Here is a 57671-nt window from a genome sequence, read left to right on the forward strand (position 1 = left end):
CTTCAACGATCTTGTAAGTACCGGCAATAAAGTCACCAGCACTAAACGCAAACGTTGGGTTGGCTGCCTTGATCTTGTTGATTCCTGATTCATTCAGAGTCAGCGTGTAGTTTCCAACAGCCGTTGGTACATCCGTGCTGCTTGCAACCGTGTTATTCACTGTGAAATCATCCTGCGTTAAGACGGCATCCTTAACCTTGGCGCCATATGACGCGCTGAAATCAGGTGTTGCCTGGCCGTGAATAATCGCAGCATTGTTCGCGGTAATTTCCGTATCCTTATCACCTGGCGTGGTTACAATCGGGTTAATGGTAAAGAGCCCGGTCTTAAAGGCATCAGAGGTAAAGGTGTAGTTCGGGTTAGCATTTGCAATGGCGGTTTGAGCATCAGCAGTCAGACTAACGGTGTAGCTGCCGACATCCGTTGGAATGCTGGAGCTAGCCGTGCCGCCCTGCTTGGTGAATTCAAAATCAGCATTCGTCAAATCAACCGGATTAAGTTTCGAACCGAAGTTGGCAACAAAATCGGCTGGTGTCTGTCCATACGTAATGGTTTGATCATTTGGCTTAACCTGCATATCAACATCTGAGGCTGAAATGGTTGCTGGTGTAATGGTCAAAGTTGCATGACCAGTAGACACAACTTTATAATTACGGCTTGGTGTCGCAAGCACCGGTGTAATCGTATAGGTGCCAACGTCTTCACCTGGCTCACGGTTAACGGTAATATGCACCGAATTATGATCTTCATCATCAAGAACGAATCCAGCAACTGTAGGGTAGAAATTTGGATCCGGTTGACCATAAACCTTACTATGGTCATAGATGTTAAGATAAAGCTTTGCCTGCGCAACCGTTAAACTGCCATCCGTAAATGTTACTTTACTAAAGTCATAGTTCGGGTTAGCAGCGGCTAAAGCTGCCTTACCGGCATCATTCAGGGTAACTGTGTAGCTACCAGCGTCCAAATAATTTCCATTGTGATCAGTATCTGTTGCACCGATGGTGTAATCAGCTGGGGTCAAAGTCGATGAGTCCAGTGTATGGCCTTCAAGGGTAATGCCAAATGCGTTATCACCTTCAATGTTGCTATCTCGACCTTTGATAATATCACCATCTTTGGTGATACTGCCGTAAGTTACCGGTTGTGCGGTAACTGTGGCAGACCCAGTCAGTGCTAAAGCAGTAATCGTCAAAGCCCCATTGACATACTTAAAGTCGTAGTTGGCATTGTCGCCAACAGCCGGCGTAATCGCGTAAGTGCCAACGTTATCGCCAGCTTTGCGAGTTACCGTAACGGCACCAATATCATCGCCGTCAACAACACCCGCTGTTTTGTAGGTCAATTGTGGATCAGCCGTACCGTAAACCTTGCTCTGATTGTCTGCAGTAATCGTGGCCGTCTTTTTAGCAACCGTGAACTGGTTCAGGGTCAAGTTGCTGCCGTCAGCATTAATCACGTAATCTGGGTTGGCAGCTTTGATCTTAGCTAAACCAGCGGCCGTTAAACTAACTGCGTAAGAACCAGCGTTTAAGTGACCGCTGGCAGAAAGCTGTGCGTTAGCAATCGTAAAGTCACTGGCATCGAAGTCAGGAACAACCAAGTCGTTTCCACCCTGAACCGTTGCTGTAACTTTAAAGCCGTTAGTAGCAGCTGCAGCGCCATCCGTACCAATCACGTAGCCCGTGGTGTCGTCACCATAAGTGATGCCCGTTGGGGTCACGACGATTTTATCGGTAGTGGTCTTTGGGTTAATGGTTAAAATAGCATCGCCACCGGCCAATACATAGTTGCTGTCGTTGACCGTAGCTTGGCTGACATCAGCGGAAATCACGTATTTTCCTGGTGTCTCACTAGTGTTGCTGCGAGTAACCGTGTAACCAGTAACCGTTGGGGTATCGCCAGCCAAAGCACCGGATACGGTGGTCGTCCACGTTGGATCCGCTTGTCCGGCATCTTTACTTACCGATTGCGGCGTTACTGTTAAGGTTGCCGGTGTCACAACGATCGTGCCTGCAATAAAGTTGGCATCTTGCAGGTCAAAGTCCTTGTTAGCAGCTTTGACTTTTGCGATACCAGAATCGCTTAACCCAACCGTGTAGGTGCCTTGGTTAAGGTAACCGCTTGGGCTATAGGTAGCATTCTGAATGACATAATCGGCATTAGTCAGCCCATCAGGCAGAACTAATTTATCGGTGTTATGTGCCAAATAACTCTTGAAAGTGTAGCTATCTTTAGTAGCGTCTTGGTTTAAGTCGCCATAAGTGGTCGTGCCATCGGTCAAGTTAATTGAACCAGCGGTCAGTTTACCAGTGATGGTAAATGTTCCAGGCACAGTGTTAACTTTATAATTTGGATTAGTCCCCAGTTTAATGGTTTCCGTGTACGTCCCCATGGTCTCGCCCGATGCACGGGTTACAGTGTAGTTCAAGCTGTCGCCAGAAAGTAACTGCCCGTTATCCGTAGCCGTCAAAGCTGGATCTGTAGACCCCATTGCCTTTGAGAGATTGTCCGCGGTCAACGTAACTGCTTTTGGCAGAACGGTTAACTTACCTGACTTGATTGTTGGTAATTCATAATTAGAATCCTTGTTTGCATCGTCAATCAACTGCTGAGCAGCTGCATTTAATTCAACGTCATAAGTCCCCGCGTTCAAGCGCCCGTTAGTATATTGACCGTTAATAACCGTATAGTCGCTTTGCGGAATGTCGGGAATCGTTAATTGTCCGCCGACATGTTGAGTCGTAAATTGACTTAACGTATCACCGTACGTCATCTGGGCATTGCCAACGGTCAGCGTATCGGTTGAAGGTGCTTTGGTGATGGTTAGCGTACCGGTGTTGTAAACGAAGTTGTAATTGGGATTGTCAGTAGCTGAAGCAGTTAAATCATACGAGCCGACGTCATCGCCTGGCGCCCGAGTAACCGTCACTATTACGTTTTCTCCCTCAGGAATTGGTGCGCTAGTAGTGTAGTCAAACATGGCAGGATCGGGCTGTCCATACTCTTTAGTGACAGAATTTGGCGTAATTTGAATCGTCTTTTTCGTAACGGTTAAAAAGCCGGTTGAGAAAGTATCGTTCTTGAATGTGCCAGCTGGAAAGGCCGCTGTAATTTTGGCAATAGCTGTTGGGGTAAAGAACACCATATATGCCAGCTGAGAGCCGTCGTTGATTGCCAAATTACCAGTACTCGAAAGTTGACCGTTCATAATCTGAAAATCATCCGCAGTCAGCGTGGGCATTGTTCCGGTGGTTGGAAGCGTTCCGGTATAAGTAAAACCAAAGTTATGGTTAGTATTCATAGGACCGGCCGTTGTTCCAGGAACCTGTGGCGTTACCTTAATATCTCCATACCCAACTGAAGCAGAGTTTGGCGTAATGTAAATGTCTGTTGCATTGGCAATGATTGTCAGTTTGCCATTTAAAGTACTGATATCATAATTCTTATTAATCTCGGTATTAGGGTCGAAAGATGGGGTGATCGTATAGGTTCCAGCGGTATCACCTGGAGCACGGCTAACCGTGTAGGCAACCTTTTCATTGGACGCTTGACCCGATATGGCAATGTTCCAAGCCGGATCAGGTGCACCAACCACCTTACTAATATTTTGAGCAGAAATGAGCACTTTGGCCTTACCAATTGTCAGTTTTCCTGTCCCGTAAGCATCGCTAGATAAGCTAACACCGGGATTGGCAGCTGCAATCTTACTAATACCAGCAGCGTTCAATTTCACCGTGTATTCGCCCACATTCAAGTGTCCAGCTTGGGAATATGAACCATTCTCAACTGTGAAGTCGCTGCTCGATAGCGTTGGAATTTTCACATCCGGATCAGAAGCTTTTACGTAGATCCCATAATTATCGTCGTTCCCATACGAGGTACGAGTATCAAGTATATTGACAGTACTGTTAGTAGCTATTGGTGTAATCTTAAACGTGCCATCATTGACCTTCGCGGTGTAATTAGCCGTGTCTAAGTTCGTTGGCGTAACCGTTTCTTTGTAGTCACCAGCAGTTTCGCCGGCTTCACGAGTCACTGTAGCACCCAAGGTATCACCGTTTGCTGCACCAGTCACGGTGTAACCGAGAGTTGGGTCTTGTGCGCCAAATTCTTTTGTTGCTGACGTGGCAGTGAAAGTAGCCGTCGCTTTGTTAACTGTCAATGTACCGTTCTTAAAGTTAACTAATGGGTCAACTAGCATGTCTGGATTCGCTAAAGATACTTTCTTAAACCCATCATTACTCAATTTAATCGTGTAAGTCCCGGCAGCTAAGTGACCGCTGGCAGAGTACTTGGCACCCATGATCGTATAATCAGTAGCCGTCAAAGTCGGCATTGTCAGGTCGGTGTCACTATCACTAATGGTTAACCCAATATCAGAGCCCTTGCCGTTCACATCGGCGCCATAAGTGATGGTCTTGTTATCGACGGAAACAACGTCCTTAGTTGCCTTTTCAGCAACTTTAAGGGTGGCTTGCGCTTGGATAAATTCTAAGTTGGTCATGTTGAAATATTCAACGGTGAAGGTCTTATCACCCGTGGTTTGGGTACTTAAATTTGCGTAGTCAGGTGACGTTAAGGCCGCACTGATATCCTTGCCACTTGCGTCTTTTGCGGTGGTGACAAACGAACTCATTGCAGGTACTGGATCGCCAACATTAACGGTTTGCGTCTGCGTTTGAATCGTAGAATCAGACTTTTTGTAGACGTAATTGAAGTTCCCAGTTTGACTGGTTGCAGGACTCAGGATGTCTTGGAAAAGTGAGCCAACCACACCTGAAGCCTTCTGATCAACACCGTTCATGGCAGCGAAAACGTTCAGAAGGTCTTGGAATGAATTAAGCTGTACATTATCGATTAACCCGCCGGCAGCGGAAATAATCGTGTTCAAATTCTTCATGTAATCGGTAATTGAAGCAGTATCCGACATACCGGTTTTGTTAGCTTGCACAACGTGAAGCTGAGAAGCATCCATGTCCAGCTGGTAACCTGGCACATACGGTGGTTCAACGATTGCTTGGGCGGCGTTTGCCAAGGTGCTGGTTTTAGTTTCCGGCGCGGCCACGTCGTTCCCATCTTCATCCTTGAATGTATAGTTAGCCGTATAAGTTAAATCAGCCTTGGCGGTCATTTGGATAATGTCACCGCTGTTGCTGACCACGAAAATTGTCCCGCCGTTGGCTGCCTTGGCAGCATTGTTATGCGCGGAAACGTATGAAATCAGTTCTTCTTGCGTCATGCCAGCGGTGGCAGTCTTCATTTCCTGCAAACTGGCATACGTGTTGGCGGTAGCATCCGTCAGCGCACCAGTATCCAGCTTCTGGTTAACTGGTGTCACGCTGGTTGCAGTTGCTTTCGGACTTGCAGCATCTGTGGAAGCGGTCTTCGTGTCCTGTGTCGGATTGGTAATTTCATTTGTAGCATTATCGGCTTTTGTTGTTGCATCCGTCATATCAGATGCGGTGGTTTTGTCGCTACTAGAAATAACAGCACTAGATTGCTGTGCTGCAGCAGTGTTGCTTGTTGAATTAGTGGAAGCTTTATCGTTAGTTGTGTTAGCAGCTTCCTTGGTACTAGTGACCGCAGTCGTCTGGGTTGCTGTGTCTGGAGCCACAGCTGCAGCAGCCTTCGCAGCATCAGTTGCTGAAGACGTTACGGCAGCATTCTTCGAACTGGTTGCGGACGCGCTAGTATCACTTGTGGTTTCTGTATTGTTTGTTGTATTTACTGAATTAGCTGACGTGTCATCACTAGCAGCTGATTGATCATTGTTACTGGTCGCTTGTAAAGTGTACGATCCAGTATCAGCTGTTGGCTTAACCTCGTCCGTTGTACTGGTTGCGTTATCCTGGGTAGTTTCAGCATGGCCGACTGTCCCGCCAATGCCAAGCATTCCTGCTCCAAGTGACAACATAAAAATACCAGCGTAAAGCCAGTTCTTCCCAGCTTTGAACATTTTATAGTGAACTTTCTGTTCACTAAAGGCATCAAAACGCTTCTTACCAAGGTTTTGATCCGAATTGAAATGAATTCTCATTTAAAATTTCCCCCTCCAAATAATCATGACAACTATATAAACGAATCAGTGTGAATAGGTAATGCAACAGAAGTCAGAATTATTCTCGATACTTAAAAGTAAAATAGTTACCTTCAATAACCCAGCGCTAAATTTCCGAATTTAACGCTGAGCTCCAAACATATATCGATGAAGGTCCCCATAACACTTCCGACCACTAAAATGCCTACTTTTATATAACTAAGAGCATAATACAACCTTTTATAATCTAAGTCATCCTTAATGCGTTAGGTATTTCAAGCACATCCTGATAAATTTAATAAATTTATTTTATTATCTATTAATAAATGATTACTAATGCATTCTTGCTCTACTTCCTAAAAGTCAGTAATAACGGCATTTGAATTTGTCAAATGATTATTGAAGTTTGAAATACTCTTAATTACCTGAGTATGTGTTGAAAATTTTCAATTAGTTAACCTCATTAATAGTTTAAAAATATTATAAAAAGTTTTTCAAAATAAATATAAGCCATAATTGTTAAAATATATAACTAACTCATTTTTTAAGTTTCAAAGTCAAAAATAGACCTAGCCGTATAGCCCAATATAAAGCCATTTATATCCTATTCCGTTCAAATTGCTAATGGTTATAACACCTTCACATAATAGTCAAAATTAGCACTCATTCTTCGTCTTTGTATAAATGTAACAAATTAGGAATTTCGTAAATTACGTGATTGAACGTACGAACATTTTTAACGAGTGTTCATTTCCTAGTTGGCACCATTTTCGTGATACCATGAGCATGAATTCATAACTAAGAGGAGGGTTTTACTATGATGGATAGATTAGTCGGCAAAGTCGCCCTGGTAACCGGCGGGGCTGCGGGGATTGGGTTAGCAACCGTCAAACGTTTTCTAGCTGAAGGCGCCACCGTTGTATTTACTGATATCAACGATCAGGCCGGTAAAGAGCAGGAACAAAAAATGGGCACTGACAAAGCCGTTTTCATGAAGCAGGACGTCAGCAAAGAAGCGGACTGGATCAGAGTGATCGATGAAACCGTCAAACGTTTTGGAACTATCGACATTTTATTTAACAACGCAGGAATTTTTAAACTAATCAACCTACCCGCCATCACCGAAGAAGAGTGGGATCGAACCATGTCCATCAACGTGAAGGGCGCCTTCTTGGGCATGAAACACGTGATCCCGCTGATGGCGAAAAATGGCGGCGGTTCCGTGATTAACGCGTCTTCTGCCGCCGGTCTGGTTGGCTCCGCACAAACTGTGCTTTACGGTGCCAGCAAAGGTGCCGTTCGACTAATGACCAAACACGCCGCTATCGAATATGCACCCCAGCAAGTGCGGGTCAACTCCGTTCATCCAGGGCTGATTGCAACGGAAATGACCGACTACGCTGCCAATGCTTACCAGCAGTCCAAGGCTGACTTAGGTAAGATTCATCCGCTAGGTCGTTTAGGTAAACCAGAAGAAATCGCCGCAACCGTCGCCTTTTTGGCTTCAGATGATGCATCGTTTATCACCGGTGTAGAAATTCCGGTGGATGGTGGTTTGACGGCGGAATAAATTTGAGAAAAAGAAAGTCGCTGAATCTCAAGAGTGTATGTCTTGAGGTTCAGCGACCTTTTATTTTGGATATCCAGATAATTAAATCTCTGTGTTATCATCACGCAAATCAATATCAGCCTGCACACAAAAAGTACTGATCTGAAACACCAAGGAAGCGGCCAAGTTTTCTTGAAATGTCGTGTGTTATCTTCAGTTGATCGCTTAGGATAGCTTGAATTGTTGACTTAGGAACGTTAATGCCTTTCGCCAAAGTTTCTTCGGACAATTTGAATGGCACCATAAACTCTTCTCGTAAGATTTCACTGATTTTAGGTGTTGAAATGTCAGCCATCGTACGTCCCCTCCAATCATGAGAAGTTACGGCCTATGAAAATAACTTCCCATATTTACTGATTTTCAATAGTTATCAGCTCGGTGAGTATAATCCTTGCTTACTTTATGACCCTTAATAAAATCAAAACCATAACCACCCTGATATCCGCGAATAACTTTATAAGTATGATGGCCGATCTTACGTTTAGTTAATGACATACCCTCTTCTGGGAAAGCACTAGCAGCAACGTTTTTCAATTTAGCTTGCAGCATAAAATACTTGCGTCCTTGATACGTTGAACCATATTCATAAGCTAATCGATGTGATGAACTTTTACTGGTTGAGGTAATTTTAAACCCCTTGCCATAATTTCGACCACTGATGGTTGCTGTATGAGTGGTAATTTGCAGCTTATCCCATTGATGGCTACCAGCATACCGATAAAATGTCCCACGAATCGCTGTCGGAGTGATTCCAGAAGTCTTGGCTTCAGCACTATTTCCGTTGATTCCAAGTCCAATTAGTAAACCCGCAGATAATTCTAATACAACGACAGCGCTCTTCACCCTATTCATGTGAATACCTCCTCACTAAAAGCTTCCCAACTTTTTACAGGTTCATTCTATGTCATAATGGCTTCGACTACCAGTGTAATTATTAATACCACAATAAGAATAATTAGAGTAAAATAAACCCTGTCAGGGGGAAAATCACATGAAAAAATCAATCTTAGTTACACTAGCTTTCAGCGCCAGCCTACTGGGCGCTTTAAGCCTATCCGATACTACAGCTAACGCTGCTTCCTATCACAATGGTATTCCGCATGTTTTGAAGAATACAAAGTGGCATGGAAAAACAATAACTTTTGATGGTCATCACGCTCATTCAACGCTCAAGTTCAAATCCACGTCATTAGATTACTTCCCGGCTTTAGGACCAGGTGCTCAGGGAACGTTTAAGATTAAATATAAGTACACTGGACATGGAACCTACTACTTAACCGGACGCGTATATAACAACGCACCAAAAGGTGGCGTGGCATGGAAATACAAGGTGATCCGCTCCAGTTCACATAAGCTTTACTTGAAAGATTACACGAATGGTATCACCACAGGCCATTATTACCGATAAAACACAGGAGGGCTTCCAGATACAATAATCTGGGAGCCCTCTTTTATGCTGGTTTTTAATATAATTTCAGAAACTCATATACGCAACAATTTTACTTGTTGAGATTCAATGTGAAATCATAAGTATGATCAGAATTCTCATCATCGTCATTATCAGTTTCATAATCAGTATCAAACTTAAATCTAAGCGTCTTCAAGGAATTGATATTCGCTAATTGTTCTATTGGCAGCGTGACATCGCCTGCTTTAGTGGCTCCCCTGGCAATTTCACCATCCCAGTCTTCCATAGTATCACAATCATGCTGTTCACCATTGCTGTATACTACAGTACCTTGCGTTGCGTACGCATCAATATCTCGGGTAGGTGAAATGATAACATGCAAACGCACATAACCGGTAATATCAAATTTCCCGTCATCCGTTGAATTATATTTGTACGCTTTAGCCAATTTATAGACGGTTACTTTATCCACCTTGACCTTGGCAGCTGACCAACTGGAATCAGTATAATTTGCACGATAAGTCTTTTTTGCCAAAACGTCATAGTGGTTGTCATCCACCGTAATCGTTGAAGCAGCTGACTTTTTAGTCTTGGGCTTGGCAGCACTCCCCTTTTCATTCTTAGTCGTTGTGTGTGCTGTTGCACTAGCGGTGTCATCCAAGTTATCCTTTGAACTGCTCTTTCGACCGCCCAGTAAACCAATGATGACAATTATGGCGACAACAGCCATAACCCATACCCACCATTGTTTGTACCAAGGTGTTACCTCAACAAACTTTCGACCATCTTTATCTACAAATTGCTTTTTTGCCACGAAGACAACTCCTAAAGTTTCAGCTTTTTGTGTCAATCAGTATTTGGACAATGTGTGAAGATTACTAGCTTTTAGTTTTAATGGTCAATTTATTTTTAACATGTGCAAGCATTAACAATACCTGATTATTAAAGTAATTTCAACAACTATTTTCTATATGTCAATAAGGTTGTAATATTTGATTGCATCACAGCTGATTACGCAAAATAAGGCCACTCAGATTTTCTAACCTGAGTGGCCTTATTCATATTCCTATTAAGCTATTTCAGTAATTTAATCCCGCTTCCGCTTCTTCAGCCCCAGCGCACTCATCAATAAGCTCAATCCGAGTACACCAAGTCCAGCCGCGGCATTTTCATCCGTTTCGTTAGTCTGTGGCAATTGCCCTTGAGCAGCGTTTCCTTGCTGACTGTTAGCCTGAGCAGTTGTCACACCACTATTATTGTTCTGAACTGCAGAACCGTCACTGACCGACTGGCTGTTTCCAGTCGCTTGTCCTTCAGAAGCAGATCGACCAGTTTCAGTTGTTTGACTATCAGGACCCGTGGTGCTTGTGTCACCACCAGCATCCGTCGTCGTGCTATTGTCATCAGCTGGTGCCGGTTGACTGCCGTTGCCGCCATCTGGTACAACAACGGTTGGATTTCCACCACCATTTTCTACAACTGTTGGATCACCGGTTTCACCGCCGCCTGTTGTAGGCGGATTAGTCGGCGTCGTACTTGGAGCAGTGTCCGGAACCTCTTCTTTAGTTCCGACTGCAATGCCTGGTCCAACTTCTGCTTTTTCTTTGTAGTACGTAATGGTTCGAGTGTGCTTAGTGTTCTCGGACGCAAACTCACTTGCAGGATAGTCTGTCCCTGTCTTAGTTGCCAAAGCTACTCCAGCATAAGTCAAAATATCCGGTGCATAGTAACCGTCTGCAACTGGAATAACTGGTGCCTTTACCGGGTTTAGCAATGTCTTATTCGGCGTTGCGGTCCAATCACCAGTCACTAGATCATGATCAACTGTCCAAGTAACCGTCTGAACATCGTCGGCAGGTAGCTTAGAATCTACTACATCATCGGTACCTGGAACAAATTGAGTCGTTACCGTTTGAGTAACTTTAGAAGTGACATGCTGGTGAGTCAAGTGAATCGTCACCACCGCCACGGGTACTGCGTCCTTGAAATCACCAATCGTCAGAGTCCCTGAACCAGCCTGGTTTTTAGCCAACTGATAATTGTTTGGTACCTGGGCTGTCCAAGTAACCTGATCGCCATTGTAACCCGACAATGTTTGATTCCCGTAATTCACATTTGCACCACCCAAGTCATCATCCACATAATTGAGCTGAACTAAGATATTGGCTGGGCTTAGCGTAACCTGCTGCGGTGCAGTAATGTGATCCAGCACTGGAGTGATGTACGCGACTGAATCAGGTAGCGTAGTATCAAAATCACCCGGAATATGTGATAGTTTGGCCAAAACATCCTGGAAACTATTGGTAACTTCCGCGGACTGCTGAATCAAACTCGTTACGGCCGTTGATAGCGCCGTAGCAGCATTAAAGATAGCTTGGTGCTCTGTCACGAATTCTGGTGAATAAGTGGTGTTGGTGATTGTCTTACTGATATCGAGTGGATTTTGAATAGTTTCCGTCTTGGTACCAGGATCTGACTGTGCCTCTTTTGGCATCACGGTTTTCATCAACGGTGATAGTGACATGCCATAATTATCAACCGCGGAGTACAGTGTGTTCCATAAACTGTCGATAGTCTGTGTGAACCCATCCGCACCCTTCGTGTATGCAATCGATAGGAAATCATCCGAAGCTGGTAAGTTAGCCAGCGCTGTTGCCCCAGCGGTCACCTGTTGCTGAATGGTAGCTAAAGTATCACTCAACCGCTGACTTAAATCCTTCGTACTGTAATAAATATCCGCCGTGGGTGTCATCCAGATTGAATCCTGTTCAGCATTTTTAAAAGCTGCTAGCAAAGTCTGACCGGTACTTAGCAATTCATCCGTTTGCTGCTTATAAATCAAACCAGCTTGCTCTTTCAACGCTTTAGCAAAATCATTATCAAACTTTGTTTGAGGGAATTGAACTCCAGTGCCCGCGTAGATATCTTTAATATCACTCTCTAATTGTGCTTTAGTTCCTTCAATCGTGCTCAATAAATCAGCACCATAAGCTGAACTGATTTTCCCAGTACTCGTTGAATCACCATGATTGTTTAAGGATTGCGATGCTGTATCCGCCAGTCCTGATTCAGTTCGGCCTTCTGAACCATCAGCTGTTTGAGTAGGCAATGACGTATCACCGACTTGTTTCAGGTAGTTAAATAGTGCAATCACATCGGTATATGAACCTTCAAAATTGGTTTGATTATTCTGCACCTTCGTTAAATCGCTTTTTAGATGTTCAATAGCCACCGGTAATATATCGTCTTCAAACGTAATCTTACCGTCTGTATTTTTATCTTTATATTCCGTACTCTCACCAAACGGAGTTGCCGAATTTGCTAGGACTTTAACGGGTGAATTATCTTTTAAATTCTCTACATCGTTTATCATTGTAGTTAATCCACTAGGATCACTCGTCAAAGCTTGACCGTATGCTTGTTTGATTGCATTAGCAACCATTATCGCAGCATTGGCCTTTGCGTTATTGTTATGTTGATTAACTTTTTCTTCAGCAGAAAGAACGCCAGCTGGCAAGGCATCATGCAGCTTGGCTAATTGGTTCTCCGCATTTTTGACATCTGTATTGGCATCATCAACTTGATTGTTAATTGAATTTTGTTGGTTTTCTAAATCATTATATTTGTCATAAACTGAACCATACGCGTCATTAAGTTGACTCTCTGCTTCTGGATTGCTTGTCTGATAACCAGACGCTTGTTCATTAACCTGATTATTATAATTGCTTAACTGATTTTCATAGTCTTCTTTCTGACTATTATAATTTTCCTTTTGTGAATCCAGCGTCGTCTTTTGCGACTCAAACTGATTTACTGCTTGAGTGTAACCATTATTTTTATAATTGTTGTAATTATTAAGTGCCTCTTGAGCCTTTGCCGCTTCCTCTGGAGTAACAGTCGTACTGGTGCTGCCTGTCCCGTCGTTTTGAACCTGAGCTGTTGGCTCTCCAGTCGCACCCCCATCAGTTGGCGTATCTGCCGGTACATCAGCAACCGCTGTTGTACTCGTCTCATCAGCATGTGCCACCACGCTGCCGCCCATCAATAAAGCACTGGATGTCAGAATAACGCCCATACCGGCAAAAAGCCAGTGTTTCTTAGCCTTATACATTTTGTAATGTAATCCCTGATTGTGTAACATTGTTAATCCCCCTCTGTAAATGCCATATTAACGGTCTTTAGAATCACTTTAATATTCACATTAATGCTTGAAAAAGTCAATTCAAAATTGGCATAATTTTTATAAATAAATATTGCCATATATTTACATAATTCCTCATCTAATGCACTTTTTAAAAGTAATTTTGTAATTTCTTTTGATCATGGCCGTTTGCAGTTATGAATTCAATTTAAAATTATTGTAATCTAATCATCATCATAATCGTGAAACAATTTTAAACTAAAAAATAGCTATGAATCCGTAGAACTGTTGTCTGTTGATTCATAGCTATTATTTTTAATATTTATAATTACATTTAATCAATTCTTGCCGTGTCTACGCTTCTTCCAAGTGAGACCAAGCAAAGCAAACAAGCCTGCTAAACCAACTAATGCGGCACTAGAAGACCGGGTTTCATTCTCATTAGTTTGAGGCAACTTTTCTGCCTCACCCTTTTTAGTACCTTGTACTGCTGGTACACCTTGCTTAGTAACGACTCGTGTATACGTTGTCACTTGCTTTGGTGTAACATCCGGCGTACTTGGCTGGGTCGGTGGTACTGGCCGGCTGGGCTCAGAAGTCTGTGTTGGCGTTGTTGGTTGCGTCGGTTGGCTTGGCTGACTCGGTTGCGTCGGCTGACTCGGTTGTCTTGGTGTCGTCGGCTGCGTTGGTTGTGTTGGCTGAGTCGGTTGCGTTGGCTGAGTCGGTTGCGTTGGCTGCGTCGGCTGAGTCGGCTGGGTTGGTTGTGTAGGCTGGGTCGGTTGCGTTGGCTGCGTCGGCTGGGTCGGTTGCGTTGGCTGCGTCGGCTGCGTTGGTTGCGTCGGCTGGGTCGGTTGCGTCGGCTGGGTCGGTTGCGTCGGCTGCGTTGGCTGAGTCGGTTGGGTCGGCTGCGTCGGCTGGGTCGGTTGCGTCGGCTGCGTTGGCTGAGTCGGTTGCGTTGGTTGCGTCGGCTGCGTCGGTTGTGTTGGCTGCGTCGGCTGCGTTGGCTGCGTTGGTTGCGTCGGCTGCGTTGGCTGAGTCGGCTGAGTCGGCTGGGTCGGTTGCGTTGGCTGAGTCGGCTGAGTCGGCTGGGTCGGTTGCGTTGGCTGCGTTGGCTCAGTTGGCGGGTTAGAAGGTTGCGTTGGCTGCGTTGGAATGTATACACGCAATGGCATCTCATGTAGCAACAACGGCGCGTCAATTTCACTATTTTCTGGTAGTACAGACGCGTGATCCGGATTACCTGTAATTTGCCCAATTGTGGTGTCGCCGGGAAGAGACGCTAAAATGTCATTTAATATCATGTAAGAAGCGGGTGTTGAACTGATGAACCATGGACCCAGTGCTTGCATAACATTTGGATCTTGTCCTGGGGCGGCACCATTCATCCACTGCTCAGCAGTCCTGCCGGGGATAAAGTACGGTACCCAAACAATCCCCGTTTTTTCCTCTGTTATAGGTTGCAATTCCAGCTCATGTAACTTCTTCAAGGCATCCACGGCGATTACCGCGTGAGGATCACCATCAAACCTCGCAATGATCCAGTTGTAATAATCATCGGGAATATTAGCGTCCAAAGCTAAGCTCTTAATATAATCTGCTTCAGTCTGTCCAGGCTGCAGCTGACTATTATTAACGTAAGCATCCACTAATTGGCCGCCAGCTCCGCTCGTCAGATCATTAATTTGATGCATCTGATCTAAGTCGGACATTGAAATCGAACCTGCGGCGATTGGCATGTTGCCCCAAGCAGCCTCAGTTTGGGTGGCCTGTGTATGTTCACTATCATGGCCATCGACACCATTCCACGCATCACTGGTGGGCTTCGTACTGTCCACTAAAGCAGTCTTGCTCTCCACCGCCGTCCCCGTTGCCGGATCCGATGGTGTCGCCGGAGCAGTGGTCGGTTGATCCACTGCCCCGCTGGTTGCTGCTGGCTGCGTTGTCCCTGGATTACTGGAAGCATCCGGTGTATCTGCTGTCTGCGATGTGTCTGCTGTCGTTGGATCATCACCGCTGTCAGACGCTACTGATGCCTGCGTCTGCGGCGCCTCCTGTGATGCGTCCTTGATGGCTACGGTATTACCTTGTACCGTTATCTTCTGATTACTCGCTTGGCTGGTTGAGTCCGTGCTGTCCGTCGTATCTGCCGCCTTAGCAGACACGTTTCCAACCAGCATACCGGACAGGATCGTCGCGCTTATGAGCAACGACTTCCAAGCCTTTTGTTGATGTGTTGCCATAGTTAATCCCCCTTGTACGAAAATGCAAAATGACGCTCAAAATTAAATTGCGAACCTACTCCTAAGTTCATACGAAAGTATACTACATGCTTCGTGAATTTGCTAACAAAAAGTACGTAATTTAAACTGTTTTGTTGGTAAAGTATGTTAATCATGTAGTAGGCTAATTATGAGGGAAAATTAGTCATTAACTGGACTAACCGACACTTTACCAAACTTTGCGCCAGCTAACCATTTGGTTATAATGTAAATCAAATAGCACTACGGGACTTTGGGGGAATATTGATGAATTATTTTTTGACGTCATACTTTAACGAAACACCATCTGCGATTGAAATTGCCGAGATTCGCCGGCTGAGACTGTTTGATCAAATTGGCGAACCTTCCACGATCATCACGGAGTCGCCAGTCTGGGATTCGGGGTACACGCTGGATCAGCTGGGCATCCGCCAGCGCGTTATTAATATGTATAGCTACTATCAGCAGCTGGAGCGATTCGATGGTCCTGAAGCCACCAAGACAGCCATCCGCAGCACCCTGCCAGACCTGCCATTTGAGAAGAATGAGATTCTGGATGACGGTAAGCCGGTGGTCAAAATTCGTGAAGAACACGGCAGCCTCTCCTACGTGGACTACCTGGACGTCTTCGGCTTCACCAACCGCCGTGACTTTTACGAGCATGGCGTTCGCAGCTACTCGGAATTCTACGACGACCACGCTAAATTGCAAATTAAGCAGTACTACAATTATCAGGGCAAGTCGGTGATCACCTGCTACTACCACGGTGGTCCCAGCAACCAGGCGATCCTCACCATGATTCACCTGGAGACTGGCAATCAGACACTGCAGTTCCAGTCACTGGATGCCTTCCGAACCCATTTCTTAGACGACTTAACAAACAACGATGATACCTTGATCTGCGACCGCGAGGACTACTGGGGCATGGCCATGGGGCTGATGCACAAGGATCCCCGCAGAATGCTAGTGATCCACGCCGCCTTTACCACCAACGCTAAACGCGGCGGTGAAGTCTTCACCAGTATTAAGAACACCATCGAGCACGGCAAGCTGGACAGCATCATCACCTCCACGCAGGCTGAAGCTGATGACATGCACGCCCGCTTCCCCGACGTCCCTACTGAGGTGGTTCCAGTCAGTGCCGTGCCTGATAAACGGCTGGATACCTACTACCCCTTTGAAGCCCGGACACCGTTTCAAATTATCGCAGTCGCCCGTGTCACCGAAATCAAGCAGTTAAGCCACGCCATCAACGCCGTCATCAAACTGCACGGTCACTTCCCCGAAGTGGACTTCAAAATCTACGGCTACGAGGATCTGCTGAACGGTTACGCCGAGTCGAAGAACTTACGGAAAATCGTCCGCCAAAATAACGCCGGCGACTACGTCCACTTCATGGGCTACACCAAGGATCTCAGCAAGGTCTACCAAAAAGCTGACCTGCTGTTGCTAACCAGCCGCAGCGAAGGCTTCTCCATGGCCATCCTGGAGGCGCTGTCCTACGCCTGCCCAGTAGTGAGCTACGACGTCAACTATGGTCCAAATGAGCTGGTGAAACCCGGTAAGAACGGCCAGTTGGTACCAGCCAACGATGAATATACCCTGTTTAGAACTCTACTCGACATCTTTAACGATCGTCAGCAGCTGCAGGAGTATGGGCTGTTTGCGCAGAAGTCGGTTATGGCGTTTGAGGAGAGTGCGGTGGAAAAGCGATGGGTGAAGGTTTTGAAAAATGGATTGCAAATCTAATTAGATTATAAAAAGACGCCGTTTTTGGAAAAAGCAGCGTCTTTTATAAATCTCAAATTTAAGCAAATTATCGACTTCATTAGCTTCTTATGCATACACTTGATATGTCAGTTATTATTCGAACTACGAAAAAAGTAGGTAATAATTACTATTTTTAAAATTCTTATATCAAAAACTACCCTTCAATTGATAGAGTAGTCAAACTATTTGTTGTTTTTTTGAATATTTCTTTTCAATAGCTGTGCAATATTAACCGTTGGCAAAACTACAGCAGGAATTTCATTCGATAAAGCTGTTATTGTGGTAAGCGTCGAACGAAGATATGGAAACAAAATTGCAACTGCATTAGTTAACAATAAATTATCCTCGCCAATTTTTTGATCATCTTCATTGGGATTATAAGTAAATGAACCATCTATAACAATTTTGACATAAAACGGTGCTTTTTTTGAAATCTCCATTGAAAGAGTGACCGTCCATTGATTGAGTATTTCACCTTTTGCAATATGAGCCTGAAATTTTGGCTCTAATTTGATTCTAGAACCTGACTCACCTTTATGATTAGTATCAATACTATATTCAAATTTTCTCACACGGTAACCATTAAAATTCAGAACCGTCATCAGGCCACCAGCCCTTCATCAAAATCCAATGGGAATGAATGAACGGTTTCATTAAAAGCTTCGTTTGAAGAAATTGAGAACTGGGTTGAATTTGAAAACTCAACCTCAAAATTATCCGAAAAGTGAACAGTTTTAGACACATTTAATTGTTCAAACTTCGATTCTTTGACTCCTTCATCAAATTCATTCCGTAGAAGTTGAATTTCATCTTGAGACAATTCATGTTTTGGGTTCAAAATTTCATTTATATTAAATTGAAAACTCATAAGTCTGTGCCTCCTCTTGAGGATCGATGATTTTCCTATCATGTAGTAATTCATTTTCTCGAACAGCATAAATTATTTTCACCAATTCAGTGGCATGTGGGCTCTTTACTCTACGTGAATGGCTCATTTTACTCTCAATATATGCTACTAATCCATGAGAATGATTTCTGGGATATGAACCAAAAATTTTTACAACCGAAAAATTCTTACTAGCTTGCTGTAAAGCCAGCGTTTCATGAACAAAGTTTATAACTGCGCCAATTTTAGATAAGTCCAATCCAACATCATACTTCGCTGCCAATAATTGAGCAATAGAGTATAGTGCTTCAGAACTCTTAACGTTTGTTAGATCAAGTATATCTTCTTTATTACATCTAAGAGAAGCACTTGCCATTGAAAATTTAACTTCTGTGTTATCTGAACGACTAACCAACCATTTATTGGCATTCGAAAAAGTTTCCCAAAAATACATACCCTTTCCACACCATTCACCTTGTTCATTAGATGGGAAAAAACTACCTTTACAAAACTTTTCATTATGTTCAGATGTATCTATATGATAAAGTGGAACAACTAAATCTGTTAGTTGCACAAACGTTTCTCCTATATTTTAAATTTGTTGATAGCTATGAATTGTTTGCTCTCGGTAAGGCGAGCACAGGGGAATTACTTCCCTTCCGTTATAATTCTAACACGAAGCCTAGAAAGTAGTAACTGTTTTACATGATCTGTATTGACAACTTACTGAGTGGATCCGAAATACATGCCATTTTCGGAACATTACCCAGATTTGTCAGTCAGAAAATCCAACTGCATAATCCTTTAACTTCTTCTCCTGTACCCGCATCCCCTCAACAAACTCCGCCCAATCATCAACCCGTGGCACCGCGATTCCATATTCCACCAACACCGGTCGTTCAGTTTCATCCGCATACTCACCTTCAACTGGCAACTCAACAACATTTGCTTCATTGTTATCAGCCAGATGAATCAGCATACCTCGCTTACTTTGAAATCTTAGCATGTAAGCTAACATTTGCAGCCGGTCGTGGCTAGCAATATTAGCAGTGAATTTATATTTGGCATCTAATGGAATCTGCGGTTTCCCTCGTTTAAGATAATCCGGATAGATCAACCCTTTATCCTTCTCGTTACGAAATAGATACTGCTTATCCTCGCCAGCACGATTATGTGAGTGCACGTACCCTGGTTCCAGCAAACGACCAACATACTCCTCAAATAACCATGCAATATCGATCAACACACCGTTAAACTTGGCTCCCTTGGTCTGAGTTAAACTCTTTCCTTCTAAGAAAGCTCGACAAACTCGTAGTAGTGGTCGATATTCAGCGTAATAATTATTGCGAATCCGCATCACTTTATTCTGGCGCAAAAGCTCACTGCGTTCCTGTGTGCGATACCTCGGTGTGTTCTCAACCACCGTTCGTACATTTTGCCGAATCGACTTATCCACACTTAACAATCCGCGCAACTGCGAGTCAGCACGCATTGCTTCAATAGCATGGCGTACTAACTCCAGTACTTTAGTATCATAAGTAAATTCATGGCTTTGCGACGCAAACCGGCCTACAAATGGCACATCAGACTTCAACTGACGTTTGAAATCCAACTGACCATGGATCTGATAGTCATTAAACTTCTTATCCATATACGATTTATACAAACCAGCTCTCAACGCTCGATTGAGCAGTTCTGGAATAAACAGAGCCAGAACATTAACACCACTCACAGGACCAACATCGAAGTCTTTAGAACCAAGAAAGTTCACGTGTAGAACCCGATACAGCATATATTTCAAAAAATAATCATTCCCAGGTGTATCCGCCCGTGAACCAATCAAGATCTGATTAGTTTTCCGCTTACCACCAAGCGTTACTGTGCCCACTAAATTAGTGGTCCACAGCCGACCTTTGTAGTGGGTCAGCACATAACTATCCTGTTCACTCAAATCTGCGCTAACAGCTAAGCTCTGCGGAAAGGTTAGAATGCCCGCTTCAGATAGTTGTGTCAGATTTTGATCACAAATCTCTTTGATAAACTTCTTCTTTAGATATTCAGCAGGCAGTGGTTGGTTATCTTTAAGCTTAATTTTCATCGGCCATCAATATCCTTTATTTACCGTCAAACGCTTTTTTAAATCCATCAATTCGACTGGTCATATCATCCAAGCCCTGCAGATATTCTGCTAGCAAGGGTGCAATGTCTTGCTGCCAAATATCCTCCAGCTCCACATCATCATGAGTTAGACGCAACAAATAGCTGGGACCAATCTCATAATTACTGTTCAGGACGTCATCATGAGCAATCTTATCGTTCAGGCGTGTCAGACTGTCACTAGCATTCTTTCTAACCTTTTCATCTTTAATGGCATTCAGCATTTGCAAAGTATCTTTTGGTTCAATTTGAATAAAACGAAAACGTCGACGCATGGCAAAATCGATATTTTCAGCACTACGGTCAATATCATTCATCGTACCAATGATATAGACATTCTCTGGAATATAGAATTGCTGGTTCATACCGTTAGCTTCATGCAAATTAGCATACTGAGTCGTAACCGCACTAGCTTTACCACGATAGCCTGGATCAATGGCAAAAAAGAGTTCCCCAAAGATCTTATTAATATCGCCACGATTAATTTCATCAATGACAAATACATATGGATTATCTGGATCCGTTTTCGCATGGTTACAAAATGACATAAAAGTTCCCGGCTGCAGCTTAAATTGTAATTGTCCATTCTCAATTCCCGCTGGACGCAAGCCTTCCACAAAATCGGTGTAATCGTAGCTCGGGTGAAACTGCACAAAACCATACTGATGATTGTCCATTAATTCATCACGATTCGTTTTTAACAGATTCGCAGCGATTGACTGTGCCAAGTAGGTTTTACCAGTTCCTGGCGCACCATGAAAAATCACATTATGGTCTTGCAACAATTGCTCAGAATAGTTTTGTACCTGAGACAGCTGGTCAAACTTCTTCATGCGTTTGAGAATCTCAGCATAAGCACTCTCAGTAATTGAAATGTTATCATCATCGACACTTTGTACCTTGTACTTAATGTTATATACCGTAACTGGTTGACCAACTAACTCTGTATCTTCTGGTAACTGGAAATTCGTTGTTAATTTATCTCCAGTCAACTGCTGAAAATTCTTGATTTTAGGGCTCGCAATGAAAACTCTTGGAATTTCATCTTCAAATAGTGATGCACTCCAATCGTAATACAAGTTGACCCAGTTGATATTCAAATAAGGCATCTTAAACAGCTCATTCTTACCAAACGCAAAGTGCCGGTAGACCTTTGTACCATCACTTAGTAAAATTGGCTTAGTTGTACCGCCTCTAACATAGTTTTTGATTGAATCTTTAAATTCTTCTGGTGTATCTTCCTTCACTGCTCGTTGGCAGATTTTAAGGAAGTCATTCAAATACTTCTTAAATTTCGCTACATCGGCATCATTCATGGTTAGCCCTTATTTCTAATTGCATTCAATATAAGAATTTCACAATAAACTGATTTAAACATCTTAACAAAATAACAAGCTTTAAAAATTATTTATTGTAATTTCATACTGTCATCATAAGTCCTTGAAAAGAGGGTAACGCCATCCTCCGTATTTTTATTTTCTTCATGATAAACAGTAACTAGTAATAAAATAATTGCTTCTCTACATTTTTTTAGTAAATACAATCCCATTGAGCGAAAATCCGAAATCCTGATTTCATAAATAAAATCTGAACATTTAGTCTTCTGGGAGTCCTGCACAACCCTTAGATACCTATGCTCTATAAAATTTCGAACAGTATTTATTTCTTTCATCTTTGGATCTAAAAAGTCTTTATAATTTTCAGATTTAGTTTTTTTGTCATTTCTATAAAGATCTTTTTCAATCCAATTTAATCCCCTAAGAGCATAATTATCCTTGGATGCAGTAAGTAATTTTTGGCTTTCCCAGATGTGCTTAAAAGAAACGGATCGAAAATTTATTTTCAATTTGAAATAAGCATTGATAAAAAAACTAATTCTGTCAAATATTGAATATATTGCTTTAAAAGCATCTTTCAACTGTTCGACACTATACGCATAAATGGCACCATCCCAATTGTCCACTAAGTAAACATCAAGATCAGAAAATTCCACGCCATAATCGGTCAAGCCTCGATACAGTTGAAAACGGGCTGTAACATATTCTTGTTTAATTTCATTAATTAATCCAATTAACTGAAATCTGGTACTTTCTTCATAGTCTACCGGTGTCTGAAACTTACCAAAATGTATAGGATCATATGCTGCATTTATATCATGTACAACGTCATTTAAGGGGTTTAGTGCCAGTACATTTTCCCCGACCCATTTTCTATACTCCCTTTCTTCTGTGGACATTTTTCTTTGTGTTCCTTTTATCTTAGACCTAGAAACATGTATTTTGATCAAATTATCAAGGCTCTTAGAAAATGAAGCTTCTGCTTCGCTAGTCATAGTTAAATTCTCGTGTGATAGTACATCTTCAAATAGGTACTTAGCTTCACCTAACAAGAAACTTCTTTGATTTTGGTCAAAAATAAGCTTTGCATAGTTCATCAAAGACATTGCTAAATTTCCTTCAGCCATATCGAATCTTGCAACTGTTACAACTTTAAAATATTCTTCAATAGCTGAAATTATTCGACCTGAAGAATCTAGTAAATTAGCATAGTTTACTAGTAACTGAAAGTAATACCCTCTAAACCATTTATGTGCTTTTTCGTCTCCTTTGTATTCAGTACTTTCTTTATATTTGTCTGCTAACATCAGTGACTTTCTGCACAAGAATAGACTGCGTTCAAGATGTTTTTCATCTGTTTTTTTGCTGAATGCTCGATAACTATCATAGCAATTGAAGGCAAAATAATAATACTGAGCCCGACACATAATATGAGTTGCTTTAATTTCCCCCAATTTCTCACATTCAGTGGATAAGTACAACAAATATTTCAAATTTTTATCAAGAATAGCCTTATCACATTGCTTACCTTTCTCAGATACTGCCCTATCCTTATACCATTTCAATAATCTGCACCTCTACTTTTAATCATATTAATGTCTCTATAATACGCTATCTCTCGTTTAAGCAACCATATAGTTTCTTTTTACTTTGCTCCACGCCTATATCGTTTTGCACATATTTTCCGAAACCTTTTATTTCAAAAAGATCTTAGACATAATAAATAAACGAAGAAAATCAATCGTGATTTTCTTCGTTTATTTTACAGACTCATTGTCGACTTGCCCCACAACTTAATAAATTGTAGAGAATTTACGGATACGGATAATAAGTACTCCCAGACATCCGCCCACTATACTTATACCAAGTAGTTGTCTTGCTACCCTTGTTAGCTAAATCCAAGCCTCTAAACTTCCGCGCACTGATTTTCTTGATCTTCCACTTAAAGGGATAAACAGTGCCTCCGCCCATATCAACTTTCCCTTTCAGGTAATAGGTATGGTTACCAGCGTATCGATAACTCATATCTTTTGCACCATACCCACCAGATTGGATTCCGACATCTGAAAAACTGTTCTTCTTAATCGTTAGGTAAAAATATCCCCAGAAATACGTGTGATCAGCATTATGAACCTTACGCATCTTCGTCCGCCAATGTCCCCTCAAAGTGGTAGGCGTCCCTTTATGATACGAACTTGCACTCACACTTTGTGTACTAGCCACGCTAAACAGTCCAAATGTCATCAACACTAACAACAACGTTCTACAAATTTTCTTCAATTTGAATTCTCCTCACACACACCTATTCATCACTAACATTCACACGAATCCCCTGCAACGCCTGACGTCCGCCCTGCTGGTTAACATATTTAAGCACTTGACCATACGTAACATTTTTACGATTATGATCATTACCAATGATGAAAGTATAGTAGCCTGGTATCTTAGGATCTGACCGTGGCATCTGGTCATGAACTTTCAGCACCATTCCGCTCTGTTCCATCACATACGTATACATGGATGCTTGGGTATGCACATCGAATATGGCACCTTTTGAAATGTCACTTTGAAGGTTCAAATGATAATGGTTATTGGCGTAAAAGAGTAGCATCTTGCAAGTCGTCGCAAAATCAACATTCTTTTGCGTTAAGACGTTTGCCGTGCTGGCTTCACCGGCACTTCGCTTATCTTGAATCGTTAGCTGATTGGCCCGTGCCTTCACCTGATCAGCCGCATTTTGGTCATTAATATAAGCAACAACTTGACTCAGTGTCACACTAGCCTCAGGCGATACCTGCTTGCCATCTTCTTCAGAATCGATATCCTGATTGCCGTAAAAATGAACGGTGCCATCGGCATCCAACGTGTAAGAAGGATATTCAAAATCAGTATCCGCTGTGGTAGATGTATCGCGGTGACTTGAACCAATGGCATAACGGACATTTTGACCTTGCTTGCTTAAATTCTCGATGTCAATCGTCGTGATATAGACCGTGTTCTCATTTGAATTATCAAACGTCGAAGCCCATGATTTTTCATACTTCAGCTTGGAATCATGCTTCGCATAGTACATCAGCGCCGAAGCCGTTTGCTGCGGTGTCAGCTTGTTCTTATCCAGTTGATCAGCAGTACTCTGCTGACTCGATGTCTGCGAACTACTGGCTGCCTTTGAAGAACTCGTTTCTTTCACTGACGAATGAAGCTTGGTCGTTTTATTATCCGGCTGCCACCTTAACAATCCGACTTCATACGCTCCCCAACCAGTCGCTAGCACAACCACCAGGGTTATTAATATAATAATCATCCGTTTTTTCATAACTGCTACCCTTTCATCCGAATCAAGCTGCGGATAACGATTCAAACATTTCGCTATTTAAAATATACTGTCTTAGTGCTGGTAACTGGCTTGTACTGATCATGTGAGTAATAGCCCACGCTGACTTTGACACTCTTTGCCTTTGGCGCATAAATAGTTTTACTAAAGGTATGCTTACTGCTCAACTTAACATACCGATAACCTTTGTAAGTCTTGATGTTTGCGTAATTAGCAGATTTATACAGTTTAGCTATTCCAGTAACCTTAACGTACTTCTTTGATGCAGTCTTAGTCGCAGATAGCTTTGAAATGTGACTCTTATAGGAAGGTGCCTTAGGCTTCGAGGCTACACCATCATAGTTACCGCCATAATCAGACACAGCATCACGCAGCGTCAAAAGGTAGTCAGCTTCATGCGAGAAAATATCATAATAGTCCACATAGTCCAAGCCACCGCCATCATGAGCATCAATTTCATGTTGAATTTGATGCGCTGATGATTCTAGTTTACCTTGTACTGACTTGGGTAATCTATTCCTAAACACGTTATATGACGCAACCATACAATCATAATCGTCTTGAACACCAGCTTTTGTGAATGCGTGGTCAGTGCCAATATCAGCTGAAAGATAACCCAGATAATAATAAATGCCATAATACTCTGAAGTGTATGCGTTCTTATATTTATAACTATGCGTACTTGGTAGTAATGAAGTCACTTGTGAGCGAATCTCAGGACGTGCTTTCCCCAAAGCAGCCTTCAAACCATTAACATCACTTGCATATTGCGAATATGGAATATAAGCGGCAGCATGCGCGGTCGTGTTTGTAGAAGGATTTGGTATCGCAACAAATACCCCACCTAAAATACTTGCGCTTAACATTGCCGTAATGGCACCCTTTTTTAAATTATTTGACATCATTGTTCCCCCTGATTTCATAGATTTAATACAACAATTAATTATAGGCTTATAAATTAAAATAGGTAGGATGAATTTTCAATTTTTTAGATATCGACACGCTATTGTATACAAAAGCAGCCGAGAAAGATCGAACTGATCTTTCTCGGCTGCTTTAATTCAAAATATTATCTTTCTTTAAAACACTATTCATACCTTAATACTCCTTGGCAACAGTGCTATATGCTCTCCATACTGATTAACGTAGACTAATTCCATTACGACCTAGATCTAGATGAATATTAGCTTTGCAGTGCCTTTACGCCACTCTAACGTTTGCTTGATTGCCGATTTTTAAAAACCATCACTGATTGCACTCAATCCCGATACCTATCCACATACCACTGAATCGTCTCCTTCATGCCCTCAGAGAGCTCTTGCTGGCTCTGCCACCCCAGTTCCCGTTCAATCTTCGAACTATCCACCGCATACCGCCAATCATGTCCCAACCGGTCAGCAACATACTCTATTCGGTCTTCACTGATTCCCAGCTCCGAACAAATCAGCCGCACGATTTCATTATTCGACTGCTCGTTGTGACCACCGATATTATAGACTTCACCAGCACGCCCATGGCGCATCACTAAATCAATCGCCCGGCAATTATCCATGACGTACAGCTTTCTGTTTTGTCTTACAAATTAATAACACGTAAATTTTGTCATAAGCAAATAATTTCAAATACTGATAGCTTCAAGACATCATTTTTCGCTCCCAATAAATCTTAAGCGTCTTCTTAAATATGAAATTGAAAGATTACCAATTCTTTTTTTTAGCTGTCTTCTATTTTGATCTTTTCTCCATCTAATCAGTTCCCTTGAACTATCGAATAATTGTCCGCAATTATATATTACATTAGGCTTAATGAAAATTTGTTCATCTATGCTATTTAAGATATTCAGCAATGATCTTTTCTGAAAATGCACATATAGATATTGCTTTACACCAGAATCAGTATGTCCGTATATATTTCCATTATTATACTCAATGAAGTTAATATGAACACCATCCGTTGTCATGAAGTCAAATTCCGTTGGTTTTAAGTCAGCAATTAAATTTGGATTATCAAATTGTGACACTTTATTTTGTGTTTTCATTATTGCCCAAGAAAGGCCACGTCCTTTATTCTTCCCCCAACCCCACTCATCAAACGCATAAACCGTTTTATTAGTTGCAACTTCCTTAAAGGAAGGTACTGCATCTAGATTAAAATTTCTCCTCCAAAGTGAATTCATATAATTACAATTTCTAAACAACGTCAAATGTCCTAAATTAAAAATTCGATCATATTTACTTAAAATATCTTCAGTGATAAATTTTGAAATATTTCCAAAAATTATGTCACTATCAAAGTAGCCCCACCAAGACGATCCTGATAAATATGAAGCAAATAACTCTCCATAAGTTGGCTTAAAATCAACTAATTTGTACGGACTGATAATTTTTGCTGTGTAGCCTAACATTTTGTTAATTCTCTTCTTTAATTCCTCAAGACTACAATCTACAAAAAGTACATTAGAAGGTACTTTTAATGACCTAGTGTCTATATCTGTCGGTATGATAAAGTTGATATTTGAATTGTGCTTAAATGAATCCATCAGTATGGGAAAATTCGAAGGAAATGAGTTCCCAAAATAAGGAGAAATTAAGCTTATTTTTTCCATTTTTAATCTCCTCTGTCTTTATTTTCGGTTAACTATGTCTTTAGCACGCCTATCAAATACTCTAGAATATGCGGGAATGGATTTGGTAACCAAGGTTCCAGCCCCAATTACACTTCCTTGACCAATTTTTACGCCATCCAAAATAACGACATTTGTACCAATCCATACATTACTTTCGATGGTAATTCCTTGCTGTTCAACTCCTTGAGATTTAATAGTTGCCTTACTATCAGAAAATATATGATTTTCTGCAATCATAGTAACGTTCGGCCCAATCATGACATTTTCTCCAATAATAATTTTTCCTGCCGCTCCAATATAACCACCTGGTCCGATTGAACTATTATTACCAATCTGAAGTGTATCACCAATATGGCCGACTCCATAATAGCTACTTGGCCGAACCATGACATTTCTACCGATGGTTACATTATCTTTAAAAACTATCCCCCTCTCACTTAATCCTTGAATTTCAGAAAAGTCTTCAAATTTAACATTCCGTCCAGTGCTAATATATTGCGAGTTAATAATTTTTACTTTTTTCCCAATAAACAAAGGACCGGAATGTTTCTTAAGAAAGAGGCCTCTGACATAGCCACGTAAAAGCTTAATTAAAGTACTAAAATAAATTTGAAATTTTGTATACTTACTGACTCTTGAATTAATAGAAGTCATTATTTAATTCCCTCCGAAGTTAGTCTCTTTCAAAATTTTCTAAAGCTTGTTTCCAATTTGATATCTTAAATCCTGTTTTTTTGACACGACTTAAATTCATGACTGAATGCTTCGGTCGAACTGCTTTTTGAGGAAATTGAGCAGAAGCAACAGGCACCACCATAACATCCTGATTTTTCAAAATTTCCTTAGCAAACTCATACCAAGTACATGATCCATCGTTAGACAGCTGATAAGTTCCAAACTCTATTTGGTGCTCAACAGCATAGATCATAAACTCTGCCAACGTGTAGGTCCAAGTAGGCCGACCAACCTGATCATTGACCACAGTTAAAGTATCATGTGTCTTAGCGAGTCGTAGCATAGTGAAGACGAAGTTCTTGCCGTATTGACCAAATACCCATGAAGTCCGAATGATGTAGTACTTATCCATGATTTCTCGAATGGCTTCTTCACCAGCCAACTTAGCCCGACCATACTCAGTTTGCGGATTAGTCTGGTCATCTACTTGATATTCTGATTGTTTCTGACCATCAAATACATAATCGGTACTGATATAAACTAAAATTGCACCCGCATTCTTAGCAGCTTTAGCCACATTACGAGTCCCGTCAACATTAATTTTCCAGTTGGCTTCTTTACCTTCATCCTCAGCCAGATCAACCGCGGTGTATGCTGCACAGTGAAAAATCACATCTGGCTTAACCTCATTTACCTTATTAGTAACAGCATCATAATCCGTGATGTCCATTTTTCTCGAACCATAACCGACAAAGTCAGCACCTTTTCGCTCCAATATCTTCGATAACTCTGTCCCTAATTGCCCCTGGGCACCTGTTACTAAATATTTCATGATATTTTCTCCTCAAAATTATTCAAAAAGAGATTTGCCCCTCGACAAATCTCAATCATTATTATTTACATTCACAAGTTGAAACTATTGACCGTTCTTAGCGTATTTAGCTTCAACGGCTGCCTTTTCAGCTTTCCACCAATCTTCATGTTCACGATACCAATCAATGGTATGCTGCAGGCCAGATTCGAAGTCTGTAAATTCAGGCTTCCAACCTAACTCCTCACGCAACTTGGTAGAATCAATTGCATACCGTAAATCATGACCTGGACGATCCTTAACATGATCATAGGCATCACTAGGCTGTCCCATCATCTTAAGAATCAACTCAAGGACTTCCTTGTTATTCTTTTCGCCATCGGCACCAATTAAGTAGGTTTCACCAATTTTACCTTTGGTTAAAATATCCCAAACCGCCCGTGAATGATCATTGGTATGAATCCAATCCCGAACGTTCTTACCAGTCCCATAAAGTTTAGGACGAATACCACTAAGAATGTTTGTAATCTGCCGTGGAATAAACTTCTCAATGTGTTGGTAAGGACCATAGTTATTAGAACAGTTGGAAATCGTTGCTTTCAAACCAAACGAACGAACCCAAGCGCGTACTAATAAATCTGAGCTGGCTTTTGAAGAAGAGTATGGACTACTTGGACGATAAGGGGAATCAGGTGTAAACTTCTCCCCCTTACCTTCGCCGTGTCCGGGTAAATCTTCTCGTAATGGAAGATCACCATAAACTTCATCTGTAGAGATATGATGATAGCGTACACCGTACTTCACACAAGCCTGAATCAGGGTGTACGAGCCGACAATGTTGGTTTGAATAAACGGTGATGGATCAATCAATGAATTGTCGTTATGACTTTCAGCTGCATAATGCACCACTGCATCAGCTTTAGAGACCAACTTATCGACTAGTTTAGCATCACAAATATCGCCAACTACCAGTTCTACCTTATCCTTAGATAAACCAGCCAGGTTTTCACGATTACCAGCATAGGTCAACTTATCCAGAACTGTAATGTGTTTTACTTCTGGATGATGTTCAACCACATAGTGCACAAAGTTAGAGCCAATAAAACCTGCCGCCCCGGTTACAATTAAGTTATCCATGTTCAGTCTCCTTAAATCTCACCATAAACGAATGGGTTATCTTTTTCGAATTCACTGAAAGTTGGCTGATTAGCATCCTTCTCAGAAGTAATAGCAGTATCAAAATCAATTGGCCAAGTAATTCCTAATTCAGGTGACTTGAATGAAAAGCCACCATCCGCTTCTGCATCATAATAGTGATCGCACTTGTATAAGAAGTTAACATTATTGGTCAAAGTAACAAAACCATGTGCAAAACCACGAGGCACTAATAGTTGACGATGGTTACTCTCTGAAATAATGTAGCCTTCCCACTGTTTATATGTAGGTGAACCTTTACGAACATCCACAATCACATCAAGAACAGCACCTGTTACCACACGAATCAACTTAGTCTGTGCTGCTTCGCCACGCTGGAAATGCAACCCACGTAAAACACCGGCTTGGCTCGATAGTGACTGATTGTCCTGGATGAAGTCAAAGTTAATACCTGCCTCTTTAAAATCACGATCTGAGTATGTTTCTTCAAAGAAACCACGATGATCACCAAATACAGCTGGTTCGATAATTTTGACATCCTGTAGCTTGGTTGTTGTTACCTTTAATTTACCCAAAATTAGTCCTCCTCAATCATTCTTAACAAATATTGGCCATAATCATTCTTTTTTAGTGGCTGTGCTAATTTGTAAACTTGTTCTTTATCAATATAACCCATTCGATAAGCCACTTCTTCAAGACAAGCAATCTTTAAATTCTGACGCTTTTGAACTGTCTCAATAAAACCAGAAGCCTCATGTAAGGATTCATGTGTACCAGTATCTAACCAGGCATAACCACGTCCAAGTAATTCAACATCAAGTTGTCCACGCTTTAGATACTCCTTATTAACATCGGTGATTTCTAGTTCACCACGTGGCGAAGGTTTAAGATTCTTAGCAATATTTACAACCTGATTGTCATAAAAGTACATACCTGTCACAGCATAATTGCTAGCAGGATGTTCCGGCTTCTCCTCAATAGATTTAACATGGTGATTCTTATCAAATTCTACCACACCAAATCTTTCGGGATCATTAACTTGATAACCAAAAACAGTTGCACCTGATTCTTTTTGTGCACTTCGTTGTACCATTTTGGACAGGCCACTACCATAATAAATGTTATCCCCAAGTATTAAGCAAACCGAGTCATCACCGATAAAATCAGCACCTAAAATAAAAGCCTCAGCCAGACCATTTGGCTTTTTTTGAATCTTATAGTTAATGTTAATGCCTAATTGGGAGCCGTCCCCCAGGAGATCTTGAAAATTCGACAAATCCCGTGGTGTTGAAATTAATAAAAGATCTGTAATTCCAGCTAACAACATAGTTGAAAGTGGATAATAAATCATAGGTTTATCATAAATTGGAACAAGTTGTTTAGATATAGCCTCAGTTATCGGATATAATCTAGTCCCAGAACCTCCAGCAAGTAAAATTCCCTTCATTATTTACACCTCTTTTTGACTAAGTTGTGCTTCTTCATATTTTCCAAATTGTCCCCTTAAACCATCAAATATGCCCATTAAAACACTTTATGCATTCTCTTTTTTCTGATTTCCAAAAAGAACTTGAATTACTGCATTAATGAAAACTTTTAAACCTACTTAATTTTTGATGGTACTCGCTGCCTTAACACAAAAAAGCAATATTTCGGTAAATATTAAATATAATACAGTCTAAGGGCAGGCGTTAACAGTTACCGAAACCTTTTTGGTAGTTTCCATTAGTTTGGCGATTTAAAATTACACCCTCATTTATAAAATAACTTCAAAACCCATATTTCTTGATTTCCAACACCATTTATAACATACAAAATTAATAAAAAATTCTTCTTTAAACAAACTAATTTTAGTAAAGGCTGATACTGTTGTGATTGATTCCGAACTAACCATCTCTGGTACAGAAATAAAGCATGACCCTTACTATTCTTATTAATAATTGGACTCATCATAATCAATTTTGTATTACTATATTTCTCAGCGCAGAAATTCTCTGTAATTTTTTGTAAATTTGATTCACCGTAATTGCTGTCTTGATCAAAAAAACTGCTAGTTCACTATCACTTTTAAGAGTAGCCAAAAGAAATTTTATCGCAACATTTTGTACATACCAAATATCTTGACTACAATTTAATAAAGTAAGCTTAATCGAATAATTTGTAATAGTCATAATTTGATTTAATTTTTCGGATTATTATCATCAATTACTCCACTAGGAGAAGTATTGACTGTTTTACCTTTGATTTACCCAAAGTTAAACCTCCATAATCGTCAAATTATTAACAATCAGCGTATTGATGATTCCACGACTTTAAAGTCCGCTAACCATGCACTCCAATTAAGTCTAGTTTCAAATCTCTCACGTGCAGCTCTTGAATATTGAACAAGCCTATTCTCACTCATTAATTTAATGTATTCATCAGCAAAGTCAGCTGAAGTTGACCCTTCTGGTAGACAACTGCCTGTCTTTCCTTGAACAACGTATGATTTTACACCGCCTGTGTCATACGTTAAAGTGGGCAAAGCATAACAAGCTGCCTCACAAAATACAATACCTGCACATTCGGCTCTAGTTGGTAAAATAAATACGTCACATTTCTTATACAATGCTATTAGCTTTTTACTCTGTTGCTTATCAGTTTTACTAAGTCTACCCCAAAAGATTATATTCTCATTCTCTGAGAGACTCGCTGGCTTATCTACACCCACAATATTTAAACGATAAGTATTGCCATTGCTTCTCTCATTGAGTAAGTTAACGGTATCAATAGCAATATCGATACCTTTTCGTTTCCATTCGACCCCTACGAGTAAAAAATTAATTTCTTTCGCCTCTGGGTTGAAAAAATTATAATCAAATTTATCCTCAATATTCGCACCAAAAGGTATAACACTTATACGCTCTTCAGGAATATGATAATAATTAACTGCATCATTTTTAGCCCAGTCACTCGCTAGAATTATTTTATCAGACCGGCTTAAGGTTTCTTTTTCATTCATGTTTTTTCGCTTTACTTCAGTTTCTGACTTGTTGAAGAAATAATAATTGTTCATCGAATGATATGTTGCATCACTTAAATAAATAACTTTCCCTTCAGAAAAATCAATTAGATGTGCCCATTCACTCCCAACTGGTGCAAAAGTGATATCGCTTTGTGAAAGTCCAAATTTAGCAATTGTTTTTCGATTTAGTCGTTCTTCAATACCATAATATAACCCTTCTAGCTTCAATTTCTTCAAAAATTTTCTCAGGATTTTTCTAAAAAATGAAAATTTCATTTGTAGATCACGGAGATCATAAACAGTAGATAAAATTCTACTCATTGCAAAGATTGTACCACTCCAAGCATTTCTATCAGAAATGCCACTTACACTTAAATAATTTAGCTTCATCATCACATCCCCTTTAATTATAGTAACCTAATTGAATCTTTTTATAGAAAACCATCTATAAGCTTCTCTGCAAACAAGTCGGAATTCTTCCACTTTTTCAGTCCATAATATACAACCATAAATTATAATTCCTGTAATGGCTTCAATCAAGAAGGCAAAAAAGTTGCTAGGAAACGCTTGTACTTCCAGTGAGATTGCTATACCCATAATTATTGCAGCAATAAATGCCTTAGTAAGCAGAATATAAAACTGCTTAAATAATATAGTTTTTCTAGTAAACCAGATTTGCGTAACTGTCACACATAACTCTGAAAGCACGGAAGTCACCGCTGCACCAATCGCACCTAAGTATAATATCAATGGAACATTAATAAGGATGGTGACAATCGCACCACCGAAAATGGAAATTGTATAAAGCTTATTTTTATTAATTGCAACCAGATATTGAGCGCCTATTATTCCTGCGATAGCTATAGGCATTATTGCCAAAGATTCAATTCTTATAACATTAATAGTTGGATAAAACTTATTTCCCAAAAACCATGGAATAAATTTTGAAGAAACACTGATAAGCCCTGAAACCATGGGAAATGTAATGATTATTGCAAATGCTAACCCATCGTTTAACATCTTGTTTACTTTATCAGTTGCTCCCTTAACATAAGCATTTGCAACATGAGGCATCATAACTGTTGTGAACGCAGATACTACTGTCAGCAAAATACGTATAATTTTATCAGAATTATCAAAATATGCAGCTAATTCAACTGACCCTAATGTAGCAAGCATAATTTTATTTAAAATTGAGTAGATACTTATAGCAATCTGGGGAACAAATAATTCTAAAGTGTTTTTTAAATGATAAAAGGGATGAAGCTTAACATTTAAATGAAAAATAATTGTTTTTTTTAAATAAGGCCATAGTGATAGGTTCCCAAGAAGTGTAGTCCCAGAAATAATGAGTATATAATTAAAAATATCTTCTTTGGTTCGAACAAACGCAAATATCAAAATCACTGAAAAGAATTTCACTACAAAATTTCTTAAAACTGTTACTTTAAAATTCTCCAGTCCCATAAATAACCACGAAATATCAGCCGCACATGCCAGAATCAAAAATGATTGTGCTAAATAATACTTAATATATTCACCATCTATGATCAAAAAAACTGTAAATAGGAGTAAAGAAACAACAGTTGTAAATATAGAAAGAATCTCTATCTCCCAAAAATTTTTACTCAATTCAACCTTATCGTCGCGTTTATATGCGATTTGCCGTTGCCCATAGAAACCCAGCCCTAATGTAGCTAGAAGAGTAAAATACTGGGTTGTTGAATTTGTTAAGGTATTTATTCCCACTCCATGTGGACCTAATACTCTTGAAATATAAGGTGTCGTTAACAAAGGTACAATTAGCGCAAACACCTGATATGACATGTTGTAAAGGTAATTTTTTACTGTTTTCATCTAATCCCTTTCATGCCCGAATATGATAACTTTTCATTTGATAGACTTGCCAATTAACAGACTCACTTTAAAGGTGATAGCTTACTTAGGAGGAAAAAGAAAGAAAAAATAGCTCGTTGCTTATAATTTGATGTACTCAAAATGTTTTTAACGGTCATATTTTTTTTAAGATATTTGATTGATTTTTCTTTTTCAAGCTTATCTTTCTTATGCCTATAATGACTTATTGCTAAGTCCACTTTTGATTTTGAAATTTCTAAATTAATATTTTTTGATGAAATACGCTTGTCGTGCATACACAGATGAAGTATTTGAGTAAAGGGTAGAAAATCTTCTTCAAGACTATTACTCATTGATAATAATGCACTACTATTATGTTGCCAGTAGTAGTAGCTATTACTAGGAATAGTAACAATATTATTGTTACATTTTAGCAGATACTCTACAACAAATTTATGATCTTCAAATCGAACTAAATGCGGATCAAATGAGATACTGTTACTCTTGACGATTTGACTGCAAAATAACTTGTTCCACACTACACCTTCCATTCCAAACTTATTAAAAGTATTATCAACTGCTTCAGACACGTTAAATTTAGAATTTAATAATCGTGACTGGAAGAGTATTTTACCATTTTGATCAAAATACTTTAATCCGCATACTATCATATCAGCTTTATTTGAAAGTCCGGTTTCAACTAAGTTTTTTAGATGAATAGGCGATAAAGTATCATCAACGTCAACAAAAGTGAAATACCTGGTTTTTAGTCTTTGTAGTGCAAAATTTCTTGCCGAACTGACACCCTTATGCTCGCAATGAAAAACTTTAAATCGTTGATCATTTGATATTTCTTCCACAGCTTGCTCATATCCGGAATCAGTAGATCCATCATCAATTAAAAACACTTTAAAATGATTAAACTCCTGTTCCATAAGTGACTTGATTGCCCGATGAATATATTTCTGACTATTATAAAATGGAATGATAACTGTAACTATTGCATCCATATAATTCTCCTCAAATTCAACACCTAACCATCAAAACGATTTTTCCCAGTAATTCCATCTACATAAGCATGAATAGGATCAAGACTTAAGTGTTTAATACTCTGACAAACAGAAAATGGTATTAATTTGAGAATCAGCTTAAGAAGATCGCCTTTACTGCCCATTCTCGAATTAAATAAAACTAAATTTCTGCGCAAAAAATAAACTTGCATTCCGCTCGTTTTTCTAATTGCACTACCTTCCTCATGGAAGACTTGCAGCATTGGAAGAGAAAATATTTTGAATTTAGCTCGTTGAAACATTAAACACCATTCAGTTTCCTCAAAATTCAAAAAATAAAGTTCAGGTAGTTTTCCCACTTTGTTAATTGCTGACATTCTCACAATATAACATGCACCATCAACTGTTTGCACTTCTTGTGGTCTAAAGCCACGGACTAATATCTCATCTTCAAAATGAATTTTTCCAAAAGATATTCTTTTCCCGTATTTCTTTGTGCCTTTACTATTAGCTAAGGAAGGACTGGCAATTGCACATGATTTGTGAGAAATCATGAAATTATAGATTGGTTCTATTAAAGGACCGTTTAATTTGATATCAGGATTCATTATGAAAACATATTCTGCACCTAATTTTTTAGCTCTACTAATTCCTAGATTATTTCCACTGGCATACCCACCGTTCTTGGGAGAGAGAATTAAATCAAAATGTAATGCTCTTGCAATTGGTTGCATGAATTCAACAGAATCATCTGTCGATTTATTATCAATAATAATTATCCTGTCATTTTCATCAATTAAGCTTGCAAGTGATTTTGCAAGCTTAATTGTTTCCTTGGCGACGTTGTAATTCAACAGAAGGAATGCTATTCGCGTCATAACAAACTCCCCCCTCATCTAGGTTCAAATTTTTGTCTTTTCGACTTTTTGATTCGACTGAAATAACTGAAATAAAAAACAATATTGCTGCAAAGTAAAAGATTCTTTGAGAATTTAAAAGAGACAAAGAAATGCTAGTTAACCCAATGTAAACAATTGCAAGAAAGACACCGATTTTTTCTTTCGAAATTATAAGAGCTCTAACTGTTCCTCCGATAAAAGACACTAATATAAATAATGAACTCAATCCAAACTGAACGTAAAACCCAAAAACTCCTAAATCATCTAGGTAGTACTGGTATCCCAAGGTATTTAATATACCACCATGAAGTACCAAATCTTGAGATCCGTTTGGAAACCCGATACCAAAAAAAGATTTTGCTGGTATTTCATTATAATAAAATTTTAAAGCTTGTATACGAACAAAATAAGATATTGAACGCGTACCGTTTACAAACTGATCGATAATTGGATGAATAGCAAAAGCAGAAATAGTTAAAGCTAAGAGCCCAATGATTATCCCAAATTGAATATTCTTCCTATTTAATAAAGAAACAAGGGCTAACAAAACTATTACAATGTCAACTATCATATACATTCTTGTCTGAGCAATAAAAATAATATAAAGGAAATTCGTTAAAGTCCAAAAAATTATACTTCTAATTTTGACCTTATTAGTTGCGACTAAATAAGATTGAATAAAAATGGAAAACGAAACAAAATCAGCAGCTTCAGAAATACGAGGAAGTCCAAACAAAAAGCTTGGGCTTTGTATTGTTACTGCCGTGATATTTTGTGCCAAAAAAGTCAAGTTTTTCAAGTACAATACACTTTGAAAAATTAGAATAATTGATGCAATCGTGCTAAATACAATTGTTGCTTTAGCTATCTTAAATAGCATTTCCTTTGATGGATTAACTAAGTAAAGTGCAAAAAAAAGAAGAAGCAAATAAAATTGGTGTGCCGAAGTAACCGAACTTGAAAATGATTGATCATACAAAGTCTTACTATAAAATAATAATATTGTCGTAAAAAGAAGAATAAGACAGCTTGTGACACCATAAATTTTTGAAGTATGCAAAAATTGGGGGAGCTTCCCTAAATTAATGACTATGATTAACACAACAATTGCAATTGACAGGTATTTTGATGTATATGATTCCAATTTATAAAACACATCAGGCATAGGAATCACGAAAAAAATATCTAGCTGTAGAACAAGAAGAATATATATAAGAAATAAATTTATTTTTTTCAAAGTGTCAGTCATCATAACTCTCCTCGCTCAAGCATAGTAATCTGTTATCTTCTTCAAAATTACAAAAATATCTCGTCATAAACTTTTTGCACCTGATTCACGAATTCATCCAAATCAAAACATTGCTTTTGTCGTATTCTTGCATTTTCCCCATATTTTTGTAATGTTTGCGGACTCTGCAAAAGACGGTCAATTGCCTGAGAAAGCAGTTTGATATTCCTTGGCTCTACCAAGATACCAGACTCATTCTGAACCACCATTTCTTGGACACCCCCATGATTGTAACCAATAATAGGAATACCATTTGCCATAGCTTCCAATACCACAGTTGGAAAGGGATCAGGCGATGTACTAGGCATGACAAAAATATCCAACAGTTGATAAATTTCTTCAATATTTGTTTGAAATGGGATCAATTTAACTCTATTTCGAATCTCAGTAGGAAAGGTATGAATTTGTTTTTCTAATTGTTCAAGATATTTTTCTTCACCCTTGTAAGGACTACCAACAATCATTGCAACAACTTTCTTGTTCTTTTCTAATTCTGGGCGAACTGCATTTAAGAAATCTTTTTGCCCTTTCCATGAGTTAATTCTACCGACCATACCAACAATTAGCTCATTTTGTTGAATACCGTACTTGTGATATTCTTTTTTTACATTTGAAATAACTCCTGTAGCATCAATACCATTATGAATAACACGAATTTTTTGGGGGTTAACCAAGCCTTCATTTGTTAAATTTCTTGCTGTAGAATTTGAAACCGTAATTACCCTGTCAGAAAAATGTTGTACCAAAAAGGCAACAACTCTGCGAATGATTTTAGGATGCGTAATAATCTCATGGACATGCCAAACTATTTTGGCATTGGTAAAGGTTTTTAACCATACACCCTCCCAAACGGCTGTAGTATTGACATGAATCAATTCAATCTTATTTTCCCTCACAAATTTAGCAAGCTGATGAGCAAAATGAATGTAATTAATAATATATTTTAGGATTCCAGGTATCGTAAAATACTTTCTACGTACAATTGGATAAGGCATAACAGAAACCCTTATTCTATTATTCTTCAACACATCAACTAATTCACCATTTTCAGGAAGAATCACAATAGGATCATATTTTGATTTATCTAATTTTTGGACGATTTCAAGTAATATTTTGTCTGCACCGTACATTTCTGCCCCGGCGTGAAGATATAATATATTTTTCATAGTTATCCTTTTTTATTATCTAATCAGAATGCCAACAAGACAATCTTAGTTTAAAAATAACTCCTCGTACTTTTGAACTATGATTGGCCAAGTATACTCTTTTTTAATTACTTCTAGAGCATTTTCCTTGGCTTTTTTTAAATCTTCTTCCGAATATGAGTCGGCAGCTTTTATTGCTTTTGCCAAGGAACCAGTGTCTTTATTCCAGTAAATTGCGGTATCTTTTGCGACATCCCGATTAAAACCAACATTTACTATTAAATTAATTTGTGTACTTGCAAGTGCCTCAAGTAAACTTGGATTAGTACCACCAACTTCATGACCATGCAAATATCCGTAAGCATTCTCACGGATGAACTTTAATAATTCCTGATTGTAAACTGTGCCAACAAATTTTATCCTATTATCAGTATCAAAGTGTGTGTTAGCCTTTATTTTCCTGTAAAAAACATTCTCCTGAACATTAGTTATTATCACTAAATCCTTTGTGGTACTCGAACTCATAAATTCTCTAATCATAGTTTCATAATTATTTTCTGGGACAAATCTTCCTACAATCAAGTAATAATTTTTTAGCTTAACCCTATTAGAACGAAACCACTTATTCACAATTTTATTCTCAGCTTTTAATTTACTCGAACTAATATCAGTCCCATAAGCAATAAAGGTAGTTTTCGGATGAAAATTTTGATATTCATGTTCTATATACTCTTCGATCTTACGATTATCACAAACGACGAGATCAGCATATTTGATCATAAGCCTTTCCGAACACTTCCAATATAGCCTTACAGGAACTGACCACTTCGTTCGTTTCCATTCATGTCCATCTGGATTAACGTAATATTTTCCACCGATTTGATGAATTTGTTTAAGAAACCGACTCATGAAGGGGCCTATCCTACAAGCCAACACATAAAAAATGGGATGATAATATTCCTTCTTTTTCGCATCTGCAATAGCCCACTTTAGTGCTTTAATATCATAAATTATCGCCTGAGCCGGTCCAATGTTAGGTACATTAATATTAAAAACTTCAGCACCATTATAAGAGAAAGATGGCTTTCCTCCAAACTCGGAATTGTCAGAACGAGCTGCAACATGATACTGAATATTCTTGTCCTGCTGCCCAGCTGTTAATTTGTCAACAAAGGTTTCATATCCTCCATATCTGGCTGGTATACCCTTTGAACCAATTATGTATACATGTTGTTTCATTTCCATTATTCCTCCATAAATCATGCAATATTGATACAATTATCATAGTCCTTGGTTCTTGAAACCCACACTAATAACTGCTTGCTACTTTTCGAAAAAATGTCACAAAGCACATCAAGATTAATTAACTGCATAATAGAATTCCATTCTACTTACTTAGTAACTATTCATAATTAAATTTAGAATAAATTCTAGCCTTCTCCGGAATCCAACTGCAAATAAAAAATAGAAACCCTAAAAATGAAAAAGTCAAGGCTGAGATGCATCGTCTACCACCAGGTACATCTTAAACCTCGACTTTAATTTCGTGTTTAGAATAAGCCAATCAAGTAGTCTATTTGATTAACGGCTGATATGATCATAATTTATGCCTTCTTTAAGCATTCTTAATAAATACTGACCATAATTATTCTTTTTAAAAAGTTGTTTAAGCTTTGGCGCATCTTTTTCTGTGAAGATGATTAGAACATCTATAATTCCTACAATCATCATTATTGATAATGGATAAGAAATTATGAACTTATCGTAAACAGAATCTATTTATTTGGAGCTTATCTCATTTTGGATACAACCAAACACCTGATCCTCTGACCAGATTATACCCTTGAATCGCTTTCCTTCATCATAAAATTGCACTTACGCATAAAAAGTTTTATAAAAACTATTTTCTAAGAACTTACTTTCGCACATGAATTTTTTAAGCGTTTATTGCACAAAGCAGTTTAAAATACTAACCTTTTCTGCAACATCTAAGTATTTAATAAGCATCGTTAGGCTTTATCATCACCCAAATAGTTTTGAAAAGTATACTAAAATCAAAAAGTAGTCCCGATTGTTGGATATAGGAAATATCCAAATTTACCATTTCATGGAATCCAACACTATTACGCTCTGTAACTTGCCATAGTCCTGTACAGCCCGGGGTTACCATTAATCGCTGCATATCATACTTAGTATACTCTTTGACCTCTCGTTCTAGAGGCGGGCGAGGACCGACTAAAGCCATGTTGCCCTGTAATACGTTTAAAAGTTGAGGTAGTTCGTCAATACTATATTTGCGGATCACCCTGCCAACATGTGTTACACGGGGGTCATCTCTCATCTTAAACATCGCCCCATCAACTTCATTCTGCTTTTCTAATTTATCAATGTTTTGATCTGCATTAATAACCATAGAACGAAATTTATACATATTGAAAATTTTTCCATTCCGACCAATTCGTTGTTGTACGTAAAATACTGGCCCATGATCCTCATGCTTAATCAATAAGCTAACAATTAAAAAAAGTGGACTCAAAACAATAAGAGCTATAGCGCTAAAAAATTTATCCAACATTTTTTTTACTGTACGGTAAATTATTCGAGAATCGATTTCTTCTTGGTTCAAAACTTGTTCGCCAGCCTCGTTGTGGGCTTCATTTATACTTTTCATATCGAGGTACCGTTGAACCCTTCCATGTTGGCTCCCTGCTTCCATACGTTACCATCCCTTCATAAATTACTAACAGTTTTAAAAAAGTCCCCAAAATTTTTTTCGCATTACTTTAACCTGACGGATTTCATGTGGTACAACAGCGTCTCCATTTATAATTGCTTTGGCATTATCTTCAAATTCTTCTACCAGTTCTCTGCCAAACTCCACTTGTAATTTATCAAAGGCCTCTTTCATCTCATACTTTCGGCCAGGTAGATTATGTGCATCAGATGCAAAAATATAGCACTGCCCAGCCTTAACGAGTTGCTGACTAAAATGCTCTACTTTTTCCCCAAAAGTTCCAACAAAGCTACTTGCTGTTATTTGTGACAAACATCCCTTTTGTAGCAAATCGTATATCAAATCTGGATGACTCATGATCTTTGTATTACGCTCTGGATGAACAATTACAGGGATAACGCCTCGCTGTTGCAGCTGGTAAATCATATCAGCCGTGTACGCAGGTACGTCGTCATCAGGAAACTCTAACATCAAATACTGATCACCTTCATCAGCAAATAAAATATCATGTTGATCCAAAGCCCTGAGCAATTCACCATTAATTCTAACTTCCTGACCTGGAAAAACAGTAAGATGAATACTATGCGCTCTCAATTGTTTTTGGAATTCAGCAGTTTCTCTAATCACATCTACCCTGTGATTTATATAAACACCATTCATATGATGTGGCGTTAACAAGGCATATTCCACACCGTTATTAACAGCTTCCGTCGCAAGCTTTAATGAATTATCAAGATTAGCTGAACCATCATCAACTCCTGGGAGTAAATGACAATGAAGGTCAATCATCAAATCATCCTTTCAACCTACTTCTCATACCCATACCCATATCCGTATCCATTTTTAGGCGCTACATCGTTCAATACATACCCTAAAAGGTTGGCATGTACCATATTTAACAATTCTTTTGAACGTTTAACAGCAACTCGCTGTGCCACACCTTGCCGTACTACAAGCACAACACCATCCACATTGGCAGCCAAGACCTGAGTATCTGTTACAGATAACAAAGGCGGAACATCCAAAACTATTAAATCGTATTCGTTCTCTACTGACAATAAAAAGTTCTTCATACGATTGGAATTTAATAATTCTGCTGGATTAGGTGGAATAGGTCCACTCGTTATAACTGTCAGATTTTCAATAGCACTTGCAGTCTGAATTGAATGGTAGTCCTCATTACTAGCTAATATAGTAGATAATCCCTGAGTATTAGTTAATCCAAACGTAGTATGCAACGTTGGTCGGCGTAAGTCAGCATCTACAAATAATACTTTCTTTCCTTGTTGTGCCCACGTTACCGCAGTATTTGCTGATACTGTAGATTTACCTTCACTAACATCTGAAGAAGTAAACAACAAAGTTTTTATTTCTTTATCAATACTAGAAAACTCAATATTCGTTCGAACTGTTCGAAATTGTTCAGAAACCACATTTTTAGGTTCTACAGCTGTAACCAGTTTAACTCCATTCTCAATTGTATCTGTAGAGGGTTTCTTCCTATGATTAAATAAAGACATCTCTGGCTCCTCCTATACACGAACGCGCTTAGTGCGGCTCTCCGAATGATTATTATTGGAACTAACTACTCGTTCTTTACTTTTAAGTTTAATTGTTGAGACATGGCCTAAATTAGTTAAACCTAATTCATCTTGAAGAAAGTCATCCTCTTTAACTGTGGTATCAGTTAACTCTTTAATAAAGGCATAACTAATACCAATTAATAGTCCCACAATTAACCCCATCATGACGATGGTTTTCGTGTTGGGCGATGTTTTACCATAATTTGGTGATGCTTTTGAAACAGTTGTCACATTATTAATGCGCATCATTGACTTAATCTTAGACTTAAAAACCTTTGCAACTTCATTGGCAACAGCCGCTGATTTATTAGGATCATTTGTTTCAACATTAATTGCAAAAACTTGAGAGTTTTGCTGACTTTTTATAGAAATAGCTTCCTGCAACTCCCCTACACCAACTTTATAAGCATTCCCTGTTGATTTATACACAGCCGGCTTTGCAGCTCGTACTAACGTCTTTCTACCAGTAACAGCATTAGTCCGATAAACAGCCTTACGAGCCTTACGAATTAGCTTTTCGGGATGTGCAAGATTTTTTTGAACCTGTTGAAGAATGACTTGATTGGTAACAATATCCTTATAAGTACTAACCATTTGAACATCCGCCTGTTGATTTTGAGCCGCAAGTGCAGGATTGTTATTGTCCTTTTGATTAACCAGCAATTGTGTTGTCGAAGTATATTTGGGTGTCATTGCAAATTCTGAAACGCCAAAAGCAATAAGTCCAAACCCAATTGTAGCGACAATAATAAATACTAAATGCTTGCGTAACATTCCAAGCATTTTTTGAAAATCTAAGTTGCTTTCCATACTTTCCCTCCGAAATGGGTCTTATTATGACAATATCAATAAATATTTTGTAACAAAAAAGCCAGAAACACAAGCTTTTCTTAATAAATTTAACCTAATTGATATACATATTCCATGAAACACTCAATCAAATACATTTCTACTTACAATCTCATCAAAAATCTATTATTTTAATAATACAGTAAATTAATCAATCTCCTGAACGACAATAAAAGCAACCATCAACTTGATGGTTGCCCATACTTCATTGATTCGTATCGCTCAAACCTAGGTTACTACGTAATTCATTAGATACACGTGCACGTTCTGTCGATGAAACAACCTCAAATGATTGGCCACCTAACATTTCCGTTTTACCTTGTGCATGATCGGAGGTCATACTCTTCCCAGCGGTTCGATAATTTAATGCTAAACCTAACATGTCGCTACGAGTTAAGTTAGTTTGCATCTCATCAGAAATGGCGATTAGGAAGTCATTATTCAAAACTGTCTTGTAAGAGATAGACTTCTTTAACAAAGCCGAAATAATTAAACGTTGACGTTCCTGACGGCCATAGTCACCGCGTGGATCATCGTAGCGCATTCGTGAGAATTTCAATGCCTTACTACCGTTCAAATGATACTTTTGACCCTTAGTAAAGGTTGCTCCTTCGTAGCTAAATGACAGTGGTGAAACAACCTCAACGCCACCAACTTTATCAATAGCTTTTTCCAACCCTCCCATATTTACCAAAAGATAGTAATCAATGGGAACTTTCAAATACTTCTGAACCGTCGTAATTGTTTCCTTAGTTCCACCATAAGTATAGGCAGCATTGATCTTAGCCGGTGAATATTTGGCATAACCAGGCAAATTAACCTTCATATCACGAGGCAGGCTTACAATAGTGGACTTATTAGTCTTGGGGTTAATTGTCATAACCATAATAGTATCAGTCCGACCTTTAAAGGAACGACCTAAGGCACCTGTATCAGTTCCAAGTAAAAGGATAGACACCGGCTTCTTCTTCGAAAGTACTTGAGAAGCATCACGCAGTCTTGGTGCACCTGATGGCTGATAAACAACCTTAGATGTCTCAGAAAGCTTGTGCCATGCATAAGCCACATAACCACCTGCAGCAACCACGATAATGGCAATTAACCAAAGAATAAATTTACGAATTCGATGGTGACGGTGGTGATGATGGTGCCGATGATTCGTTACTTGATGTAATTCTTTATTATCTTCACTCATGTTTCAAGCTCTCCCAATTCCATCCCTACTGATGGATTTCTTAAAATGAATATTATACCAAAACATGCCTTGTACATTTTTCCACTTTATTAGCCTTACGTCAAGGCTGTAAAAGACATTAGTTATAGTTCTGCATAACTACGGATACTCGATTTACTGAACTATAAATCTAACACTAGTTTGAATAGGTTACCTGCTGATTTGCATAAACACCTGCACCAATCATTCCAGCCCAAGGACCCAGTTGTGCGGGGACAATGTCACACACTTCTTGAGCAACTTTCAGCGCATGTCCGGCAATCACTTCTTTAGTTGGCTTTAGTAACCGATTACCAGCGGCAGCAACACCGCCGCCAATAATAATCCGTTCCGGATTGAACATATTAATGGCTGAGGACAAACCATAGCCTAAGATTTCACCCGTCTCCTGCATGACTTTCTTAGCTAACTGATCATCCTGATCATAAGCATCCGAAACCATTTGCGCAGTAATCTTTGTTTCATCGTTATGAGTCCACTCAGTAATGATACTGGTCTCCCCAGCGGCTAAATGCTCCTGAACAGTCTTAATCATCCCTCTAGCGGACACATAGCGTCCTAGACAGCCAGAACTACCACAGGCACACGGACGACCGTGACGGTACATATTTAAGTGTCCTAGCTCAGCAGCGCTATTCGACTTGCCATACATCATCTGACCATTAGTGATCAGTGCGGCACCAAGCCCAGTACCCAGCGTTACCATTAACACATCTTGCTTGCCTTTTCCGGCGCCCAGTTTCCACTCGCCATAAAGATTAACGCGAACGTCATTATCCATATAAGTTGGAATGTGGAATTCATCTTCAATTATTTTCACCACTGGCACATTGTCCCAGTTGGAAAAGTTCGGCGAAAAGATGGACAGTCCCGCTTTGATATCCATTTGACCGGGTACACCGATCCCTATGGCTTTGATTTGATCAGTTCCCGTTTGCGTCTTAATCAGTAACTGTTTCACCCCAGCAATGATATTCGCCATAACCCGGTCACTGTTAGTCTCTGATTCAGTTGGTACCTTCATTTTGAATTGAACGGTTAAATCATCATTTAGGAGACCAATCTTGATGTTAGTACCTCCTAGATCAATTCCGATATACATAATGCTTTCACCTGCTCGTAAGCGTTTTATAGATAATACCATAATTGTAACATCAGTGAAAAACAAATCAGAGCAGTTAAATAAAAAGATCAGCTCACTAGTGGACTGATCTTTACTAATTATTTTTTACTTTTGGGTTGATCTTCCTTACGGAGCCGATCAGCTGTATCAAGAATATACTGTTTTAATTCATCCTTAATTTCTGGATGTTTCAAACCATATTCAACGTTGGTCTTCACGTAGCCAAACTTATTACCAACATCGTAACGTTCGCCCTTAAATTCATGGGCAAAGACGCGCTGGGTTTGGTTCAAAGTATCAATGGCATCCGTCAATTGAACTTCGCCACCCTTACCAGGCTTTTGGTTAGCAAGAATATCAAAAATTTCAGGTGTCAGCAGGTAACGGCCGATAATGGCAAGATCACTTGGCGCATCATCGACAGCAGGCTTCTCAACAAAGCGGTTAACGTTGTACAGACCATCGTCAACTTCGTTTTGAGGATCGATAACACCATATGCGGATACTTCATCATGTGGCACCTTCTTGACGGCTAAGATTGATGAATGAGTCTTCTCGTATTCATTGATCAGCTGCTTGGTCAAAGGTACTTTATCGTGCATCAGATCATCACCCAGCATAACCACGAATGGTTCATCCGCGATAAATGACTTGGCGTAACGAATAGCGTCGCCTAAACCATTAGGATACGGCTGACGAATGTAGTAAAGATTCATTCCAGCCGCAGCGGTGGTTTCTTGGACGAGATCTAATAACTTAGTCTTGCCCTTTTCCTTCAAATTCTGTTCCAGTTCAGGAGCAGAATCGAAGTGGTCTTCAATGGACCGTTTTTGTTTGCCTTCAATAATCAGGATATCTTCGATGCCGCTTGCCTTAGCTTCTTCAACGATAAATTGAATCGTTGGCTTATCGACGATTGGCAGCATTTCCTTTGCGAGCGCTTTAGTTGCTGGCAGGAAGCGAGTTCCCAAACCAGCCGCCGGAATCACGGCTTTACGTACTTTCATGATTAGAAATCTCCTCTATTAACAGTATGATGCTTATTACAGCTAAATCTCATTCTACACTATGTAAGCTAAAATAGGGTTAATTTCACTAAATATTCACCAAAATGAATGCTTAAAACGGTGATTCTATGGGTTTCTTCTATTAATTAGTGCTTTTCTACATCTAATTGCGTAAAAATCTCTCGCACCCACTTAGTATCGCCGCCATTTTGATATTGGCGTTCCAGAGCAGCGTACCGCAACTTCGGGAATTCGTACCAGTCGTGGATCTCCAGTTCATGGAGCATGCGCGCCGTGCCCTTTTCCATGCCGTGAATAATCCGGTTCACGTGCTCGGGACGCATATAGCCCTTCCGCTTGGTGAAGTTAAAGAAGGCGGTCAACGTTGGCTTGATTAGATAATAGTCCTGTTTCTTAAATAGCAGACCGGGAAAAAGGTTCTGCAGCAAGCCAGCCACATCGTTCATACCGGTATTCTTGATGGTTTTCCGCTGGCGGTTATACAGCGCATCCGCGAAGATCATCACGTACAGTTGCAGCTCGCTGGCGTCGGCTTGTTCTAGCAGTGGCTGGCACTCCGGTGACCCCACGAATTCTTCGAACCAGCGGTCAACGTAATTGCGCACAGAGTTACTGGTAGCCTGCTGCCATTCCGGCAGCGACTCCTCGGCGCCATAGGGCAGCAAATACGCCGTCTTCACCGGCAGCATCAGCGCGGATAGCTGATCAAAGTCCATGTCCACGCGTTTAGTCTGGGCTTCGTACATCAGAAAAGTAGTGATGGACTCGTAAATTTTAGAGGTCTGCAGCACCGGCATTTCCTCATCATAGGCACTGCTCAAAAAACGGTACAGCCCACGATGAATACTACCGGCGTTCCACTCTTCAAAAGGCACTTTAACCTGCTGGGCCATTAACTGGAAGAACCCGTGGACGGCGATCCGTGACGTGTCCAGATCAAAGAAATCGGCCAGCTGCTGTTTGACCAAAAAGCCGACACAGCTGCCCCATTCCCGTTGAAAATCATCTTCGTAATCTACCGTCTGATTTGCCATGACTTCTCCATTCTAGAACATTTCGTTTGTCGAACATTATAACAAAATCACATCGTCAAGATTCAGGACTCACCTGCGTTAGATGCAATTGTCATCAAAGTTTAATCCTACGTCATGGCGCGGTGGTTGATTTATAATGGAACTGAGTCTAAAGGAGTGGTACAGATGCGTCGGAAATTATTCGGGGATTCTTTTTCAGAGACAATTCAATATGTTATTGCCAGTTTACTGGGACCGGTAAAAACCCGGTCAAAGAGTTTAAAGCACACCGTGACCATTGATCATCAGCAGTATCCGTCTAAGTACACCATTGACCAGATTCGCCAGCGCTACCATCTGCGTGCTGAAACCAAGCGGATCAATCACCAGCTGATCTACGTGAACCGGGTCTGGCTGTACACCACCACTGCCCGCAGCGGTGTCTGGGACTACAAGCACCCCACGAAGTCCAGCCAAGTCACTCACAACGGTCGGTTCGTGGTGTTCCGTACCTGGATGGGCGGCAGTTCCAGTGAACTGACCTATGTCAGTCTGGATACTGGGAGGATGTATACGGCGAAAGTGATCAATCTTAAATAAACCAGTCTCAATTTTTCAAACCTGCTATTTTTTCGCTCTGCTAATCAGTGTATGATTACTCATTGGGAGGGCGACGATTATGAAAAAATCTATTTTGGTCACATTGTCTTTAAGTTTGGGCTTATTTGGCGGGCTATCATCAATTGGTTATACTGCTAATGCCTCCAGTACCCACAAGGGCTTACCCCATGTTTTAAGAAACACTAAGTGGAAAGCCAAGTCTCATTACATCAAGGTTCGTGATGACTACGAAGCTTCCGAGATTCATTTTCATAAAACATCCGTATCTGAAGAATGGGCTGCTGGCGTAGATCCGTTTAGTGCCTCTAAGCTAAGATACCGGTATGCTGGACACCATACGTACAAAATCTATGGTCGGCAGTACGGCAACGAACCGGCTGGCGGTGCGCCTTGGAGCAGTGAAGTGAAGGTCTACAATAAACACAAGATTTATTACAAAGACTTTACTTATACAGCTTCCTTGCACGCCTATGCAAACAAATATATCAATTCATTCTACTATCGAAAATAGTAGTACTCAGTAAAATACCTGCCGTTAATTTAATAATGCGAAGACTAAAAAAAGCCCCTGTGGGCTTTTTTTAGTCTTCGCATTGTTCACCGTTTGGCAGACAGTCGCAGGCAACTTCTTCCGGCGCGGTTTTGGCTTTCTGTTCTAATGCTTGTTGCAGCGCTTGAATATCATCCTGCGTCAGGGTCACGTGTTCCACCAGGTTCAGCAGCGTGGCGCCCTTCTTCATGGCACACAGGTGATCGAAGAGCTGCTCGGCTGAGCCGTTCATGGCTTCGGACTCGCTGATGGTCGCCGTATAGAGGAACCGGCGATCCTGTTTATTAGTCTCCAGTAGACCCTTTTTCACCAGCCGGCGCAGCAGCGTCTTGATGGTGGAGTCCGACCACGACCGCTTGGCCTGCAGCAGGTCGATCAGTTCGCGGGAATACAGCTCCCCTTTCGTCCAGACGATGCGCATTAACTCCCATTCTGCTGGCGTGATCTCTTGTATTGAGTCTTGTACCGATTCGCTCATTTGAATCCCTCCGTTTACAGTTGTAACTACTGCAGATAGTGTATCATGTCCGCGGTTCAAGTCAATGAATGACCCTTTAATAACTAAGTTATTTTACCCCACACAATCCTATTATAGCCACAACGATTGCCCCGGTCTATACCTGAAGTCAAGTTAATTGTCATGGTCAATTATCTCCGTATAATAAACATCAAAGTTGCCACCAGGCGACTGACTAAGGAGGAATAGATCATGGTTAAAGTAGGTATTAATGGGTTCGGTCGGATCGGCCGTTTGGTATTACGCCGGGTACTGGAGTTAAACGACCCGGATATTGAAGTCACCGCAATCAACGATTTAACGACGCCTTCCATGCTGGCATACCTGTTTAAGTATGACACCACGCATGGCACGGTGCCCTATGACATATCAGCTACTGACGACTCTCTGATTATTGACGGTCACACCTACCGCGTGTATGCGGAACGTGACGCGAAGAATATCCCTTGGGTAGACAACAACGGCGTGGAAATGGTACTGGAATGTACCGGTTTCTACACTTCGAAAGAAAAATCGCAGGCCCACTTGGACGCTGGCGTGAAGAAAGTCTTGATCTCCGCGCCTGCTGGTCCGATTAAGACCATCGTCTACAACGTGAACGAACAGACTCTCACCGCTGACGATACCATCATCTCCGCTGGCTCCTGCACCACTAACGCCTTAGCCCCAATGGCTTACGCGCTGGAAAAGGAGTTCGGCCTGGAAGTGGGCACCATGACCGTGATCCACGCCTTCACCAGTTCGCAGATGATTTTAGATGGGCCTAAGGGCAGCAAGCTGCGCCCGAACCGGACCGCATCCGCCAACACGATTCCTCATTCCACCGGTGCCGCGAAGGCAATTGGCCTAGTGATTCCAGAAATTGACGGCCACCTGCAGGGCCACGCCCAACGGGTAGCGGTAATCGATGGCTCCGTATGCGAACTGGTTTCCGTATTGGCAACTGAAAACGTCACGGCAGATCAGGTAAATAACGCCATCAAACCGTACACCGATGACAACCCATCCTTTGGCTGGAACGAAGACAGCATCGTCTCCTCCGACATCATCGGCGATACCCACGGAGGCGTCTTCGACCCAACACTGACGGAAGTCACTTCTAACGGCAAGTACCAAGTGGTGAAGACCGCGACTTGGTTTGATAACGAATACGGCTTTGTTTCCAACATGGTGCGAACCGCTAAGGCTTTTACGGAAGCTGAGAATTTTGGGGATGCGTAGAACATAGTGGGTGGAACAACTCGGTAGATTCCAGAATTTAAGACGAAACAACCCCGTCACCGATGCTCTTTGTCGGAACGGGGTTGTTTTGGCTTAAATAGCCGGAATCTGAGTTGTGGAACCCGATTAGGCTAGATTAGAGTATCGCGCAATGGTTAGATCAATTAATAAATCGTAGTTAAGAAACTCAGTGGCATGTTTATCAATATAACCTATTTCACCCCATGCACATCCGGCGTATCAAAGTTCGCTTCCGCTTTGGCGTTCGTGGTCTTGGTAACCAGTGCGCCTTGGTTACTATAGAAACCAATGTATTTTGTGCCACTAACCTTCACTGGTTTGGCCATGAGGCTTTGTTTGTTAAGTTTGATGTTCTTGTGCCGTAAAACCTGTTTCACGGTACCGTTATTAGCTGTGCCGTACTGCCACTGCTGGAACGTGAGGTGGATGGTCTCGCTGGTAACCTGCTTGCCGCTCTTGTTCTTCCCCACCGTGGCCGTAACTGGATAGGCTTGCGTTGCGATGAAGCGCAGGTTCTCCGTGGATTTAGTGAACTGGTTGTACAATTTCTGATCGTGTTTCGCCTGCGAGTTGGCCTGCGCGATCCCCTTCTTATAGGTGTACTGATCCGAATTCTTCTGGTTGGATTTATCCGTCTTGTGCTGACCGCGGTAGTTGTTCCGCTTGCTGTTAATTTCATGATTAAAGACTTTTTCTTCGTTAATTTCAGCCAAGTTGATAGCCTGACCGATGCTCTTATGATTCAGCTGTTTCAGGGACATACCGGTGACCTGGTAGTCCGTGACCTTGCCCTTCTTCTGAACCAGAATATCGCGAACCTGACTATTTTTAGTGGGTGTCGGCGTGTTCAACTGGTACCAAGCTTGCTGTTTGCGGTTTTGCGCCGAGCTGACAAAGGCTACTTTGCTGGCTTTAGAAGCATCCGTTTGCTGCCTGCAGCCGGCGAGGCCCAGCAGTGACACCCCTGCTAAACTGACTAATGCTAATCGGAATAATTTCATGTTAATTTCCTCCAAAAAATCCGTTTACTACCCTTAGCTTACAGTTGAGCTTTCGCCAATGCAATCCCCGTGATTCAGGCTTCTGCAGTCTTATACTGGTAATTTCACCAATATAGCGGTTACATCCAAATTGCTTCTTTCCATCAGCAGTGGTTTCGTTGTAAGATAAAAAGGTTGTTATAATATGAGGGAAAACAACTTATAGATATCTGTACCGCTAAAAAAATTTGTGATTGAAAGAAGGCTCTTTCGTGTCAAAACGGAACATTTTAATCGTCACCTGCGCCCTGCTGCTGTCCAACGCCATGAGTGGTCTTGATAACACCATTATTAACACCGCGTTACCCGCCATTATTTCGGACCTTCATGGGATTGAGCTCATGGGCTGGATCGTCGCCGTCTTCCTGTTAGGAACGGCTGTCAGCACCCCGCTTTGGAGCAAGCTAGGCGAACACATTGGCAACAAACAGGCTTACCAACTGGCCGCCATGTTCTTCGTGGTCGGGTCATTACTAGAGGGGCTGTCACCCAACATCGTCTTTCTGATCGTCTCCAGAACGATTGCCGGTATCGGAAACGGCGGTGTGGTTTCACTACCGTATATCATTTACGCTCACCTATACGAGAACCCCCGCACGCGAATGAAGGTGCTGGGCCTGGTATCCGCTAGCTACAGTATCGCTACCATCATCGGCCCGCTAGTCGGCGGCTACATCGTCGACGCCTTCAGCTGGCACTGGGTCTTCTTCGTGAACGTCCCGGTTGGCTTAGCGTCAGCGATTCTGGTCCAGATCTACTACAAGTCTGACCCGAAGTACCGGGTGGACAGCGCAGTGGATTACGTGGGGGCCAGCCTCATGACGGTGGGTCTGATTGCGTTATTAGCCGGCATCGAAATGATTGGCAGCGTCAACTCAATTATTGTGATTGTGCTAGTGATCTTTGCGGCCATCTGTCTCGGCGTGCTCTACCACATTGAAGGTCACGTTGAAGATCCTATCATTCCCCGACGGTTATTTAAGAACCGGCCGTTAATGATTGATTTCGCGTTATTCATGATCATCTGGGCGGCTTTTCTGGGCTTTTTGATTTACAGTCCTATGTGGGCCCAAGCCCTGTTAGGCACCAGCGCTTTGATTGGTGGTGCTACTCAGATTCCCAGTTCCGTGACCGATATTATCGGTTCAACTCAGGTTTCCACCATGCGGCGCTTTCTCAGACCGCAAAAGGTGATTGCGCTGGGAATCTTGACCCTGGTCATTGCCTTCCTACTGATGGTGGTCATGGGCGTTAAAGCGCCGTACTGGCTGCTGCTCGTCGCCGGAGCCTTTGAAGGCTTCGGTAACGGTGCCTGCTTCAACGAACTGCAGGTCAAGGTGCAAGAAGACGCCGACGCCCAGGATGTCCCAGTAGCGACATCCTTTAGCTTCCTGGTGCGAATGCTCAGTCAAACCTTTATGGCTTCCATTTTCGGTTTGATCATGAACAACTCTCTGCGTCGTGGCGTGGCTGCTTCCGGCGGTCAGATTACCATGAAAATGATGAACAAATTAAGTGACGCTCAAAGCGTTGGCTCACTGCCCGCTCGCTTGATTCCGCAAATGCGGGTAATCCTGCACAACGGGCTGCATAACATTATGATCGTTTCGCTGGTGTTGATGCTGATTGCTGGCGGGATCAACATTTGGGCGCAGCAGTTGGAGAAAGTTAAGTATGCGAGGTTGGCGAAGGAGCAGTCTTCGGCATCATAGCTGAAACGTGTTTCAGAAGGCATGCCCCGGCCGTATAAGACAAACAAACAGGAACTCGGTCACAGAACAACCGAGTTCCTGTTTGTTTGTCTTATACTCTGGGGCATAGGCGCCTTCTTACACACTCTGCTACTTACTTCTCTCAATCAATTCCTTCATCACGGTCTGCAGCGTTTCAGCAAACGGTGCCTCCGCATCCAGATGACTGCGGTCGAAGCGCTCCTGCCACCATTGATTCCGGATATCGACAATTTTTGGGACGACTTTTTTGCCCTCCTCCGTTATTTTGATCACGTTGGTCGTTCGGTTATCTACCGACTGCGTCTGTGACACGTAACCCAATTCGGATAGCCGCTTGATCTCCCGGGTAATTTGCCCCTTGTTGATGACCAGTCGCTTAGCTAACTCGTTTTGGCTGTGCTCCCCTTGCTGTTCCAGCAAGAGTAATATGTAGGCGTTGGTGACGTTCAGATTCAGCGTCTTGTAGATCGGTTGCGTATCCCGTTGAAAGGCCCGGTGAATAATCGAGAAACTCTGAGCCAGATCTCCCGGAAAAGTTTGTAAAGTCAAAGTTGTCCCCTCCTGATATCTGCGTAATTAATTTAATTATACCGTTACACAGCGTCGTTTGAACATAAAGTTTAAAATACAGTAAGTTTTTTTGGTGATTACTCATAACTCAACGGCACACAGGGTTAATCACGTGCAAGGAACGTCCGTCAAAGTGCAAAATAGTTGACTAACGCAACCTAAAATTCTTGACATTCGCCTGGAAATAGCTTAAATTGGTCAACAATAAAATAAAAGTACAAAAGGCTTTTATTTTAATCCATTTTAGGTCGTTTTTACTTTTATTTTAGAGGCTTTATCATCTAATATTTCACAGAGGAGAGAGACTATGAAGGAAAATGGGATTGAGCACAATAAAGGGAATCGTTTCAACATGTGGAAGATTCACCTTTCGGTCGCAACCGTGACGCTGATACCCGCTGCTGTTGGGATTAACTACGTGGCCAAGGCGTTCGCTGAAGGCTTGAAGCTGCCGTTATGGTTAGGTTCACTGGGGACTTATCTGGCCAGCATGCTTGCCGGCCCCACCGCCGGAGCCATCAGCGGTTTTATCAACAATATTATTTACGGGCTGACCTTGTCACCAGTATCCACCGTTTATTCAATCACGAGTATCGCCATTGGGATCGTTGTTGGGGTCCTATTCAACCGCGGCTGGTTCAGTAGTGCCAAGCGAGTCTTTGTTTCAGCTATTTTGATTGCACTGACTTCTGCCATTATTTCAACACCGCTGAACGTCATCTTCTGGGGCGGTCAAACCGGTATCCCGTGGGGCGACGCCATTTTTGCCGGCATGATCGGTAATCACATCAACATCTGGATCGCCTCATTCACCGACGAATTCATTTTGGATATCATGGACAAAGTCGTTGTGGCTTACATCGCCTTCTTCATTTACAAGCAGCTGCCGCAACGCATGATCAACTACTTTAAGGACAATCAATAATGGAAATTCGGAATAATAGCATCCAAAAGATAGCGCGCTTGCACTGGTATAACTTTGTCGATCCGGTGACCAAACTACTGTTGGCCCTGTTTTTGACCATGCTGTCGTTCGATTTCACCAACCTCTATTTTGAAGCTGGTCTGGTCCTATGCTCACTGGTGCTGTTACTCCTATCGCGGCTGACTTCGGCCACCATTAACGCGGTGTCATTCTGCCTGTTTTTGATTGTCACCATGATTTTAATTCAAGGCTTGTTCTACAGTAAAAACGTCCATCCGCTATTCTCGGTCATGGGCATCACCTTCTACCTTGAAGGTCTCCTGTACGCCCTGACTATGAGCGCGCGGATCCTGATCATCATCTTTGCCATCGGTTTCTTTATGAACACAACTACCATTTCCGAAAACGCCAAGTACCTGGAATCCATCGGTATGCCCTATAAACAGGTCTACTTACTCATGTCGGTTTGCTACATCCTTCCTCAGATTCAGCAGAACATGAAAAAGATCCAGTTTGCCGAGCGAGCGCGGGGAATTAACCCGCAGAAAACGGTGACGCAAAAGATCCGGTCCATTTTACCGATTCTGATTCCACTAATCATCAAAACTTTTGATCAGTCCATCAACCGGTCGATCACGTTGCAGCTACGCGGCTTCAACAGCCCGGAGCGAACGCTGGCAACGCCGAAATACTGCTATTTTAAAGCAAAGTTCAGTCACTATTGTTTAAGTTTCGCGACTATCTTATTAATCGGGTGGAAGTTATGGCAAATAATCAGCAGGTTTCTTTAACACATCTCAGTTTCACCTATCGGCATGACCATGACGCCGTGTTACACGACATCACGGCTTCCGCGCCGCTAAATAGCATCGTCGGTATCATTGGCAATTACAACGCTGGTAAAACGACACTGTGCCGGATTTTGGCGGGAATCATTCCCAATATGATGGCCGGTAACCTGCAGGGCGACGTTCAAATCGGTGCCCTTTCACCCACCCAAAACTGGTCTGACTTTAATCAGCAGACCGGTTTTGTGCTGCAGGACCCTAGCAGTCAGCTAAGCGGCTTGGCTGATACCGTGGCCGATGAAATTGCTTTTGACCTCTTAAACCACGGCGTAGATGAAGCCGCCATTCAGCAACGGGTAGTCGACGTGGCCGCCCAGCTGCAGCTTACCGCTCAATTGGGACAGTCCCCCGTTTCGTTGTCAGGCGGCCAGCTGCAGCGGCTGGCGATTACCACCGCCATTGTCACCCGACCAACTATCCTGTTGCTGGATGATCCTACCAGTGAAATGGACCCGCAAGGACGGGAGGCCTTCTTCACGTGGCTCAAGACCATTAAGGACGCCACGATCTTCATCGTATCCAACGAAATTGATGATTTGTGCGAAATTGCTGACCGTTTATGGGTCTTAGACAACGGTGAGTTGGTCAGTCAAGGGACGCCGGCTGAAGTTATCAATTCGCTGAATTCCGACTGGCAGATTGGCACGCCGA

49 protein-coding genes and 1 pseudogene (2 of these 50 cut by a window edge) are annotated in these 57671 nt (G+C 41.0%); 10 read left to right on the top strand and 40 right to left on the bottom strand.

The genetic code is table 11. The features are described from left to right. Nucleotides 1-6040 carry the 5' portion of an MBG domain-containing protein gene (locus JUE95_RS03735; RefSeq protein ID WP_203649289.1) on the bottom strand. The gene continues 5936 nt to the left of window position 1, outside the view, so only the first 6040 of its 11976 coding nucleotides appear in the window; the start codon lies at nt 6038-6040; its stop codon lies off the left edge, out of view. An 817-nt stretch (nt 6041-6857) separates the two neighbouring features. On the opposite strand from JUE95_RS03735, the gene JUE95_RS03740 reads away from it, so the two are divergent. Further along, nucleotides 6858-7610: an SDR family NAD(P)-dependent oxidoreductase gene (locus tag JUE95_RS03740; RefSeq protein WP_235995168.1), complete on the top strand. Its 753-nt coding sequence runs from the start codon at nt 6858-6860 to the stop codon at nt 7608-7610. Between the two features lie 115 nt (nt 7611-7725). Here the strand turns inward: JUE95_RS03740 and JUE95_RS03745 are convergent, their stop codons facing one another. Together JUE95_RS03745 and JUE95_RS03750 are read right to left on the bottom strand one after the other, a co-directional pair. Further along, nucleotides 7726-7944 (bottom strand): HigA family addiction module antitoxin, encoded by a 219-nt coding sequence (locus JUE95_RS03745; RefSeq protein WP_308440887.1) that lies wholly within the window; start codon nt 7942-7944, stop codon nt 7726-7728. Between the two features lie 65 nt (nt 7945-8009). After that, the gene (locus tag JUE95_RS03750) at nt 8010-8501 is read right to left on the bottom strand and encodes a hypothetical protein (RefSeq protein WP_203649291.1); all 492 of its coding nucleotides are present in this window, start codon (nt 8499-8501) and stop codon (nt 8010-8012) included. Nucleotides 8502-8640: 139 nt separating this feature from the next. On the opposite strand from JUE95_RS03750, the gene JUE95_RS03755 reads away from it, so the two are divergent. After that, nucleotides 8641-9057, top strand: coding sequence for a hypothetical protein (locus tag JUE95_RS03755; protein ID WP_203649293.1), 417 nt, complete (start codon nt 8641-8643; stop codon nt 9055-9057). 91 nt (nt 9058-9148) lie between these two features. On the opposite strand, the gene JUE95_RS03760 is transcribed toward JUE95_RS03755, so the two are convergent. The 3 genes from JUE95_RS03760 to JUE95_RS03770 all read right to left on the bottom strand — a co-directional run bounded on the left by JUE95_RS03760 (nt 9149) and on the right by JUE95_RS03770 (nt 15438). Further along, nucleotides 9149-9871, bottom strand: a complete 723-nt coding sequence (locus JUE95_RS03760) for a hypothetical protein (RefSeq protein WP_203649294.1) — start codon at nt 9869-9871, stop codon at nt 9149-9151. A 273-nt stretch (nt 9872-10144) separates the two neighbouring features. Beyond that, the gene (locus JUE95_RS03765) at nt 10145-13198 is read right to left on the bottom strand and encodes a KxYKxGKxW signal peptide domain-containing protein (RefSeq protein WP_203649481.1); all 3054 of its coding nucleotides are present in this window, start codon (nt 13196-13198) and stop codon (nt 10145-10147) included. A 338-nt stretch (nt 13199-13536) separates the two neighbouring features. Then, complete coding sequence (locus JUE95_RS03770) at nt 13537-15438, bottom strand: RodZ family helix-turn-helix domain-containing protein (RefSeq protein WP_203649296.1); 1902 nt, start codon at nt 15436-15438, stop codon at nt 13537-13539. Between the two features lie 285 nt (nt 15439-15723). Here JUE95_RS03770 and JUE95_RS03775 point away from each other — a divergent pair, with 285 nt between their 5' ends. Next, on the top strand, nt 15724-17205 hold the full coding sequence (locus JUE95_RS03775; protein ID WP_203649298.1) for a glycosyltransferase: 1482 nt from the start codon (nt 15724-15726) through the stop codon (nt 17203-17205). Between the two features lie 203 nt (nt 17206-17408). Here the strand turns inward: JUE95_RS03775 and JUE95_RS03780 are convergent, their stop codons facing one another. The 31 genes and pseudogenes from JUE95_RS03780 to JUE95_RS03930 all read right to left on the bottom strand — a co-directional run bounded on the left by JUE95_RS03780 (nt 17409) and on the right by JUE95_RS03930 (nt 48995). Beyond that, nucleotides 17409-17828 (bottom strand): protein-export chaperone SecB, encoded by a 420-nt coding sequence (locus tag JUE95_RS03780; protein ID WP_203649299.1) that lies wholly within the window; start codon nt 17826-17828, stop codon nt 17409-17411. Beyond that, entirely contained in the window at nt 17828-18094 is a 267-nt protein-coding gene (locus JUE95_RS03785; protein ID WP_203649301.1) for a hypothetical protein, read from the bottom strand. Before JUE95_RS03785 ends, JUE95_RS03780 begins: the two co-directional genes overlap by 1 nt. After that, nucleotides 18078-18686: a hypothetical protein gene (locus JUE95_RS03790; protein WP_203649303.1), complete on the bottom strand. Its 609-nt coding sequence runs from the start codon at nt 18684-18686 to the stop codon at nt 18078-18080. Before JUE95_RS03790 ends, JUE95_RS03785 begins: the two co-directional genes overlap by 17 nt. Before the next feature lie 201 nt (nt 18687-18887). Further along, nucleotides 18888-20210, bottom strand: coding sequence for a 5-methylcytosine restriction system specificity protein McrC (locus tag JUE95_RS03795; RefSeq protein ID WP_203649305.1), 1323 nt, complete (start codon nt 20208-20210; stop codon nt 18888-18890). A gap of 16 nt (nt 20211-20226) precedes the next feature. Beyond that, on the bottom strand, nt 20227-21585 hold the full coding sequence (locus tag JUE95_RS03800) for an McrB family protein (protein WP_203649306.1): 1359 nt from the start codon (nt 21583-21585) through the stop codon (nt 20227-20229). Nucleotides 21586-21677: 92 nt separating this feature from the next. After that, nucleotides 21678-23171 (bottom strand): LA2681 family HEPN domain-containing protein, encoded by a 1494-nt coding sequence (locus JUE95_RS03805; protein WP_203649308.1) that lies wholly within the window; start codon nt 23169-23171, stop codon nt 21678-21680. 247 nt (nt 23172-23418) lie between these two features. Then, nucleotides 23419-23886 carry a hypothetical protein gene (locus JUE95_RS03810; RefSeq protein WP_203649309.1) on the bottom strand — a complete coding sequence of 156 codons (468 nt, stop codon included), beginning with the start codon at nt 23884-23886 and terminating at the stop codon, nt 23419-23421. A gap of 22 nt (nt 23887-23908) precedes the next feature. Beyond that, nucleotides 23909-24922, bottom strand: coding sequence for a hypothetical protein (locus JUE95_RS03815; protein WP_203649310.1), 1014 nt, complete (start codon nt 24920-24922; stop codon nt 23909-23911). Nucleotides 24923-24975: 53 nt separating this feature from the next. Beyond that, nucleotides 24976-25842, bottom strand: coding sequence for a hypothetical protein (locus JUE95_RS03820; RefSeq protein ID WP_203649311.1), 867 nt, complete (start codon nt 25840-25842; stop codon nt 24976-24978). 356 nt (nt 25843-26198) lie between these two features. Further along, nucleotides 26199-26501: pseudogene (locus JUE95_RS03825) on the bottom strand (GDP-mannose 4,6-dehydratase); the annotation flags it as partial. Nucleotides 26502-26582: 81 nt separating this feature from the next. Then, nucleotides 26583-27545 carry a DUF6625 family protein gene (locus tag JUE95_RS03830; protein WP_203649313.1) on the bottom strand — a complete coding sequence of 321 codons (963 nt, stop codon included), beginning with the start codon at nt 27543-27545 and terminating at the stop codon, nt 26583-26585. A gap of 18 nt (nt 27546-27563) precedes the next feature. Then, nucleotides 27564-28220, bottom strand: a complete 657-nt coding sequence (locus JUE95_RS03835; protein ID WP_203649314.1) for an acyltransferase — start codon at nt 28218-28220, stop codon at nt 27564-27566. A gap of 19 nt (nt 28221-28239) precedes the next feature. After that, a complete protein-coding gene (rfbD, locus tag JUE95_RS03840; protein ID WP_203649482.1) occupies nt 28240-29076 on the bottom strand; it encodes a dTDP-4-dehydrorhamnose reductase in 837 nt (278 codons plus the stop codon). 81 nt (nt 29077-29157) lie between these two features. Beyond that, complete coding sequence (gene rfbB / locus JUE95_RS03845; RefSeq protein ID WP_203649316.1) at nt 29158-30189, bottom strand: dTDP-glucose 4,6-dehydratase; 1032 nt, start codon at nt 30187-30189, stop codon at nt 29158-29160. 11 nt (nt 30190-30200) lie between these two features. Beyond that, nucleotides 30201-30782 carry a dTDP-4-dehydrorhamnose 3,5-epimerase gene (rfbC, locus tag JUE95_RS03850; RefSeq protein WP_203649318.1) on the bottom strand — a complete coding sequence of 194 codons (582 nt, stop codon included), beginning with the start codon at nt 30780-30782 and terminating at the stop codon, nt 30201-30203. Between the two features lie 2 nt (nt 30783-30784). Beyond that, nucleotides 30785-31654, bottom strand: a complete 870-nt coding sequence (rfbA, locus tag JUE95_RS03855; protein WP_203649320.1) for a glucose-1-phosphate thymidylyltransferase RfbA — start codon at nt 31652-31654, stop codon at nt 30785-30787. A gap of 840 nt (nt 31655-32494) precedes the next feature. After that, nucleotides 32495-33601 carry a glycosyltransferase family 4 protein gene (locus tag JUE95_RS03860; RefSeq protein ID WP_203649322.1) on the bottom strand — a complete coding sequence of 369 codons (1107 nt, stop codon included), beginning with the start codon at nt 33599-33601 and terminating at the stop codon, nt 32495-32497. Nucleotides 33602-33628: 27 nt separating this feature from the next. After that, nucleotides 33629-35068, bottom strand: a complete 1440-nt coding sequence (locus JUE95_RS03865) for a flippase (RefSeq protein WP_203649323.1) — start codon at nt 35066-35068, stop codon at nt 33629-33631. Nucleotides 35069-35130: 62 nt separating this feature from the next. Beyond that, nucleotides 35131-36078: a glycosyltransferase family 2 protein gene (locus JUE95_RS03870; protein ID WP_203649324.1), complete on the bottom strand. Its 948-nt coding sequence runs from the start codon at nt 36076-36078 to the stop codon at nt 35131-35133. 23 nt (nt 36079-36101) lie between these two features. Then, on the bottom strand, nt 36102-36956 hold the full coding sequence (locus JUE95_RS03875; protein WP_203649325.1) for a glycosyltransferase: 855 nt from the start codon (nt 36954-36956) through the stop codon (nt 36102-36104). Next, entirely contained in the window at nt 36901-38226 is a 1326-nt protein-coding gene (locus JUE95_RS03880) for a hypothetical protein (protein WP_203649327.1), read from the bottom strand. The genes JUE95_RS03875 and JUE95_RS03880 overlap by 56 nt, the downstream gene beginning before the upstream one ends. A gap of 47 nt (nt 38227-38273) precedes the next feature. Continuing rightward, on the bottom strand, nt 38274-39431 hold the full coding sequence (locus JUE95_RS03885; protein ID WP_203649328.1) for a glycosyltransferase family 4 protein: 1158 nt from the start codon (nt 39429-39431) through the stop codon (nt 38274-38276). A gap of 45 nt (nt 39432-39476) precedes the next feature. Then, nucleotides 39477-40649: a beta 1-4 rhamnosyltransferase Cps2T gene (cps2T, locus tag JUE95_RS03890; protein WP_373305662.1), complete on the bottom strand. Its 1173-nt coding sequence runs from the start codon at nt 40647-40649 to the stop codon at nt 39477-39479. Nucleotides 40650-41406: 757 nt separating this feature from the next. Further along, nucleotides 41407-42081 (bottom strand): sugar transferase, encoded by a 675-nt coding sequence (locus JUE95_RS03895; RefSeq protein ID WP_203649483.1) that lies wholly within the window; start codon nt 42079-42081, stop codon nt 41407-41409. A 78-nt stretch (nt 42082-42159) separates the two neighbouring features. Next, nucleotides 42160-42933, bottom strand: coding sequence for a tyrosine-protein phosphatase (locus JUE95_RS03900; protein WP_203649332.1), 774 nt, complete (start codon nt 42931-42933; stop codon nt 42160-42162). A 17-nt stretch (nt 42934-42950) separates the two neighbouring features. Continuing rightward, entirely contained in the window at nt 42951-43664 is a 714-nt protein-coding gene (locus JUE95_RS03905) for a CpsD/CapB family tyrosine-protein kinase (protein WP_203649334.1), read from the bottom strand. Nucleotides 43665-43676: 12 nt separating this feature from the next. Then, a complete protein-coding gene (locus JUE95_RS03910) occupies nt 43677-44537 on the bottom strand; it encodes a YveK family protein (protein WP_203649336.1) in 861 nt (286 codons plus the stop codon). A 244-nt stretch (nt 44538-44781) separates the two neighbouring features. Next, complete coding sequence (locus tag JUE95_RS03915) at nt 44782-45771, bottom strand: LCP family glycopolymer transferase (protein ID WP_203649338.1); 990 nt, start codon at nt 45769-45771, stop codon at nt 44782-44784. A 175-nt stretch (nt 45772-45946) separates the two neighbouring features. Then, complete coding sequence (locus JUE95_RS03920; RefSeq protein WP_203649340.1) at nt 45947-46912, bottom strand: ROK family protein; 966 nt, start codon at nt 46910-46912, stop codon at nt 45947-45949. A gap of 119 nt (nt 46913-47031) precedes the next feature. Further along, the gene (galU, locus tag JUE95_RS03925) at nt 47032-47940 is read right to left on the bottom strand and encodes a UTP--glucose-1-phosphate uridylyltransferase GalU (protein WP_203649342.1); all 909 of its coding nucleotides are present in this window, start codon (nt 47938-47940) and stop codon (nt 47032-47034) included. 146 nt (nt 47941-48086) lie between these two features. Beyond that, complete coding sequence (locus tag JUE95_RS03930) at nt 48087-48995, bottom strand: hypothetical protein (protein WP_203649343.1); 909 nt, start codon at nt 48993-48995, stop codon at nt 48087-48089. Between the two features lie 165 nt (nt 48996-49160). Between JUE95_RS03930 and JUE95_RS03935 the strand changes: the two genes are divergently transcribed. Continuing rightward, nucleotides 49161-49574: a hypothetical protein gene (locus JUE95_RS03935; protein ID WP_203649345.1), complete on the top strand. Its 414-nt coding sequence runs from the start codon at nt 49161-49163 to the stop codon at nt 49572-49574. A gap of 79 nt (nt 49575-49653) precedes the next feature. Next, nucleotides 49654-50106 (top strand): hypothetical protein, encoded by a 453-nt coding sequence (locus JUE95_RS03940; protein ID WP_203649346.1) that lies wholly within the window; start codon nt 49654-49656, stop codon nt 50104-50106. Nucleotides 50107-50176: 70 nt separating this feature from the next. On the opposite strand, the gene JUE95_RS03945 is transcribed toward JUE95_RS03940, so the two are convergent. Continuing rightward, nucleotides 50177-50623 (bottom strand): CopY/TcrY family copper transport repressor, encoded by a 447-nt coding sequence (locus JUE95_RS03945; RefSeq protein ID WP_203649348.1) that lies wholly within the window; start codon nt 50621-50623, stop codon nt 50177-50179. Between the two features lie 228 nt (nt 50624-50851). Here JUE95_RS03945 and gap point away from each other — a divergent pair, with 228 nt between their 5' ends. Further along, a complete protein-coding gene (gene gap, locus JUE95_RS03950; RefSeq protein WP_203649484.1) occupies nt 50852-51883 on the top strand; it encodes a type I glyceraldehyde-3-phosphate dehydrogenase in 1032 nt (343 codons plus the stop codon). A gap of 212 nt (nt 51884-52095) precedes the next feature. Here the strand turns inward: gap and JUE95_RS03955 are convergent, their stop codons facing one another. Then, on the bottom strand, nt 52096-52905 hold the full coding sequence (locus JUE95_RS03955) for a hypothetical protein (protein ID WP_203649350.1): 810 nt from the start codon (nt 52903-52905) through the stop codon (nt 52096-52098). A 251-nt stretch (nt 52906-53156) separates the two neighbouring features. Between JUE95_RS03955 and JUE95_RS03960 the strand changes: the two genes are divergently transcribed. After that, complete coding sequence (locus JUE95_RS03960) at nt 53157-54656, top strand: MFS transporter (RefSeq protein ID WP_203649352.1); 1500 nt, start codon at nt 53157-53159, stop codon at nt 54654-54656. 129 nt (nt 54657-54785) lie between these two features. Here the strand turns inward: JUE95_RS03960 and JUE95_RS03965 are convergent, their stop codons facing one another. After that, complete coding sequence (locus tag JUE95_RS03965) at nt 54786-55226, bottom strand: MarR family winged helix-turn-helix transcriptional regulator (protein ID WP_203649354.1); 441 nt, start codon at nt 55224-55226, stop codon at nt 54786-54788. Nucleotides 55227-55554: 328 nt separating this feature from the next. On the opposite strand from JUE95_RS03965, the gene JUE95_RS03970 reads away from it, so the two are divergent. The 3 genes in view from JUE95_RS03970 to JUE95_RS03980 are tightly spaced (each overlapping or abutting the next) and all read left to right on the top strand, a layout consistent with a single transcriptional unit that may run on beyond the window. Continuing rightward, entirely contained in the window at nt 55555-56172 is a 618-nt protein-coding gene (locus tag JUE95_RS03970) for an ECF transporter S component (RefSeq protein ID WP_203649356.1), read from the top strand. After that, a complete protein-coding gene (locus JUE95_RS03975; protein WP_203649358.1) occupies nt 56172-56963 on the top strand; it encodes an energy-coupling factor transporter transmembrane component T family protein in 792 nt (263 codons plus the stop codon). The genes JUE95_RS03970 and JUE95_RS03975 overlap by 1 nt, the downstream gene beginning before the upstream one ends. Continuing rightward, nucleotides 56936-57671, top strand: the 5' portion of a protein-coding gene (locus tag JUE95_RS03980; RefSeq protein WP_203649360.1) for an ABC transporter ATP-binding protein. Its footprint extends 143 nt past the window's final position; only the first 736 of its 879 coding nucleotides appear in the window; its start codon is at nt 56936-56938; its stop codon lies off the right edge, out of view. Before JUE95_RS03975 ends, JUE95_RS03980 begins: the two co-directional genes overlap by 28 nt.

The sequence above is a fragment of the Secundilactobacillus yichangensis genome (assembly GCF_016861565.1).
GTDB classification, from domain to species: domain Bacteria; phylum Bacillota; class Bacilli; order Lactobacillales; family Lactobacillaceae; genus Secundilactobacillus; species Secundilactobacillus yichangensis.

Coding starts and splice junctions, on each gene's coding strand:
- JUE95_RS03740 (WP_235995168.1), top strand. CDS start 6,858: ATGATGGATAGATTAGTCGGCAAAGTCGCCCTGGTAACCGGCGGGGCT.
- JUE95_RS03745 (WP_308440887.1), bottom strand. CDS start 7,944: ATGGCTGACATTTCAACACCTAAAATCAGTGAAATCTTACGAGAAGAG.
- JUE95_RS03750 (WP_203649291.1), bottom strand. CDS start 8,501: ATGAATAGGGTGAAGAGCGCTGTCGTTGTATTAGAATTATCTGCGGGT.
- JUE95_RS03755 (WP_203649293.1), top strand. CDS start 8,641: ATGAAAAAATCAATCTTAGTTACACTAGCTTTCAGCGCCAGCCTACTG.
- JUE95_RS03765 (WP_203649481.1), bottom strand. CDS start 13,198: ATGTTACACAATCAGGGATTACATTACAAAATGTATAAGGCTAAGAAA.
- JUE95_RS03770 (WP_203649296.1), bottom strand. CDS start 15,438: ATGGCAACACATCAACAAAAGGCTTGGAAGTCGTTGCTCATAAGCGCG.
- JUE95_RS03775 (WP_203649298.1), top strand. CDS start 15,724: ATGAATTATTTTTTGACGTCATACTTTAACGAAACACCATCTGCGATT.
- JUE95_RS03780 (WP_203649299.1), bottom strand. CDS start 17,828: ATGACGGTTCTGAATTTTAATGGTTACCGTGTGAGAAAATTTGAATAT.
- JUE95_RS03785 (WP_203649301.1), bottom strand. CDS start 18,094: ATGAGTTTTCAATTTAATATAAATGAAATTTTGAACCCAAAACATGAA.
- JUE95_RS03795 (WP_203649305.1), bottom strand. CDS start 20,210: ATGAAAATTAAGCTTAAAGATAACCAACCACTGCCTGCTGAATATCTA.
- JUE95_RS03800 (WP_203649306.1), bottom strand. CDS start 21,585: ATGAATGATGCCGATGTAGCGAAATTTAAGAAGTATTTGAATGACTTC.
- JUE95_RS03815 (WP_203649310.1), bottom strand. CDS start 24,922: ATGAAAAAACGGATGATTATTATATTAATAACCCTGGTGGTTGTGCTA.
- JUE95_RS03820 (WP_203649311.1), bottom strand. CDS start 25,842: ATGTCAAATAATTTAAAAAAGGGTGCCATTACGGCAATGTTAAGCGCA.
- JUE95_RS03830 (WP_203649313.1), bottom strand. CDS start 27,545: ATGGAAAAAATAAGCTTAATTTCTCCTTATTTTGGGAACTCATTTCCT.
- JUE95_RS03835 (WP_203649314.1), bottom strand. CDS start 28,220: ATGACTTCTATTAATTCAAGAGTCAGTAAGTATACAAAATTTCAAATT.
- rfbB (WP_203649316.1), bottom strand. CDS start 30,189: ATGGATAACTTAATTGTAACCGGGGCGGCAGGTTTTATTGGCTCTAAC.
- rfbA (WP_203649320.1), bottom strand. CDS start 31,654: ATGAAGGGAATTTTACTTGCTGGAGGTTCTGGGACTAGATTATATCCG.
- JUE95_RS03860 (WP_203649322.1), bottom strand. CDS start 33,601: ATGAAGCTAAATTATTTAAGTGTAAGTGGCATTTCTGATAGAAATGCT.
- JUE95_RS03865 (WP_203649323.1), bottom strand. CDS start 35,068: ATGAAAACAGTAAAAAATTACCTTTACAACATGTCATATCAGGTGTTT.
- JUE95_RS03870 (WP_203649324.1), bottom strand. CDS start 36,078: ATGGATGCAATAGTTACAGTTATCATTCCATTTTATAATAGTCAGAAA.
- JUE95_RS03875 (WP_203649325.1), bottom strand. CDS start 36,956: ATGACGCGAATAGCATTCCTTCTGTTGAATTACAACGTCGCCAAGGAA.
- JUE95_RS03880 (WP_203649327.1), bottom strand. CDS start 38,226: ATGACTGACACTTTGAAAAAAATAAATTTATTTCTTATATATATTCTT.
- JUE95_RS03885 (WP_203649328.1), bottom strand. CDS start 39,431: ATGAAAAATATATTATATCTTCACGCCGGGGCAGAAATGTACGGTGCA.
- cps2T (WP_373305662.1), bottom strand. CDS start 40,649: ATGAAACAACATGTATACATAATTGGTTCAAAGGGTATACCAGCCAGA.
- JUE95_RS03895 (WP_203649483.1), bottom strand. CDS start 42,081: ATGAAAAGTATAAATGAAGCCCACAACGAGGCTGGCGAACAAGTTTTG.
- JUE95_RS03900 (WP_203649332.1), bottom strand. CDS start 42,933: ATGATTGACCTTCATTGTCATTTACTCCCAGGAGTTGATGATGGTTCA.
- JUE95_RS03905 (WP_203649334.1), bottom strand. CDS start 43,664: ATGTCTTTATTTAATCATAGGAAGAAACCCTCTACAGATACAATTGAG.
- JUE95_RS03910 (WP_203649336.1), bottom strand. CDS start 44,537: ATGGAAAGCAACTTAGATTTTCAAAAAATGCTTGGAATGTTACGCAAG.
- JUE95_RS03915 (WP_203649338.1), bottom strand. CDS start 45,771: ATGAGTGAAGATAATAAAGAATTACATCAAGTAACGAATCATCGGCAC.
- JUE95_RS03920 (WP_203649340.1), bottom strand. CDS start 46,912: ATGTATATCGGAATTGATCTAGGAGGTACTAACATCAAGATTGGTCTC.
- galU (WP_203649342.1), bottom strand. CDS start 47,940: ATGAAAGTACGTAAAGCCGTGATTCCGGCGGCTGGTTTGGGAACTCGC.
- JUE95_RS03930 (WP_203649343.1), bottom strand. CDS start 48,995: ATGGCAAATCAGACGGTAGATTACGAAGATGATTTTCAACGGGAATGG.
- JUE95_RS03935 (WP_203649345.1), top strand. CDS start 49,161: ATGCGTCGGAAATTATTCGGGGATTCTTTTTCAGAGACAATTCAATAT.
- JUE95_RS03940 (WP_203649346.1), top strand. CDS start 49,654: ATGAAAAAATCTATTTTGGTCACATTGTCTTTAAGTTTGGGCTTATTT.
- JUE95_RS03945 (WP_203649348.1), bottom strand. CDS start 50,623: ATGAGCGAATCGGTACAAGACTCAATACAAGAGATCACGCCAGCAGAA.
- JUE95_RS03955 (WP_203649350.1), bottom strand. CDS start 52,905: ATGAAATTATTCCGATTAGCATTAGTCAGTTTAGCAGGGGTGTCACTG.
- JUE95_RS03970 (WP_203649356.1), top strand. CDS start 55,555: ATGAAGGAAAATGGGATTGAGCACAATAAAGGGAATCGTTTCAACATG.
- JUE95_RS03975 (WP_203649358.1), top strand. CDS start 56,172: ATGGAAATTCGGAATAATAGCATCCAAAAGATAGCGCGCTTGCACTGG.